The sequence below is a fragment of the Streptomyces sp. NPDC004539 genome (assembly GCF_040610055.1).
Classification (GTDB): domain Bacteria; phylum Actinomycetota; class Actinomycetes; order Streptomycetales; family Streptomycetaceae; genus Streptomyces.
This window is the reverse complement of sequence record NZ_JBEXLS010000037.1, coordinates 1-56,827: the sequence shown is the minus strand read 5'-3', so window position 1 is coordinate 56,827 and position 56,827 is coordinate 1. Positions and strand designations below refer to the sequence as shown.

Below are 56,827 nucleotides of genomic sequence, written 5' to 3'. Positions count from 1 at the left end.
TGAACAGGGGGAGGAAGAAGTTGTTCCAGATGCCGATGAAGTCGAGCATGAAGATGGTGATGCCGCCGGTCCGCATCAGCGGCAGCGCGACCGACCGGAACACGCGCAGGTCGCTCGCCCCGTCGAGGCGGGCCGCCTCCATCAGCTCGGTGGGTACGGAGCTGTCGGCGTACACCTTGCCGAGGTAGACCCCGAACGGATTGATGAAGTAGGGGATGAGGAGCGACCAGATGGTGTCGGTCAGACCGACCTTCGCGAACACCAGGTAGAGCGGGAACGCCAGCAGCGTGCTGGGCAGCAGCGAGGCGCCGACGATGGTGGCGAACAGGGCCCCGCGGCCCCGGAACCGGAACTTCGCGAGCCCGTACCCGGCGGCGAGCGAGATCAGGGTGGACCCGGCCGCTCCGAGGGTGGAGTAGAGGATCGAGTTGCCGATCCAGCGGGTGAACACCCCGTCGTGGTAGGTCCAGATGCCCTGGAGGTTGTCCCCGAGGTGGTTGGCGGAGAACCACAGGCCGAACGTGGAGTAGAGGTCGGTCTGGTTCTTCGTCGCCGAGACGATCAGGAACCAGGTCGGGGCGAGCGAGTAGAGCAGGAAGAGGACCAGAAGCCCGGTGGTGAGGACCATCGCGCGACGGCTGGGGCGGACACCGCCCCCGGAGGGGACACTGCTCATGACATCTTCCTGTTCGTCACACGGTGGAACACGAAGGCCAGCACGCCGGTGATGACGGCGAGGACGATCGACTCGGCGGCGGCGTACTGGTAGTCGCCTGCTTTGAACGCCCGGTCGAAGATCTCCATCATGGGCGTGAAGTCCGTGTTGATGGACTCCGGCGCGATCTGCCGCAGGAGCAGCGGTTCGGCGAACAGCTGAAGCCGGCCGATGAGCGAGAACATGCCGGTCAGCACCAGGATTCCGGTGATGTTCGGGATCTTGACCGACCAGGCGATCCGCCACTCCCGCGCGCCGTCCAGCCGGGCCGCCTCGTACAGCTCGCGCGGCAGGGCCTGCAACGAGGCGGAGATCAGGATCATGTTGAACCCGATGCCCTGCCAGGTGAGCAGGTTGCCGAGCGAGAGGTAGGTGTTGAGGCCGCCGAAGAACTCGACGCTCGTACCCGCCCGGTCGGCGAGGTCGAGGAGCGGGCTGCCCGTCGGGCTGTAGAGGAACAGCCACATCAGGGTGGAGACCACGGCCGGGACGACGTAGGGGATGAGCAGGGCCGCGCGGAAGAACTTCACCGCCCGGGCGGCCACGCCGTCCAGGAGGAGGGCCAGCAGCAGGGAGATCCCGAGCATCACCGTGATCTGCACCGAGCCGAACAGCAGGGTACGCAGCACGCTCCGCCAGAAGTCCCCGTCCGTGAGGACCGAGGCGAAGTTGCTGAAACCGGTGTAGACGACGCGCGTCGGGCCGAAGCCGAGACCGGTGCCCTTCTTCTCGTACAGGCTCTGGCCGAACGCGTAACCGATGGGCACGACGTAGGTGGCCAGGAAGCCGAGGAGGAAGGGCGAGGCGAACAGCAGCCCCTTGTAGCCTCCTCGTTCCCCGGTCCGGCGGGAGGAGGACCGCCGAGCCGGGGAATCGGTGGCGACCTCGGGCGGTCGCGTCAGGGTGGACACGGATTTCTCCAGGTGAGGTGTGCCGGCTGACACCGGTGGTGAGGAAAAAGGGGGTTCAGCCGGCCGCTTCGGCCTTGATGCCCTTGCGGTTGAGGTCGTCGACGGTCCACTTCTGGAGGCTCGCCAGCATGTCCTTGACCTTCAGTTCCTTCTTCATGACCTTGCCCCACTGCTTCTGCATCTCGGAGTACATGCCGGCGTAGTTGGGGCCGTACTGCCACTGGTCGCCGACGCGGGACGCGGCGGTGGTGATGACCTGCGCGCTGTCCGACTTCCCGTTGAACATCCCGGTCGGGATGATCTTGGCGACGTACGGCGAGACGTCCTTGACCGCCGGGAACAGACCCGACTTGGAGGCGGGGTCGGTCAGCGTGGTCAGCGACTCCTTGCTGCTGGACAGCCAGGCCGCGAACTCGGCGGCCCGGTCCGGGTACTTGCAGCCCTTGAGCACGGCCGTGGTGTCGAAGTTGCTGGAGGTCAGCGGCTTCGCGGTGTCGAAGACCGGCGAGTCGGCCAGCTGCCACTTCCCCTCGGACTTCGGGAAGTTCGTGGCGTAGATCGGCAGCTGCCAGGTCGAGGTGGTCATCGCGATGGTCTTGCCGAGGTCCCACGTCTTGAACACCCCGGGGTCGGCGTACGACGCCCCGGAGGCGAGGTCGTTGTCGACGAGCTGCTGGACGACGTCACCGGCGCGCAGGGCCTCGGGGGTGGTGAAGCCGATCTCCCAGTGGTCGCCGGCCACCTTGTACCACTGGGCGCCGGACTCCCAGGACAGGTCGACCAGCGTGCTCGGGTCCTCCCCGGCCATGTTGTAGATCTTGACGTTCTTGTCCTGCTGCCGGACCTTCTTGCCGGCGGCGATCAGGTCGTCCCAGGTCTTGGGGGCCTCGATGCCGTACTTCGCGAATAGGTCCGCGCGGTAGGCGGTGAACAGGGGCGAGGAGCCCATGGGGATGCCGAAGGTGGTGCCGCCGGGGCTCACCGCGTTCCACGCCGCGCTCGTGTACGGCGCCTTGTACTTGGCGGCGGTCTTGGTGATGTCGGTGAGCAGGCCGTCGGCGGCGAAACTCGCCAGGTTCGCCCCGTCCATCTTCGACAGGCAGGGGGCGGTGCCCGCGTTCACCGCGGCGCGCAGCTTCTGGTAAACGGTTTCACCAGCCGCGTTGACGTACTTGACCTGGGTCTCGGGGTGCTCCTTGTTCCACGCGTCGGCCTGGGCCTCGATGCCGTCGGTCCAGCTCCAGAACTCGAGCGTGACGTTCCCCTTCGTGTCGGCGGCGGCCTCGCCGTCGTCGGAACCCGAACAGGCGGAGAGCAGCAGGCAGAGCGAGACCGCGGCAGCCGTCGGGACGAAGACGCTGGTGCGGGACTTGGACATCGGTCCTCCACGAGAGAACAAGACGGCGCGTGCGGTGCGGGGGAACCTGCGCGGTCGACGGCGGGACGCAGCGAAGGGGGAGAGACGACTATCGCCCGAAAAGGGGTCAGTAACCGTTTGCTGTCTGACTGCGTGGACCGTACGACCGAAGGGGCCGCGACCACAAGGGCAAAGGGCCGGATTATTTCGTCAAACTTTCAGAGATGTTACCTGTCGAGGCGTTGACCTGGGCATTTATCGCCTCGGACGAAGTGGGCGATCAGGCCGTACGGAGTGAGTCGAGGTGCGGGGCATTGACCGGCGCGGCGCGGGACTCCTAGCGTGGAATACGTTTACTTCCCTGGTGAGGCCCTTCTGTGGCGCCCTCATGATCGCCCTCATGCCCGCCTCCGTGCCCGAGCAGGAGCACCATGCCCACTCCCTCGCTGCCCTTCGCCGTGTTCGCGATGAACCCGGCGCATCTGTCCGAGCTCTTCCCGCCGCGCCTCATGGAGCGGCTGCGCAGACAGGCGCGGATCGACCCCGGGCTCGTCGTCCAGGACTTCGCCGACCCGGCGGTCGCCCCGGCGCTGGCCCGCGCGGAGGTGCTCATCACCGGCTGGGGCTGCCCGCACCTCGGCGAACAGGCGCTCGCCGCCGCCCCGCGCCTGCGGACCGTCCTGCACGCCGCGGGCAGCGTCCGCCACCTGGTCGGCGAACCGTTCTGGGACCGGGGACTCACCATCTCCAGCGCCGTCCGCGCCAACGCGCTGCCCGTCGCCGAGTACACCCTCGCCGCGATCCTCCTCGCCGGGAAGGACGCCTTCGCGCTGCGGGAACGGTTCCGCGCCGAACACGTCTACCCCGAGCCCCACGAGTACACCGGCGTCGGCAACCTCGGCCGCCGCGTCGGCCTGATCGGCGCCTCCCGCGTCGGCCGCCGGCTGCTGGAGCTGCTGCGCCCCTTCGACCTCGCGGTGAGCCTGTACGACCCGTACGTCGACCCCGCCGAGGCGGCCCGGCTCGGCGCCGTACCGCTGTCCCTGGACGAGCTGCTGCGCACCAGCGACATCGTCAGCGTCCACGCCCCGGACACCCCCGAGACCCACCACATGCTCTCCCGGGAACGCCTCGCCCTCATGCCCGACGGAAGCGTGCTGATCAACACCTCGCGCGGCGCCCTCGTCGACCACCGGGCCCTCACCGGCGAACTCCTCAGCGGGCGGCTCGGCGCGGTCCTCGACGTCACCGACCCGGAGCCGCTGCCCGCCGACTCGCCGCTCTACCGCCTGCCCAACGTCTTCCTCACCCCGCACATCGCGGGCTCGCTCGGCAACGAACTCGCCCGGCTCGGCGGCACGGTCCTGGAGGAACTGGAGCGCGTCGTGACCGGGAACCCGCTCGCGTACCCGGTGCAGCGGGCGGAACTCGCCACCAGCGCCTGACGATTCCAGCCAGCCAGCCAGCCAGCCAGCCAGCCAGCCCGCCCGCCCGCTCGACCGACCGCCGCCTCGCCGTCAGCCGTGTGCCCCACCCGGCGTGGTCGATTCCACCCCTCAGGAGTTCCCCACCCGCAGGCCGGTGCCGGTGTCCCGGCCCGCATCCGAAAGGAAACCCGCCTTGCCTTCCGAATCCTCCGCACCCCTGCCCCTGCCCCTGCCCCGCAGATCCGCCCTCAAGCTCGCCGCGGGAACCGCCGCCGGCGGATGGCTGTGGCAGTCCGGCACCGCCCACGCCGCGAACGCGCCCAAGCCCTCCGGCACCGCCCTTGACACCCTGGTCCTCGGCGACGCCGCCTCCGAGAGCACCCACCGACTCGCCGCCACCCTGTCCGACGTGGTCACCGGCGGCCTCGGACAGCCCGCCCGGGTACTGAACCCCCGGCAGACCCCGGACTTCTGGGGCGGCACCCTCGCCGCGACCCTCGCCTGCCGGCCGCACGGCCCCACCTACGTCACGATCAAGCTCTGGGGTTCGGAGAGCGGCGAGGACCTGGGCCGGCTCCAGCTCTTCGCGGACGGCAAACAGGTCGGCCACTACCACCTCGGCGCCGTCGACCCCCTCGACATCCCCGCCGCCGACCCGCGCACCCCCGAACGCTTCTACTTCCACACCCTGCCGCTCCCCCCGGAACTGACCGCCGGGAAGAAGACGGTACGGCTGGAGGTCCGCTCCATGGGACGCATCGCCGGATACGCCCAGACGGCCGCCGAGTACTACAAGGCCATGACCCGCCCGAGCCGCACGATCTACCGCCTCTACACCCACGGCGAACCGCACCTCGCGCTCGCCGCCGACGACCGCACCGGCACCCGGCCCGCCGCACCCGCCCGCACAGCGCCCGGCCCCGAGGTCGTCGACACCGTGAACGCCCGCGTCGTCGCCCAGGCGAACGCCGAGGCGTCCCGCACCGTCCCCCAACTCGACCTGTGGTACCTCGAATTCCTGGCCCGCGCCTACGCCATGCCGTCCACCAACGCCTACCGCAACACCGCCGTCCCCCTCCAGATCGCCAGCAGCCTGGACGCCCTCTACTGGAACCACCTCGGCAACCCCAAACTGGTCACCGACTCCAGCCAGCAGTGGATGGGACTCGGCCGGATGGGCCTCCCGCTCCTCCAACTCGCCGACGAACTGCGCCCGTTGCTCGACGAACCGGTCTTCGGTTCCCCGGGGACGCTCCCCAACCCCGGCTTCGAGTTCGGCGCCACCCTGCCCACCGGATGGCGCACGGTCACCTACACCGGCCAGGGCACCGCCACCCGCGACACCACCGTCGCCCGCGCCGGCGGAGCCTCCGCGAAGATCACCGTGCCGACCGCGGGTGTCGTCGCCCTCGCGCCCACCGCGCGTACCGCCGTCGAGCAGGGAACGTACACCTACGGGGTGTGGATCAAGACCGAGGCGGTCGCCGCCGACGGCGCCTATCTCGACATCCTCTTCTTCGACGCCGACGGGCGGCTGGTCGGGGGCGACAACAAGTACTTCGCCACCGCGGGCACCCACGACTTCGAGCACGTCACCGCCACCCTCCCCACACCGGCCGGCGCCACGCAGATCGAGGCCCAGATCCGCCTCGCGGGCACCGGCACGGCCTGGTTCGACGACCTGACACTCACCCCGCCCGGCACCGCCACCGTCAAGCCGGTCCTGCGCCGCGCCGCCTGGACGAAGATGCTGCTGGACAGCCGCGAGTACTGGCGCCGGCACATCCCGCAGTACACCAACCAGGCCATCATCTGCGCCATCGGCCTCTACCTCGCCGACCGCGGACTCGCCCTCCTCGGCTCCGCCGACGCCTGGGGCGAGACCAAGGCCCGCGACTACGTGTACCAGTCCGTCGGCCTCACCCCCTGGCTCGGCCCGGAGACCGAGGACGGCACGCCCACCCGGCCGCTCGGCGGCGCCTACCACCAGGTCACGAAGAAGGGCATCTCCAAAGAACTCGGCTACGCCGGCAACTACGGCGAACTCCAGGACTGGCTCTCCCTGGTTTACGACGCCGTCATCGGCATCGGCGGCGTCCGGGACGACCGGCTGCGCGACCACCTGGTCAAGATGACCAAGGCCCGGGCCTTCTTCCACCACCCCTCCCTCGACGCCGACGGCCACCGCACCATGCGCATCGAGGCCGTCATCGGCTGGCGGGACGCCGAGTACCCCGGCAAGACGGCCTACGACGAAGGCAACAAGTGGGACGGCCACCCCCTGCGCCTGGCCGCCCAGCTCAAGGACCCGGACCTCATCGCCTACGCCCGCCAGTCCATCGCCGACGGCCAGTTCTTCCACGTCCTCAAGGAGGCGTACGACCTCGGCGGCTCCGCCCGGATGAACCTCAACCTCCTCAGCACGGCCGACGACTACGCGTACATCACCGGCGCCGACGGCAGCGGCAGGCGCCTCCCGATGACCCAGGGAACACCCGGCCTCGTCTTCACCGACGAGGAGAACGGCCTCGTCGCGGTCAAACACGGCGACGAGATCCTCTACGCCTCGCTGTACTGGCGAGCCCGCTGGGGCGTCAACCGGCTCGCCCGCATCCACCACATCACCGCCGCCGGCATCGAACGGTCGGCCACCGTCTGGCAGGACGTGAAGTACGTCCCCGACGGCCGCGCCCACACCGAACCCGACTGGGTCAACTGGGAGTTCACGGTGGGCGACCTCAACATCCCCGACGGCGGCTTCGACCCGCCCGGAGACGTCCTCCACCAAGCCTTCGCCGGCCAGGTCCTCCCGCTCGCCAAGGCCCCGGCCGACGCACCCGAACGCGCCGTCGGCGAGGAGTCCCCGTTCGCCGGACGGGCCTCCTTCTACCGGTGCGCGTACGGCCCGTACCTCATCGCCATGAACACCACCGGCGACCGCACCTACACCTGCGACCTCAAGGGCTTCGGCGCCGCCCGGAACCTCGTCACCGGTGCCGCGGTGCGCGGCGACGCGTGCCTGACCGTCGCGCCCGGCACCACGCTCGTCCTGCGCAAGAACTGAACCGCCTCCCGTCCCCGCCGCCCTGGAGACCCCATTGAACGCCCCACCCCTCGGCCCCGTCCGCCTCACCCCGGACGCCGTCACCACCCTGCACCCCGCCACCCTTGCCCGCATCGAGGGCGGCTTCTGGGCCGAACGCCGCCGGGTCAACGCCAAAGTGTCCGTCGCCGGCGGACCCGAACGGTTGGAGGCCGCCGGAAACCTGGCCAACTTCCGTGCCGCGGCGGCGCCTTCCACCCCCGGGGACGGCGCGCCGGGCTTCTCCGGCGACTTCCAGTTCCAGGACTCCGACGTCTACAAATGGCTGGAGGCCGCCTGCTGGCAGCTCGCCGACTCACCCGACCCGGGCCTCGCCGACGAGGTCGAGGCCGTCGTCACGCTGGTCGCCTCGGCCCAGCGCGAGGACGGCTACCTCCAGACGTACTTCCAGCTCGGCGACGCTGAACCCTGGACCGAACTGGGCTGGGGACACGAGCTGTACTGCGCCGGACACCTCATGCAGGCCGCGGTGGCCCACCACCGGGCCACCGGATCTCACCGCCTGCTCGACGTGGCCCGCCGGTTCGCCGACCACATCGACTCCGTGTTCGGCCCCGGCAAGGAGCGCGACGGAGTCTGCGGACACCCGGAGGTGGAGACCGCGCTGGTGGAGCTGTACCGCACGACGGGCGAGCCCCGCCACCTGAACCTCGCCGCCCACTTCGTCGACCGGCGCGGCCACGGCACCCTCGCCGCGGGCGCCGACCGGGGCCACGACCGCGACCCCGGCCCCGCCTACTGGCAGGACCATCTGCCGGTCCGCGAGGCCGACGAGGTGACCGGCCACGCCGTACGCCAGCTCTACCTCCTCGCCGGAGCCGCCGACCTGGCCGCCGAGACCGGCGACCCGGGGCTGCGCGCGGCGCTGGAAAGGCTGTGGCGGGACATGGTCACCACCAAGACCTACCTCACCGGCGGCGTGGGCTCCCGGCACGACTGGGAGTCCTTCGGCGACGCCCACGAACTGCCCGCCGACCGCGCCTACACGGAGACCTGCGCCGCCATCGCCTCCGTCCACTTCTCCTGGCGCATGGCCCTGCTCACCGGCGAGGCCCGCTACTCCGACCTGATCGAACGCACCCTGTTCAACGGCTTCCTCGCCGGGGTCGGCATCGACGGCCTCACCTGGCTCTACGTCAACCCGCTCCACCTGCGCGCCCGCCCGCACGAACGGCCCGGCGACCAGACCGCCCACCGCACCCCGTGGTTCCGGTGCGCCTGCTGCCCGCCCAACGCGATGCGCCTGCTGGCGAGCCTGCCCCACTACGTCACCAGCACCGACGCGAACGGGCTCCAACTCCACCAGTACGCCACCGGCACCTACGGCGGCGGCGACCTCACGGTGGCCGTGAGCACCGACTACCCGTGGCAGGGCGCCGTGACCGTCACCGTCCAGGAGGCGCCCGAGACCGGACGCACGCTCTCCCTGCGCCTGCCGTCCTGGTGCACGGAACACACCCTCACCGTCGACGGCACCCCGGCCACGACCCGGGCCGAGAACGGCTGGCTGCGCGTCACCCGCGTCTTCGCCCCCGGCGACACCGTCCGCCTCACCCTCGCGATGCCGCCCCGGCTGACCACCCCACCCCCTCGCGTCGACGCCGTCCGGGGCTGCGCCGCCGTCGAGCGCGGACCGCTGGTGTACTGCCTGGAACAGACCGACCAGCCCGACGGCCTCGACCCCGACGACGTCGCCCTCGACCCGTCGGCGCCGCTGGCCCACGAGGACCGTCCTGACCTGCTGGGCGGCATCGTCACGGTCACCGCCTACGGCGATCCGCTGCCGGCACCGGCCGACGGATGGCCGTACGCACCGCACGGCACGCGCCCGCCACGGCCGGACCGGCCGGTCGAGCTGACAGCGATCCCCTACTACGCCTGGGCCAACCGGGAGCCGGGCGCCATGAGGGTCTGGATACCGGTGGCGGACCGGGACTAGCGAGAAGGGCGGTCGGGCATCGTGCCCGACCGCCCTTTCCGTGTCAGCGGGTGGCGAACTCCAGCAGCACCGCGGACCGTTCGACGGGGAGAGTCACCTGGAGCTCCCGGCCGTTCCACTCGTACGCCGGGACCGGACCCGCCGAGAACAGCGTCCTCGGCCGCACGCCTTCAGCGATCCAGGGCAGGGGGACGTCCAATGTCGGCGGCGCGCCGTCGCGGCGCCAGAGCGCCAGCAGGGTGGTGTCGTCCTTCGACGTGAGGGCCAGGGCCACCCACGTGTCGCGCCAGTCGGGCAGGCCCAGGGGCCAGCGGGGCCTGGCACCGGGCAGGAGATGCCGGTAGGCCGTGTACGTGTCGACGGCCCGGCGTACCAGCGCCGCCTGTTCCGGGGCCAGCAGGTCGGGGCGTCCGCTGAGATGGACACGGCCGAGCAGCGCGGAGACCAGCACCGTGCCGAGTTCCGCCTCGGTGTGCTCGGGCAGCGGGTACGCCCAGATCGCGCCCTGCTCGGGGGTGACCGCGCTGGGCGCGGCGGCGGCGATCGCGGGCATCAGACGGAAGTCCTGCTGGTCGCTGACGGAGTGCACGGGCAGCCGGGAGAGGATCGCGTGGTCGGTACGGCTGCCGCCGGCCGCGCAGCTCTCCAGGACCAGGTCCGGGTGGCGGTCGAGGACGCCGTCCAGCCAGTCGAGATAGGCGCGGTTGTGCCCGAGGAGGCCGTGGCCGGGGCCGTCCTCGGGGCGGGGGCCGTCGGTGCCCGGACCGATGTCGATGTTGTAGTCGAGCTTGAGATAGCCGATGTCGTAGTCGCGCACCAACCGGTCCACGACCGCGTCCAGATGGGCACGGGCCGCCGGATGGCGCAGGTCGAGCTGGTGGCGGCCCCACTCCACGAGCCGCACGCCGTCCCGGCGGAAGAACGCCTCGTCGGGCAGGGCGGCGGCGAGCGGGCTGCGGACGCCGATCACCTCCGGCTCCAGCCACAGCCCCGGGACCATGCCCCGCGTACGGATGTGCCCGATCACCTCGCCGAGGCCGCCGGGGAACCGCTCGGCGGACTCGACCCACTCGCCGACCGCGTCCCACCAGCCGGGCACCCCACCGGGGCCCACCGCGCCGGGCGGCTCCGCGTCGTACCAGCCGGCGTCGATGCAGAACACCTCGGCCCCGGCCTCGGCCGCCGCGTCCACGAGCGGCAGCAGGGCCTTCGTGGTCGGTTCGCCCATCAGGCTGTTCATGAAGTCGTTGAAGACCACCGGCAGCCCCCGGTGGTCGGGATGGGGCCGCCGGGAGGCTCGGCGGTGCCGGGTCATGGCGTCCACCGCGGTCTCGAATCCGCCGGACGGCACGATCGCGACCGAGACGGGCACCGTACGGAACGACTCGCCCGGCGCCAGGAGATGGCGCCACTGGTGCTCGCGGTCGGTGGGCCCGGACAGCGCCAGGTACACGTCGTCGAAGCGGTCGCCGAGTTCGGCGTGCCAGGAGCCGTTGTGCTCGATCTGCCACATCAGGGCGGCGCCGGTCGAGGTCTCCTCGACACAGCCCAGCGGCAGATGCTCGGAGGACGACCACGAACCCGTGCTGGTGACGGCGACGCGGTTCTTGGAGCCGGTCTGTCCGAACGGCACCATGCCGACGTCGTAGAGACCGCGCTCGGCGAGCGTGGCCCGAGACCAACGGAACTCGCCGCTCCACGGGTTGGCCGCCAGCCAGAGGGCCAGCGAGTCCTCCCACCGGGCGCCGTCGGGCAGGTGCCGGGCGAGGTTGGACAGCGCGAAGGACGAGACGTACTCCAGGGTGACGGGTGCCTCGCCGGCGTTCTCCACGTGGACCTCGGTGGTGAGGACGGGGACGCCCTCGCGCAGCCGGTGGACGGCGGTGGCCGTCAGCCCCGTGGACTCGTCGGCCATCCGTACCCGCAGGACACGCAGACCCTCGCCCTCCCGGGTCTCCTCGTGGCCGGTGTAGCGCAGGGCGCGGGAGGCGGCGCCGTCCACATGACGCTTGCCGGACGTACCGAGGCGCCCGCCGCCGGCGGTCTGGATCTCGACCAGGGGGAGCGCACTGTGCGCGAGCCGCGCGCACAGCTCGGGGTGGAGAGCGGGGCTCGGCAGGGCGGCGGCCTCCCCGGCCGCCAGCAGCCGCACCGGCTGCTCCGGGGCGTGGGAGAGGAGCAGGGACAACTCGTCGGTGCCCCAGCGCAGATGGGTGACGGACACGATGACAGACTCCGTTAGTAAACGATTACTGTTGATGGGACAGTAGTTTCCGCATCTCATCGTCCGCAAGGGGCCTGCGATGCAGTAACGTCGGAGCGTGACGGCGAATGGAAACGGCTCCGGAGCGAGTCCCACCACCCCCAGGACAGCAAGGCGTCGGCGGGTCCGCGGCAAGGACGACGACCGGCCGAGCACGATCCGGGACGTCGCCGAGCGGGCCGGAGTGTCCGTAGCAACCGTTTCCCGCACGCTCGCCGGCAACTACCCCGTCGCGGCGGTCACCCGGGAGCGGGTCATGGCGGCGGTCGAGTCCCTGCACTATGTCGTGAACGTTCACGCCAAGGCGCTCTCCGGCCGCGTCGCCGGACCCGTCGCCCTCGTCCTGAAGGACATCACCGGCCCGTCGCTGGCCCATGTCGCGGCCGGAGTGGAGCAGGAGGCGGCGACCCGGGGGCAGTTGAGCCTGGTCTGCGCGACGCACGGCGACGAGGACCGTGAGGACGACCTCGTACAGATGATGCGTGAGCAGCACGCGGCGGCCGTCGTCCTCGTCGGCGGGGCCTCGCAGGACGAGGCGTACCTCCGGCGGATGACCGAGTACGCCCGGGCGCTGGACGCGGCCGGCTCGCGGCTGGTCCTGGTGGGCCGCCCTCCGCTGCCCGGCGACCTGCCGGTCACGGTCGTCGAGTACGACAACCGCGGCGGAGCCTTCCAGGCCGCCGACCACCTTCTCGCCGCCGGGCACCGGCGTCTCCTCTTCCTGGGCGGCATCCCCGGAAACAGCACCAGCGACCAGCGCCGCGACGGCTACACGCAGGCCCTGCGCGCCCACGGAGTGTCGTACGACGAGGAACTCGACCTCCCCGGCGCCTACACCCGCGTCTCGGGCTACCAGCGCACCCGGCAGGCCCTCGACGCCGGCCTCGACTTCACGGCGATCGCCGCGGGCACCGACATGGTCGCCCTGGGCGCACTGGCCGCCCTCCGCGACGCCGGCCTCGACGTCCCCGGCGACGTCTCCCTCGTCGGCTTCGACGACGTCCCCTTCGCCGCGGACCTCACCCCCGCGCTCACCACGGTCCGGGTGCCGTACGAGGACCTCGGGCGTACGGCGGTTCGGCTGGCGGTGGAGCGGGAGGAGCGGATGACCGGGGACGACTACGTGATCCTCAGTACGCAGTTGGTGATCCGTCAGTCGGTGCGTCGGCTTTCTTGACGGAGAGCGGGACCGGGGTGCTCCGGGTTGTTCGACGGGCGCGTTTGTGGAAGGTCCGGTAAGGGTGTTGAGGGTTGCCGGCGTAGGAGTTCACGGGGGATGTCGCACTGGCTGGAGAAGTTTCAGATGACGGACCTCAGCTGCGTGGTGGACGATCCGGCGGTCTGGGTGCCGATCCATCGGATCGCCGGAACGCTCGACAAGGCGCTTCCTGAGCTGTTCGCGCCTGACTATGAACAGCGGCTTGCGGCCGCTCGTCAGCGGCTTCGGCCGGAGGGTTGATCGGGCAGTCCGGACTCCGTACCGCGCCACGGCCGGTTGAGGCTCGTTCGCGCTGCTTCTCCCCTCCGGGAGGGCTGTGCGCCGCGGGGCGAGGGGTCCGAGCTGGGGCAGCGGACGGTGCGTCTGCCGGGCAGGTGCTCGTGGTCTTTCAGGTGCGTGGGAGTCCGGTGGCGCGGGAGATGAAGCTGTCGAAGCCGCGGTCGGAGAGGACGCTGCGGAGGGTGATCATGGGGCGGGCGCCGAAGCCGGCGGCGTAGCGGGTCTTGGGTTTGCGGGCGGTGACGGCTTTGCCGATGGCGTCGGCGATGACCTGGGGGGAGGACATGCGCTTGGCGTTGGCCTCGGAGGTCATGGAGGTGGCGACGGCGTCGGCCTGCTCGGCGTAGGCGCCGTCGGCGGATGCCTTGCGCAGGCCGTCGGCGGCGATGGAGCCCCATTCGGTGGCGATGCCGCCGGGTTCGATGACGACGACGTCGATGCCGAAGGGCTTGGTTTCGAGGCGGAGGCAGTCGCTGAGGGCTTCGAGGGCGAACTTGGTGCCGTGGTACCAACCGCCGAGCGGGGTGTGGATCTTTCCGCCCATCGAGGTGACGTTGATGATGCTGCCGGACTTCTGTGCCCTCATGTGGGGCAGTACGAGCTGGGCCAGGCGCATGGCGCCGAAGACGTTGACCTCGAACTGGTAGCGGCCTTCGGACAGGGGGACGTCCTCGACGGCGCCGTAGGAGCCGTACCCGGCGTTGTTGACCAGGACGTCGACGCGTCCGGTGTCGGTGATGACGCGTTCGACGCCGGCCTGCATGGATTCGTCGCTGGTGACGTCCATGGCGAGGGGGCGGATGCCCTTGGAGGCCAGGTTCTGGAGGCGGTCGGTGCGACGGGCCGCGCCGTAGACGGTGTAGCCGAGGGACTGGAGCTTGAGGGCGGTGGCTTCACCGATGCCGGAGGAGGCGCCGGTGACGAGTGCGGTCTTGGACATGGAGGTTCCCGGAGGTAAAGTGAACGTTGGTTCATGAACTACTATGAACCGCGGTTCACGTTAATGCAAGTCCAGAGTCCAGAGCCGCCCACCGGGGCAGCGAACCCGCCACCGGCCCTTCGGAGAGCGAGAGCCCCGCATGACCCCAGCCCGAGCCCCACGCGCCGATGCGGTCCGCAACCGTAAGAAGATCCTCGACGCGGCACGCGAGCAGATCACCCTCAACGGACCCGACGCGGGCATGGACGAGATCGCCGCCGCCGCAGGCGTTGCCGTCGGCACCCTCTACCGGCACTTCCCGACCAAGACCGATCTCGTGGCCGCCGTGCTGGCCGAGTACAGCGGTCGTATCGCCGACGACGTCGAAGCCGCCCGCCGGCGCGCCGCCGAGGGTGCGCGCGCCCTGGAAGAGATCACCGGTTTCCTCGCCCGCGTCGTCGAAGCCACCGCCACCAACCACGCCGTCAAGGCCGCCGCCGGCACCCTCGGTGCCCACCTGGACCCCGATGTCGAACTGCGCGCCCGCACGGCACTTGAGGAGCTGATAGCCGTCGCCATCGCGGACGGCGACGTCCACGCCGACGTCGGCGTGGACGACATCTATCTGCTCATCTCCACGGCCCCCACCAGCCAGCCCTCCGCGCACCGCAGCCGCTGGCTCACCCTCGTCCTCACCGGCCTCACTACTCACACCCGCACCGGCAGGGCCTGACATCTTCGGCCGCGCCACACTTCCGCACCGGCTCAGTTCCGGTCGGCGGCCGTGCCCCGGATGATCGTGACGTTCGCGAGCACGCTCACCGCGCAGAAGACCGCGCCCACCAATATCGGTGCGGCAGGTCCACGGCTGTCGATGGCCACGCCGCCGACAAGTGCCCCCATGGCGATGGAGGCGTTGAACACGAGGACGTAGATCGAGGCAGCCGCCTGCCCGTTCTCCCCGCCGCTGCGCAGGACCAGTGTCTGGAGCACGACCGGTATCCCCGAGTACGCCATGCCCCAGACGACCAGCAGGACGATCACGCCCACGCGCACGTCGAGGACCAGCAGGAGCGCCAGCGCCGTCGTGACGATGAGGCCGAGCCCGCCCAGCACCGTGGACACGGAGCGGCTCCTGCTCAGCACATGACCGGCGAGGAAGTTCCCGAAGACACCGGAGATCCCGTACACCAGAAGGAAAGGACCGATCATCGACAGGGAGACCCCGCGACTGTCGGAGAGGAACGGCGAGATGTAGGTGTACGCGGCGTAGTTGCCGACCACCACCACGAAGGTGACGAGCAGCGCTCCCAGCAGAGCCCTGGACCGTACGAGAGGCCCGAAATCGCGAACCCGGAGGACGGACTGGGAGGGCAGCTCCGGGACCAGCATGCGAATCACCAGCAGGGTCACCCCACTGAGAACCGCGAGCGACGCGAAAGCCGATCGCCACCCACTGAGATTCCCGAGCAGACTCCCGAACGGCACACCGAGCACCAACGCGATCGAGATCCCGGAAAAGGCGATGGACGTGGCTTTCACGCCGTCCTTGGCGGCGACGAGCCGAATCGCGATGGTGGCGACGATCGACCACATGAGCCCGTGGAGCATCCCCGTCGCTATGCGGGACACGATGAAGAGCCAGTAGGTCTGCGAGACGGCGGCCACGGAGTTTCCGACGGTGAACACCGCGAGAATCATCAGAAGCAGGGTGCGCCGGTCCATGCGACTGCCGAGTACCGTAGCCACCGGTGCCGACAGACCCGCGATCAGCCCGAACGCGGTCACCGCGATCCCGGCGGTTCCGACGCTCACATCGAGATCGCCGGAAATCTTCGGCAGCAGCCCGACCGGCATCATCTCGGTCGTGGTCACCACGAAGACGGAGAACCCGACCGCCCACACGGAAAGCCACTCACGCCTCCCGGTGGACTCGTCCGCAGCCGGCGCGGACTCGTGCCGAATCGAACCTGTCTCCACTGATCCTCACATCGTCAGCCACGGTCACCGCTCGCTCTGTGAAGGTAGCCCACGGTGTCGAGTTTTGGTATACCAACGTGGTGCGACGGTTCGGCCTGAGTGAATCCGCCGCACTCCGGCGGAGCGCAGGCACGCGCCCACGATGACCGAGACAGCCGCGACGCCGTAGGCCGCGGCCTGGACGGGGAAGCCGGGCAGCAAAGGGCCCGCGAGATAGAGGACGGTGCCGGCGAGGGAGACGGTCAGCCACTCCCAGCGGCCGTCCAGGGCGACGAGCGCGATCACCAGCAGGGAGTACCAGGGGTAGTTGGGGGAGAAGAGGAGCAGTGCGGTGCCGGTGAGCAGGAGGGCGCCGCGCCAGGGGCGGTCGGGGTCGCCACGCCACCACACGTACAGGCCGGTCAGGACGAGCACACCGGCCGCCGTCAGTTCCGCGGCGGTGTCCGGCAACAGGAGCCGGAGCAGGGCGAACCGGCGTACGTCGCCGGGGTCGTACCCCTCTTCGTGGAGGTAGCCCGGCAGATAGCCCAGCACGTCGGGGCCGGACGCGACGACGTAGGGGAGGTAGGCGAGCGCGACGGTGGCGAGTGCCGCTCCGACGACGCGCAGGACGCGGGCCGGGCCCCGCTGCCCGGACAGGGCTCCCGGCAGGGCGAGGACGGGAAGGATCTTCACGGCGATCGCGGCCCCGAGCAGCGCGCCGCGTCGGGTTCCCGCGGTGGCCGTGCCGAGCGCGAGCACGAGGAACAGCACGCCGAGGGTGTCGATGTGGGCGTTGTCGACCGCCTCCAGGGCGACCGCCGGACACCATGCCCACAGCGCGGCGCGGGCCGGAGCCCGCCGGGGATCGCCTCGGCGGCGCAGGACGCGCAGCAGGGCGACGGTCGTACCGAAGGCGAGGACCGCTCCCGCGACCTGGAGCGGCTTGTGGCGGCTCCCGGCGGGGGAGAGGGTGTGCACGGCGAGGTACCAGCCCTCGGCGACCGGGGGATAGATGGTGGGGACGGTGGGGCGGTTGATGCGGACGCACAGGCCGGTGCCGGTGCGGGTGAGACCCCAGCTCCCGCAGTTCCCCTCGGTGGGGAACAGCCACTCGTCGCGCAGGCGGGCGAGTTCGGGCGCGGCGGGCGGATAGGCGTACGGGGAGATCCCGGCGGCCTGGACACGGCCGTCCCACGCGTAGCGGTACATGTCGTCGCTCGTGCGGGGCGGCGCGGTGAGCCCGGCCAGGGCGACCGCCGCCGACCCGGCGAGCACGAGGAAGGTCGCGGTCCGGACCGGCAGCTTGCGCACGGTCCGCACGGCGGCGGCGAACAGGACCCAGGCCACGGCGTATCCGGCCAGCAGCCGGCCCGCGGCGTGCTTGTTGTCCCCGGCCTGGAGCGTCACGGCGATCACGGCGGCCAGAGCCGTGACGAGAAGCGCGGTCGCGGCGGTTCTCAGGCGCGCACCGGAACGCGTGGGCAAGAGTGCCGGATTCCGCCGGAGCAGTGTGGTGGCCCCGGTCATGGACGGGCCCGCCCTTCACGCGACGCGGGAGCGGGGACGGCGTGGAATTCCCTGTAGGGGCTGCGGAGTTCGAGGAAGGCGCGGTCGTCGGTGGTCCACCGGCCGGTGGGGACCCACCCGGCGGCCTCGGCGGCGCGCAGGAGCGCGGTGGTGCCGACGTGTGCCCAGGGGAAGGGGCGTCCGTGCAGGCCGTGACCGTCCTCGACGCGGACGACGAGGCGCTCGTCCACGTCGAGGACGGCGGTCTCGGCCAGCAGACGTCCGCCGGGGCGCAGCAGCTCGCGCAGCCGGGCCAGCAGCGCGGCCGGGTCGCCGCCGATGCCGATGTTGCCGTCCATCACCAGAGCCGTCGACCAGCGGCCCTCTCGGGGGAGCCGGTCGAACACGGACCGCCGCAGGGCGGCTGCGCCGTGGCGGCGGGTACGGGCGACGGCGGCCGGGCTGACGTCCACCCCGAGCGCCGGTACGCCCGCGGCGGCCAGAGCGGTCACCAGTCGCCCCGGGCCGCAGCCGACGTCCAGGACGGGCCCTTCGCAGCGGCGCAGCACACCTTCGTCGGCGGTGTCGGGCGGGGCGCAGAAGCGTTCCACGTCCAGGGGCAGCAGCTCGGCCGCCTCGGCAGGGTGCGGTGACACGCGGCGCAGGAACAGCGGGCCCCGACCGGTGCGCAGGGCGCGGCCGTAGAGGTCCTCGGTCCAGGTCGCCGGGGTGAGGCGCTCGGAGAGGGGACGTGATCCGGTCTTCCCCGGTGTCGTGGTGCTCATCCGGCGACCCGCGCGAGCGAGCCGAGGGCGGCGGCGAAGCGGGAGCCGGGCCGGCAGCGGGCGGCCACCGAGGCGGCGTCGGCGGCGGTGTCCACATCGCGCAGCACAGGCAGGTCGGCGACCGTCAGCCCCGCCGTCACCAGCCTGCTCCGCTGGACGGCTCCGGTGCGGTCGGTGGACATCGGGACGCCGCGTACGAGCGCCCCGCAGCGGGCGGGGTCGGCGAAGCCGAGGGCCCAGAAGCCGCCGTCGTCCGCCGGGCCGAACCAGGCGTCGTTCCCGTCCTCGCCGACGCCGGCCAGGAGACCGGGGGTGAGCTGCGGGGTGTCCATGCCGACCAGGAGCGCGGGACCGCTCCCGCAGCCCTCGAACGCGGCGGCGAGGCGTTCGTCGAGACCTCCGGACACCTGGGTGACGACCTCGAATCCGGGCGGCAGCCAAGGACCGGGGGAGCCGTCGAGGACGACGACGCGGCGCCTCGCGGGGATCTGGAGGATCGTGTGGAGCGTGTCGGTCAGCGCGGCCTCGGCGAGGGCGGCGGCCTCCTCGGGGGTGTAAGGCGGGGTGAGGCGCGTCTTCACCCGCCCCGGGACCGGCTCCTTCGCGATGACCAGCAGGGTGAGCGGACTCGGCGCCGCTGAGCGGGAGTTCACCGGGCGGCTCCCGAGGTGCGGACGGCCGGCGGCTCGGCGAGGACGTCACGCATGTCGCGTACGGCCTGCCAGGTGCCGCGCCACGTGCCGGTGACCTTCGAGCGGCCCGTGCGCGGGAGGTAGGGGACGTCGGTCTCGGTGACCCGCCAGCCGGCGTCGGCGGCGCGGACCACCATCTGGAGGGGGTAGCCGGAGCGCCGGTCGGTGAGGTCCAGGGCGAGCAGGGCCTCCCGGCGCGCGGCACGCATCGGACCGAGGTCGTGCAGGCGCAGCCCGGTACGGCGGCGGACCAGGCGGGCCAGCTCCAGGTTGGCGAGGCGCGCGTGCGCAGGCCAGGCACCGCGCGCGGTGGGCCGGCGCCGGCCGAGGACCAGATCGGCGGTACCGTCGAGGACGGGACCGGCGACGGCGGGCAGCAGGGCGGGGTCCAGGGAGGCGTCGCAGTCGCAGAAGCAGACCGTGTCGGCGGTGGCCTCGGTGAGGCCCGCGTGGCAGGCGGCGCCGAAGCCGCGGCGCGGCTCGTGGACGACGTGTGCGCCCAGGCGGCGGGCGATGCCGGGGGAGCCGTCGGTGGAACCGTTGTCGACGACGATCGCACGCCAGCCCGGCGGAATCCGCTCCAGCACCCAGGGCAGGGCCTCGGCCTCGTCGAGGCAGGGCAGCACGACGTCCACGGAAGAAGGGGGTGTCTCGATCACGCCACTCACCCTACGAACCCGAAAGGTGCATAACGGACTTGGCGTCCTTACGGAACGCTGACGTCGCATCCCGGCCGCCGCACACCGCGTCCTCCCGGTGTGAGACTCGTGGCGTGAAACATGTACTCGTCGTGGACGACGACCCCACGGTCTCCGAGGTCGTCGCCGGATACCTGGGCCGGGCGGGGTTCGCCGTGGACGTGGCCGACGACGGCCCGACCGCCGTGACCCGGGCCGCCGCGCGGCCCCCCGACCTCGTGGTGCTGGACCTCATGCTGCCCGGCATGGACGGACTGGAGGTCTGCCGCCACATCCGCACGGCCGGCCCCGTGCCGGTCATCATGCTCACCGCGCGCGGCGACGAGGAGGACCGCATCCTCGGCCTCGAGGTCGGCGCGGACGACTACGTCACCAAACCCTTCAGCCCCCGCGAGCTGGTGCTGCGGGTGGAGTCCGTGCTGCGCAGGGCGGGCGCGGCGGCCCCGGCCGGGGCGGCGGGAGCGTGGCTGAGGTCCGGCCCGCTCGCCCTGGACCCCGCCGCCCGGCGCGCCACCCGCGACGGCCGCGAACTGGCCCTGACCATCCGGGAGTTCGACCTGCTGGAGTTCTTCCTCCGGCATCCCGGGCAGGCCACGAGCCGGGAGCAGTTGATGCAGCGGGTGTGGGGCTGGGAGTTCGGCGACCTGTCGACCGTCACCGTCCATGTGCGGCGCCTGCGCGAGAAGGTCGAGGACGACCCGGCGAGCCCCCGGCTGATCAGCACCGTGTGGGGCGTCGGCTACCGCTTCGACCCTCCCCTCGCGCACGGGACGGAGGCCGGACATGCTGGGTGACACCCTCCTCATCGCCCTCTACGCGGCGATCGGCGCGGCGGGTGCCGGACTGGTGGGCGTCGTGCTGCTGTGGGCGCTGCGGAAGCGGTCCGTTGCCGTATCCCTGGCCGTCGTCGCCGGCGTCACCGTGGCGGCGATGCTTGCCGGGACCATGATCGTGGCCCGCGCGATGTTCCTCTCTGACCACGACCTGTGGGTCGTGACGACGGTGTGCGCCATGGCCGCCGTCGTCTCGCTCGCCGTCGCCCTCCTCCTGGGCCGCAGCGTGGTGAAGGGCAGCCGGGAACTCGCCGAAGCCACCCGCGCCCTCGGCGACGACGGCGACTTCACCCCGCCGCCCGCCGCCCCCACCAGCGAACTCGCCGAGCTGGGCCGCCAGTTGGCTGCCACGAGCGCCAGACTCGCCGCCTCCCGGGAACGGGAGCGGACCCTGGAAGCCTCCCGGCGCGAACTGGTCGCCTGGATCTCCCACGACCTCCGTACGCCGCTGGCCGGCCTCCAGGCGATGACCGAGGCCCTGGAGGACGGCATCGCCGACGATCCGCACGTCTACCTCACCCGCATCGGCACGGAGGTCGGACGCATGAGCGCCATGGTCGGCGACCTGTTCGAACTCTCCCGTATCCAGGCCGGAGTACTGGCCCTGTCCCCGGCGAGGATGTCCGTCTACGACCTGGTGGGCGACGCCATGGCCGGCGTCGACGCGCTCGCGAGGGAGCACGGCGTACGGCTCGTGGGCCACGGTGTCGAACCCGTCCCCGTCGAGGTCGACGGCCGGGAGATGTCCCGGGTCCTCGCCAACCTGCTGGTCAACGCGATCCGCCGCACACCCGCCGACGGCACGGTGGCCGTCTCTGCCTGCCGTGAGGCCGACCGGGTCGTGCTCTCGGTGACCGACGGATGCGGCGGGATCGCCCCGGAGGACCTGCCCCGCGTCTTCGACACCGGGTGGCGGGGCACGGACGCCCGTACGCCGCCGGCCGGCGCGGGACTCGGACTGGCCATCGTGCGCGGCATCGTGGAGGCCCACCAAGGACGCGCGGCGGTGCGCAACGTGCCGGGCGGCTGCCGGTTCGAGGTGCACCTGCCCGCGGTGGTCTGAGGGATCACCCCGCCCGCAGCGGTGCCGTCGCGAACTCCGTCATGCCCTCCTGGAAGCCGACCTCCGGCTTCCAGCCGAGTTCGTCCCGCAGCCGCTGGGAGGAGGCGGTGACGTGGCGGACGTCGCCGAGCCGGAACTCCCCCGTGACGACAGGCATCGGACCGTCATAGGCCCTGGCCAGGGCCGTGGCCATCTCCGCCACCGTGTGCGGGTCCCCGCTGCCGACGTTGTACGCCCGTAGCCCGCCCGCCGCGAACTCGTCCAGGCCGTTCAGAGCGGCGAGGTTGGCGCTGGCGACGTCCCGGACGTGGACGAAGTCCCGCCGCTGCCCGCCGTCCTCGAAGACACGCGGGGCCTCCCCACGCGACAGCGCGGACCGGAACAGGGAGGCGACGCCCGCGTAGGGAGTGTCCCGGGGCATGCGCGGGCCGTACACGTTGTGGTAGCGCAGGGCGGCGACCCGGCCGCCGGTCGCCCGTGCCCAGGACGCCGCCAGATGTTCCTGAGCCAGCTTGGTCGCCGCGTACACGTTACGTGGATCGGCCGGGGCGTCCTCCTCCACCAGGCCGGACGCCAACTCCTCCCCGCAGTACGGACAGGGAGGCTCGAAACGGCCCGCCTCCAGGTCCCTCACCCGGCGCGCCCCCGGCCGTACGACGCCGTGCCGCGAGCACGCGTACCGCCCCTCCCCGTAGACCACCATCGAACTCGCCAGCACCAGACGCCGTACGCCGGCCCCGGCCATCCCGGACAGGAGTACGGCGGTGCCGAGGTCGTTGCAGGAGACGTAGTCCGGGGCGTCGGCGAAGTCCTTGCCGAGACCGACCATCGCGGCCTGGTGGCACACCGCGTCTACGCCCCGCAGGGCGTCGGCCACCGCCGCCCCGTCGCGGACGTCGGCGTGGCGCCAGTCCACCCCGCCGGGAATCGGCGGCTTCGAACGGTGCGCGGCGGGCAGCAGGGCGTCGAGCACACGCACCTCGTGCCCGGCGCCGGTGAGAGCGGTGACGATGTGCGAGCCGATGAAGCCCGCGCCTCCGGTGACCAGGATCAACATGCCTACGACCGTAGGGCCGCGAGGCCGGACACGGGCCGCCCGCGCCGGGGACGTCAGGGGTTCGTAAGCGTCTCTAATCAGCTAAGCGATCCCATGTCAGACGTAGCGTCTGGCAACGGGATTGTCCACCGTGGAGGGGTGGCGTGGGCGTGCAGGTGGAAGCCTGCGCCCAGTGCCGCTCCTCGTGGCTGGTGCTTGTTGGTGGGTGCGCTGATCGTTGTCACGCCCTGGTGCCGGTGGGCTGCGCGGGGCAGCCGGTTCCGGTCCGTGTGAGCGTGTCCCTCCGGACGCTGGCCCGCCGGACCCGAAGGTCTGGCAGGGGAGGGTGTCCGGCGTCGCCCGGGCGTCGGACGTGTGGTTCGAGGCCGGGTGGGGCCGGTCTTGGACCGGTCGTTCCGGCTGGTGTTGTCGGTACTCGGCGTGACGACCGCGCCCGCTTCGAGCGTGTCCACCACTGTGCGGATCGCCATCGCGCCGCTGGTGCGGTCCGTGACGGTCTTGGTCTGGTGGGCGAGGCCACGTGCGGCGATGCGCCGCCACGCCCCGTCGTCGCGGTCGCCCTGCCACCGGCAGGAGGGGCAGAGGGCCCATTTCCATCCGGGTGTGGTGGGCCGGTCGGGGGCTTTGCGGTGCCGCAGCGGGGTGAGGCAATGGGGACAGTGCTTGGAAGTGTTGCGCGCCGGGACGGTGACGAGGGCGATCCCCACTTCTGCGGCGAGGTGGCGCATGCGGTCCACGATCTGTCCGCGCACTTGCTGGGAGAGGCGGGTGTTCATGGTGCGGCCCATGCCCTTGGCTTCCATCGACCGCAGGTCTTCGACGTAGATCACCGTGGCCGAGGCGGTGATGGCCTGGTCCACTGTCCAGCGCGCGGCAGCCGACGCGAGGGCGTCGTTGAGGTGGGAACGCCGGTCACAGACGTGCCGGATCTCATCGGACAGGACCGTGTGCCTGGCGGTCAGCGAATGCTGCTCGTCCCCGCCGGTGAGCCGCTGGTAGTGGTCGGACTTGGCGTGCAGGTGCTCGGACAGGCGCCGGAGCCGGTGCTGTTTGGCGAGAACCCCGGCGGCGCGGAACTGTCCACCGGAGCCGAGGGCAGTGATCTGGCCGTCGTCGTGCAGGCGTGCGGCTCCGGCGGACAGCAGGGTGTTCAGGCCCCAGTCCACGCCCAGCGCGATGGTGTGACCGGTGCGGGAAGCCCTGGGAACGGCGTGGGTGTAGGCGAGATCGGCCCGGACCCGGCCCTGGTGGATATGCAGGGTGGGCAGGTGCAGCACCGCACCGGCCGGGATCGTCGCAGGCAGCACGATGGGGCAGGCGACCCAGGCCCAGTCTTTGTACGAGGCCGGGTCGGGGCGGGTGGGCAGTTGGAGCCGCAGCAGAGCGCGGCCGCCTTCGTCGGCGCGTTCGATGGTGGCCTGCTGCGCGTCACACGCCGAGAGCAGCAGCATGTGTGCGATCCGGGGCGTGGGCTCCAACTCGAACACATCGACCGGCATCCGGCCGTTCCTCCGGACGAACGCCGCAGCCTGCCGGGTACGGGACTTGATCACACTGGACGGCAGGAACTGGCCGCCGGGTACCGCCTCGCGCACCGCGTCCCACTCGCCTGTGGTGCGCTTCGTCGGATCGGCGGGCCACGTCTTGAGCACACCGGCCGTCAGGGCGGCGCGCCACTTCGCCGACCGCAGGGCACGCCCGGCCTGCTCCTGGGCCATCCGCACGATGCGATCGTTGGCCTTGACACCCTCGGGCGGCCGGGCGGCCCAGCCCAGGCGGCGCAGCGCCATCCACGCGTTCGACGGCAGTTTCCTGCCCCCCGCGTCCTCGCCGGATGCCAGGGTGTCGACGTCGGCGGTGTTCCAGTGCGCGACGGTCAGCGCACCGACCATGCCCGACACCAGGCCCGCGCACCAGCCCACACGCTCCGCCACCGCAGCGGCGGACAGGAGTTCGCCGGTCCTCTCATCCGCGCCCGTGCGCAACAAGCCACGGGCGCATGCGGTGCGGGAGGTCTCGCCCTCGGCGAGCGGCAGCTTCCGGCTCACCGGCCGCCACCGTCATCAGCGCACTGGCCGGTCTCAGCGAGCAGCCGTCTGCGGGCCTCTGCTGACCGCATCCCGTACAAACGGCCCGCGAACGTGGTGACCAACGAGACAAAGTCGTCGAGGAGTTCATCCCGGCCGCCGGACTTCTTCGGGTGCAGCACTTCGAGTGTGACGCCGTACACGGCGAACAGACGCTTCAGCCAGCCCACACCGAACCGGGCGAGACGGTCCTCATGCGTCACCCGCACCACACTCACCGAGCCGTCGGACACCATCGCCAGCACCCGATTCAGGCCGGGCCGGTTCTCCCGCAGGCCAGAGCCACGGTCCTTGACAATTTTCACGACCTCGCCCCTGGAGGTGGCCCGCAACTCCTCCTCCTGCGCGGCCAGCGAGGACTCCTGCCCGGACGATCCCGAGACACGCACATACAGAACCTCCCGCCTCGGACGGGAGGTTGCGGAGCCGCTTCCGCGCTTCATGTTCTCCACATCGACCGAGGAGAACCGGCGCTCACGGCCGACCCAGGAGAACGGAATCTTGCCGTCGACAGCCCACTGGCGAAGCGTCATCGGGTGAATCCCCAGACGCTTCGCGGCCTTGGACATGCGCAGCAACTCCATGTGCACGACGATACATACATAACACTAGGGATGACTAATGAAATTGGTGAGCCTTTCCGGCTGTCCCCGCGTCAGCCCCCGGACGGCCGGCGACCGCGCCGGACCCTGCGCGCCACCAGGACGAGCGCGGTCGCCACCGTCACCGCGGCCAGCGCGAGCAGCCAGTTGCGCGGGTAGTCCAACGGCAGCACCGACGAGTTGGGCTTCGGGCCCGGCCGGAGCAGCACCGGCAGCGCCACCACCGTCAACGCTCCCGCGACCAGCAGGCCACCCCGAACGGGCCCCCGGGCACCGCCGCGCACCAGGAGCGGCCCGGCCAGCAGCACCGTGGGGGCGAGGACCGCGTCGTGCAGGACGACCGCCCCGCCCAGCCACAGCAGCACGCCTGGCAGATCGCGGACGTCCACGAGCAACGACACCCCGACGCCCATCAGGACGACGCCGACCGCCCCTGCCACCACACGCGCCGCCTTCACGCCAGCACCTCCAGTCGGCCGACCCACTTGGTCTGGAGCACCCCCGGCCGGTCGGGGGCGATGAGCCGCACCGGATAGCCGTGGTCGGGATCGAGTTCCTCGCCGTTGAGGCGCAGGGCGAGCAGGGTCAGCGGGTCGCGGGCGTGCCGGTGCCCCATCTCGGACACCCGGTAGCCGCCCCGCAGCTGCAACGACACGACCCGGACCCGGGCCCGCGCAGGCGCCTGCGCGCGCTCCAGCAGATCCACGACCCGTACGCCGGTCCAGTGCGCCGACTTGCTCCAGCCCTCGACGCACGCGATCGGCAACTCGACCTCGTACTGCGGCAGATCGCGCAGTTCCGCCAGGGTCAGGGTGTACGGCCGGGGGCCGGCCACCGTCAGGCGGTACTCCTCGGCGGCGATCCGGCCCACCCCGGCCGCGGCGGCGGTCCGGTTCACCGGCAGCGCCTGCGGGCCCTTGTCCGGGTGCCGGGGAGCGAACAGGACGAAGTCCTTCAGCGGCGTGAACGACTGGCCCACCGTGGTGAGCGTGACGGCCCCGACGGCCGCCCCCACCGCGGCCAGCAGCGAACGGCGGTCAGGTACGTCCTGTGCGGGCAGGGCCAGTGTTCCGGGGGACCGGCGTGTCCAATGCGCCTCGATCTGCGGCGCCTTGACGGTGATGTGCAGCACCAGCGTCCCGACGACCAGCCACGCCACCGCGTAGTGCACGGGCACGAAGGAGAACGGCCACGGATACCACTGGGCCGTGTTCAGTAGCCCGGTGGCCAACTCGAACACCGAGCCCGCCACCAGCACCGCGACCGAGAGCCGCTCCAGCGCGTGCCGGACCGACCGCAACGGCGGCCACTCGAACAACCGCGGATACACCGCCCACAACTTCGCCAGCAGCAGTGGGATCGCCGCGATTCCCGACGCGACGTGCAGCCCCTGCGTGAGCCGATACCCCCACGACGGCCGGCTCGGGATGGCGTCCGCCAACCATCCCGGCGGATGCTGCATGACATGGCTGACCAGCCCGGTCACGAAGCACACGGCGAACGCCGGGGCCAGCCAGCGGCCGATCGAGGTCGCCGTACGGGCGTCGTGCAGTCCGCCCCTGAACACCGGCGGGGAGAGCCTGAGTTTCATGCTCCCATCCCACTGGGCGGGCGGGCGCATCGGAACAAGCGAACCCTTACGGAACGCGGACGTTCCCGGGAGCCGGGGGGCTCAGAGTCCGGCGACCGCGTCGGCCACTTGGTCGAGCAACTCCTTGAGCCGCACGGACCCGTCCGCGCCCAGGGCGGCCGTGACGCGCCGTTCGATCTCGGTGATCTCGGCGTCGGCCGCCCGCAGCGCCGCGCGCCCGGTGTCCGTGAGGTGGAGTTCCTGGACATGGCGGTGGCGAGGATGGGCGCGCCGCTCGACCTGCCCGCGGCTCTCCAGCCGGGCGACGAGGGACGCCACCGCCTGCGGGGTGACGTTCAGCCGGCGGGCCGCCTCCGCTCCGGTCAGACCGGGTTCGGAGTGGACGAGGATCAGCAACTGGTAGTGGGCCACGGCCATCCCCAGCGGACGCAGCCGCTGCTCCTTGAGCCCCTGCACCGCAACCTCGGTCCGACGCAGGGCCCAGACCACGCGCTCCAGGGCGTCGGCCGCCATCGGCCCGTCCTCTTCTCTGCCTGCCACACGCGAACAGTACACCGGTTCATAACCATCAAACGTTTGACACTAGACAAGTGGATGAGGAAGGCTCATCGCATGTCACGACCTCTCGCACTTGTCACGGGCGCGTCCTCCGGGATCGGCGCCGCCTTCGCCCGACTCCTCGCACCCGACCACGACCTCGTCCTGGTGGCCCGCCGCGCGGACCGCCTGAACCGGCTCGCCGGCGAACTCCGCACGGCCGGTGCCGAGACGGAGGTCCTGGCCGCCGACCTCTCCACGTACGACGGAATCGCCACGGTCACCACCCGCCTCGCCGCCGGGGACGTACGGCTGCTGATCAGTAACGCCGGAGCCGGCGGCTACGCCCCGCTCGTGGACGTCGCGCCGGACGAGGTGGACCGGCTGCTCACCCTCAACGCGCTCGCCCCGGTTCAGCTGGCCCGCGCGGCCCTGCCCGGCATGCTCGCCGCCGGCGAAGGCTCCGTCGTCACCGTCGCCTCGCTCCTGGCGTTCAGCGCGGGCCGGGACAACCCGCACATGCCGCGCCGCACCCTGTACGCCGCCGCCAAGGCGACCACCGTCGCCTTCACCCGCACGCTGGCCGGGGAACTCACCGGCACCGGGGTGCGCGCCCTGGTGGTGTGCCCCGGGATCGTGGCGACGGAGTGGAACGGCGGCTCCGGCCGCACCGTCCCCTCGGCCATGTCCCCGGAGGACGTCGCCGCGGCGGGACTGGCGGGCCTGCGCCTGGGAGAGACCGTCTGCGTCCCCGGCCTGGAGGACCAGGACGTCGCATTGAAAGCCCTGCTGAACGGCGAGGCCGCGTTGATGGACGGCGGTGGCCGCAAGGACCTCGCCGCGCGCTACCGGTAGGACCGAGATGCCCGTCCGCGAGGCGCGGCGGACGCGAGGCCGGCACGGTGCCCGCTGCCTCACGCGGTCGAGCGTGTGCCGGCGCGCTTCGAGCCCCCGGCTCCCGGCAGGAGAACGTGGCGCGGGACGGGCGGTCCGGTAGTCGGCCGGATGGGTAGCCCTTCTCGGAGACAGCCCGTGGGGTACAGGTGCCCGGGTCGCGGAAACCCGGGCACTCGCAACGTGACCGTGCGCCCCGACGGCTACGCCGGCTCGTCGCCGTGGAGGGAGGCGTCGAGGAGTTCGATCGGGTGGACGACGGGGATGGTGGTGTCGTCTGCGTGGCGGCGGATCTGGAGGAGGCAGCCCGCGTTGCCGGTGGCGATGACGTCGGGGCGGCCGGCGAGGAGGTTTTCCGCCTTGCGTCGGCCGAGCCGTTCGGCGGGTTCGGGCTGGACCAGGTTGTAGATGCCCGCGGAGCCGCAGCAGATGTCCGGCTCCGCCACGTCCAGCAGGGTGAGGCCGGGGATGGTGGTGAGGAGTTGCCGGGGCTGGGCGGTGATGCGCTGGGCGTTGGCCAGGTGGCAGGCGTCGTGGTAGGCGACCCGGAGGGGCAGCGGTCGGCGCGGGGCGACTGGGGGGAGTTCGGCGAGGAGTTCGCTCACGTCGCGGACCTTCGCCGCGAACGCCTCGGCGCGTTGGGCGTAGTCGGGGTCGTCGTGCAGCAGTTCGCCGTATTCCTTGAGCGTGGACCCGCAGCCGGCGACGTTGACCACGATCGCGTCCACGTCCAGGTCGCCGAGGGCGTCGATGGTCCGGCGCGCCCGCGTGGCGGCGTCGGTGTCCAGGCCGGCGTGCATGCTCAGCGCGCCGCAGCAGGGCTGGCGGGGCGGGACGACGACGTCGCATCCTTCCGCCGACAGGACGCGGACGGTCGCGGCGTTGACGTGGCTGAAGTGGACGCGTTGGGCGCAGCCGGACAGCAGGGCCACCCGCAGTCGCCGTTCGGACCGGGCCGGTACGAAGGCGGGAGTGCGGGAGAACAGGGCGCGCAGGCGTACCGGCGGCAGGAGACCGTCGAGGGCGCGCAGCCGTGGCGGGAGGAACCGGCGCAGGAGGCGCTGCGCGCCGGTCCGCTGGTAGAGCAGCCCGAGCACGGTGGCCGCGCGCAGCCGGCCGGGGTGGGGGAACAGGGTGAAGACCAGCCGGCGGAACAGGGCGTCCGCCGGTGCGCGTGGCACGTTGCGCTCGATCTGTGGCCGGGTCGTCTCCAGCAAGCGGTCGTACTTGACTCCGGAGGGGCAGGCCGTGACGCAGGCCATGCAGCCGAGGCAGTTGTCGAAGTGCTGGGCGAACGTGGCGTCCAGCGGCACCTCGCCCCGCTCGGCCAGGTCCATCAGCTGGATACGGCCGCGAGGCGAGTCCGTCTCTTTCCCGTCGAGCACGTAGGTGGGGCAGGTGGGCAGGCAGAAGCCGCAGTGGACGCAGTCGTCCAGCAGTTCCCGGCGGGGCGGATTCGTCTCGTCGAACGAGTTCAGAACCATGGGGAGAACCTTCCGGCGCCGAATCGGTCCGACGGATCGAACCGTTGTTTGACGGCCCGCATCACGGCTACGGATGCCGGCGGCGGGCCCCACGCCGGCACCTCGGTCCCACGGCGCAGGACGGCCATGGTGCCGCCTCGGTGTGCGAGGTCCTCGCGGAGCGACCAGAACGCCGGGGCCGTGATGTCCGGCAGGCGGAGCGTGTGCACGCCCGCGCGGCCACCCACGGCCACAGGGAGGGCAGGGTGCCGATCCGGACGCCGGTGACCCGGGCCCGTCGCGTCACGCCGGTGGCGGTGCCCTCGAAGCGGGCCAGCAGCCGACCGTCTTACCACTCCAGCGCCACCGGTTCCAGAGCTTCGCGGACCAGTCGGTCGGCCTGCTGGAGGGCGTCCTCCGGGGCGCGGTCGACGGTGACGGTGGACCGAGCGCAGAGCTCGTTTTCCTCGCCCGCCGAGCGGTGGCGGACCGCAGATGGAGTGAAGCGCCCTTGAGCGCCTGCCGCTGTGTACGACCGTGGGGCCGACGCACCGCCCCCGGCGGCGACAGCCCAGAGGTGTCCGCTTTCCGGGAAGTCAGCGGCTCGGACGCATCGCCGCAGCGGTCCGCTTCGTCAGAACTGCCGCTCGCCGGGGCGGACCAGACCGGTCTCGTAGGCGATGACGACGAGCTGGGCACGGTCTCGGGCGCCGAGTTTGGCCATGGCCCGGTTGGCGTGGGTCTTGACGGTGACGGGGGTGACGAAGAGGCGTTCGGCGATCTCGCCGTTGGCGAGGCCGGAGCCCACCAGGGCGAGCACCTCGCGTTCGCGGGGGGTCAGTGTGGCCAGGCGTGCGTGGTCGACGAGGCCGTCCGGCGAGGGTTGGGCCAGGACGCGGGCGATGAGGCCCTTGGTGGCGGAGGGGGAGAGCAGTGCCTCGCCCGCTGTGACGAGACGGACGGCGTCCAGGAGCTGTGCCGGTTCGACGCCTTTGCCGAGGAACCCGCTCGCACCGGCCCGGAGCGCCTCGATGACGTACTCGTCCTGTTCGAAGGTGGTGAGGACGAGGACTTTGACGCCGGCGAGGTCCTCGTCGCGGCCGATGAGGCGGGTCGCCTCGATGCCGTCCACTTCCGGCATACGGATGTCCATCACCACGATGTCGGCGCGCTCGGACCGGGCCAGACGTACGGCTTCGTGTCCGTTGGACGCCTCCCCGACCACCTCCATGTCCGGCTGGGCGTCGATGAGCAGTTTGAAGGTGGCGCGGAGCAGAGCCTGGTCGTCGGCGAGCAGGACGCGAATGGTCATGGGGCGATTGTCCTCAGGCGGCGTTCGGGGCGGGGGCGGTGGAGAACGAGACCGGCAGGTCGGCGACGACCTGGAAGCCGCCCTCCGGCCGGGGGCCGGCCGTGACGGTCCCGCCGACGACCACGGCCCGCTCGCGCATCCCGATCAGCCCGTGGCCGGTGCCGGGTCCCTGGGGCGCGCCGGGGAGTCCGTCGTCCGTCACGGTGACCCGCAGTGTGTGCGGGCCGTAGTCGAGCACGACGGCGACCCGGGTCGCGTACGCGTGCTTGTGGCTGTTGGTGAGGGCTTCCTGGACGATGCGGTAGGCGGTCAGCTCGGTGGCGGGCGCCAGCGGCACGGGACAGCCGGTGCGCGCCACCCACACAGGCAGTCCGCCCGCGCGCATCCCGTCGACGAGGGAGTCGAGATCGGCCAGCCGGGGGACCGGGGCCCGTGATTCGGGCGCGTCGTCGGGCTGGCGCAGCAGACCCACGGTGGCCCGCAGTTCATCGAGGGCGGCGCGGCTGGTGTCCTTGATCTGGGCGAGCGCCTCGTACGCCTGGTCAGGATGGTCGTGCAGGAGATGATGGGCGACACCCGCCTGGGCGTTGACCAGAGTGATGTGGTGGGCGACGACGTCGTGCAGGTCACGGGCGATCCGTACGCGTTCCTCGGTGACCCGGCGCAGGGCCTCCTCCTCCTGCCTGCGTTCGGCGAGTTCCACGCGTGCCCTGGCCTGCGCGAGGTGGTCGCGGCGGCTGCGGACGGCACGGCCGATCGCGGTGGCGGCGATCGCGGCGTCCAACCGCAGCAGACTCGCCCCTCCCACCAGGGACTCGGAGTGGGTGGCGGCGAAGACACCGGTGATCGCCACGGCGGCGGCCACCCCGACGGCCCACGCGGTACGCCGCTCGCCCAGGACAGCGAGTGTGTACAGGGCCACCAGCCCCGCCGCGGGCGCTGCGACGGTCCCCGGCGCGAACGCCATCAGCGTGAGACCGTTCGCCAGCGTGACCAGGGCGACGCCCAGCGGCCACTTGCTGCGCACGACGAGCGGCGCACAGGACAGCGCCGTCCACAGCGCCTCCGCCCAGTGCGGCTCGTGCCAGCTGGACTTGCCCACGGCGGTCGCGGCCACGGCGATGACCGCCAGCGGCACCGCGGGGAGCGCGTCCCTGACCCGGTCATGACGGGCCAGCCACTGGCGCCACACCATTCTCACGTCCACTCCCTCACTGTAAGGAGCGCGGACCCGGCGGCATGCCGGGTCCGCGCAGGTGCGTCGACGTCAGTCGGCCAGCCCGGCCGGCTGAGGTTCGCGCACGGGGTGCCGCGGCACGGCCGGCTCGTCAGCCGGCCCCTCCACGGACACGTTCGGCAGCGCCTTGTCCAGGCTTCGCGGCAGCCACCAGTTCGCGTTCCCGCACAGGTGCATGAGCGCCGGCACCAGGCACATGCGGATCAGCAGCGCGTCCACGGCGACGGCCACCGCGAGGCTGACCCCGAACTCGGCGATCACGCGCATCCCGCCGAAGACGAAGGACCCGAAGACGCAGAACATGATGGTGGCGGCGACGGCGATGACCTTGCCGGTCTCGGCCTGACCGACCCGCACGGCACGGCGGTTGTCCCCGGTGCGGGCCCACTCCTCCCGCATCCGGCTCACCAGGAAGACCTGGTAGTCCATGGAGAGACCGAACATGATGCCGACGACCAGGATCGGCACGAACGACTCGATCGGCCCGCCGGACCCGAGCCCGAGCAGCGGCGAACCGAACCCGTACTGGAACACGACGACGATCGCGCCGAAGGCCACCCCGATGCTGAGGATGTTCAGGACGGCGCCCACGGCGGGGATGAGCAGGCTGCGGAAGGCGATGGTCAGGAGGAGGAACCCGAGCGCGGCGATGACCAGCACGAACACCGGCAGCTTGGTCATCAGGGTCGACGCGAAGTCGTCGTTGCTCGCGGTGACGCCCCCGATGTAGACCTTCATCGACGTACCCCGTTCGGCCGGCGGGATCACCCGGTCACGCAGGTGGTGGATCAGGTCGGAGGTGGCCGCCGACTGAGGGGAGGTGGTCGGTACGACCGAGACGACGCCGACGGTCTGCCCCTCCTTCCACGGGGCGGCGGAGGCACTGGCGACGCCCTCGACCTGCTTCAGATCGGTGACGAGCTTCGCCTCGGCCGCCTTGTCGGCGGCGGTGGGGGCCTGGACGGCCAGGACGAGGGGGCCGTTGAAGCCGGGCCCGAAGCCGTCGGCGATCATGTCGTACGCCTGTCGGTTCGTCGAGGTCGTGGGCAGGTTGCCGTCGTCGGACGCGCCCAGGCGCAGCGACAGCGTCGGGAACGCGAGCGCAGTCAGCACGGCGAGGGCGACCAGACCGAGCGCCTTGGGACGGGACTGGACGCGCTCGGCCCACCGGGCCCACGGGCCGGGCCGGGACGGAGACGTCCGCCGCGTCCCGCCGGACAGCTCCCGGCGCTCCTTCTTGCTGAGGACCCGGGGGCCGATCATGCCGAGCAGCGCGGGCAGCAGGGTGATGGCGGCCAGCACGGTCAGGACGACGGTGACGGCCGCGCCGATCGCCATCCCGTTGATGATGCCGACGTTCAGGGTCAGCATGCCGAGCAACGCGACGACGACGGTCAGCCCGGCGAACACCACGGCCCGGCCGGAGGTGTTGAGGGACTTCGCGACCGACTCGGCCGTCCCCATGCCCGCCATGAGGTTGGCGCGGTGCCGGTTGACGATGAACAGGGCGTAGTCGATGCCCACGCCGAGGCCGATCAGGGAACCGAGGGTCAGGGTCGTGCTGGACAGGGTGATGGCGTGGCTGAGCAGCATGACCGCGACCGCGGAGGTACCGACGCCGATGATCGCCGTGATGATGGGCAGCGCGGCCACCCACACGGCACGGAACACGAACAGCAGCACCAGGAACGCGAGGATGATGCCCATGGCGTCGGCGACCGCGTTCGGCTCGGGGTTGACCGTGAACGCCTGGCCGTTCAGCGCGACGCGCAGGCTGCCCGTCTCCGGGGCCGTGGCGAGTTCCTTCACATGGTCGACCTGTGCGTCCGCCACCTCCCGGGCGAACGAGACGGTGGCGTACGCCGTCCGGCCGTCCTTGCTGACCTGCGTCTTTCCCTCAGGCGTGTAGGGGCTGCTGACCGCGGCCACCCCGGGGGCGTCGGCGATGCGGTGCAGCGCGTCCGTCATCGCCCGCTCGGCGGCGGGTTCGGTGACCGTGCCGCCCTTCACCTGCCAGACGACCCGGCCGCTCTTGCCCGCCGCGCTGTTGGACGCCCGCTGCAACAGGGCCGTCGCGCGGGCCGAGTCGGTGTCCTGCGAGGTCGGGCTGTTGCCGAAGGCACTGCCGGCCGCGCCGACCCCGCCGCCCAGGGCGACCAGCAGGCCCACCCAGACCAGGACGACGGCGAGCCGGTGCCTGTGGCACCAGCGGGCGAGAGAAGACATGGACGAGCCTTTCACGAAGTGCGCCGTGCGGTGGGCCGGTGATCCCGGCCCGCTTTCACGCTCGCAGTTCCGTGTTCTCTCGTCGTTGGCCGATCGCAGACACTTGCGTCTACTGCGCCCGCAGCAGACGAGCTTCCCCGCCCGTTCATTCCGACGAGGGCCGGGGGCGCCAGGTGCCGTCGAGCGGAATGCCCGCAGCCGCCGCGATCCGCTCGCGCGACGCGAGCAGCCGGGTCCGCAGCGCCGCCAGGTCCACGTCCACGAGCACGCCGTCGCGTTTGACGACGCGGCCGGAGACGAGGACGGTGTCGACGAGGCCGGGGTGACCGGCGCTGACGATGCTGGCGACCGGGTCGGTGACCGGGAAGACGGTCAGGTCGTCGGCGCGCAGCAGGACGATGTCGGCGTCCTTGCCGGGGGTGATGCTTCCGGTCCGGGCGTCCAGTCCGCAGGAGGCGGCGGCGTCGAGGGTGACGAACGAGAGCAGGTCGCGGGAGCGCAGGCCGCCGTCCAGGCCGCGCTGCACGGCGAAGGCCGTACGCATCGTGGAGAACATGTCGCCGGCGGCGGAGGGCACGTCGTCGACGGAGAGCGTCGGGCGCAGTCCGGCGGCCAGGGCCCGGCCGGTCATCGGCCGGCCGAATCCCATCTTGAGCTCGACGTCCGGGCTGATCGACAGGGAGCTGCCCGCGTCGGCGAGCATCCGCAGTTCCTCGTCGCCGAGGCCGTTGCCGTGCACGAAGGTCGTGGTGTCCCGGAGCAGACCGTGCGCGTGGAGTTCGGCGACGGCCCCGGTCGTGAGGTCGACGTGCAGACTGGTGCGCAGGCCGAGTTCGGCCGCCAGCTTGAGCTCCCGGGCGACCGTGTCCAGGTCGGTGGCCTCGGGGCCGCGCAGGCCGAGCGCCATGGTGACCGGGCCGTCGCCGGGCAGGACGTCCCGGACGCGGCGGACGTCGCTGTCGACGGGGTCGGGGGTGCCCCAGCCGGCACCGAGACAGAAGATCGAGTGTCCCGGGGCGTCCCGCAGCGCGGCGACGGCGGCGTCCTCGTGCTCGTGGGTCCCCGCGACGTGGTACCAGTCCAGCATCGTGGTCACGCCGGAGTGCAGGGCCTCCAGACGGCCGAGGAGGGTGCCCGCGTACACGTCCTCGGGCCGGTAGTGGGGTTTGACGGTGCCGTGCATGGCCACCGCCCACTCGGCGAACGTCCAGTCCGCGCCGGCCCCCCGGAACGCGGTCTGCCAGGTGTGGCGGTGGTTGTCGACGAAGCCGGGCACGACGATCCGGTCGGTCGCGTCGATCACCTCGGCGTCAGGCGCGTCGATCCGCGCGGCGACCTCGACGATCACACCGTCCTCGACGAGCACGTCACCGGGGGCGAGATCGCCGACGGCCGGGTCCATGCTGACCACGGTGCCGCCGGTGAGCAGGGTTTTCATCGGTTGAACTCCTTCACGGACGCCTTCGCGTCGTTCACGGTCATGGTGCGGGGGCCGCCGGCGTCCCGCTCGCGGGAAGCCGTGCGGAACCGCCGCGAGGTGGGAGCGGCACTCGCGCGGTCAGTGCGTCGGCCCGGGTGCCGAGGGGTCCAGGACGGCGTCGGCGGCGGCGAGCACGTCGGCGACCAGGTCCGCCGTGTCCTCGGTGCCCGCGGCCAGCCGGACCAGGCCCGGAGGGACCGACTCGGCGAGCTGGTCCTCGCTGAGCATCCCGCGCCACATGGACGCCGGATGCACGGCCAGGGACTCCACGCCGCCGAGGCCGGCCGAGCGGCGCGGGTAGCTGAGCTCGCCGAGGAACGCGTCGGCCGTCCCGAAACCGCCCGCGAACTCGACGCCGAGCACCCCGCCGAATCCGCTCATCTGATCGACGGCCAGTTTGTGCTGGGGGTGGGACGCCAGGCCGGGGTAGTGCACCCGGCTCACGGCCGGGTGGCTGTGGAGCGCCTCGGCGAGGGCCTGGCCGTTGGCGTTGTGCCGGGGTACGCGCAGCGGCAGGGTGCGTATGCCGCGCAGCAGCAGCCACGCGTCGATCGGACCGAGCGTGGCGCCGGTGAGCAGGCTGACGTCCCAGATCGGGTCCAGCAGCGCGGCGGGCCCGGCGATCACGCCGGCGGAGACGTCCGAGTGGCCGTTGAGGTACTTGGTCGCGCTGTGCCAGACCAGGTCGACGCCGAACTCGGCCGGACGCTGGTTCAGCGGGGTGGCGAAGGTGTTGTCCGCCATGGTCACCATGCCGTGCGCGTGGGCCAGTTCCACGACGGCCCGGAGATCCGTGATCTGGAGCAGCGGGTTGCTCGGGGTCTCCACCAGGATCAGCCGGGTCCGCGGGGTGAGCGCCTTCTCGAACGCCTCCGGGTCCGTCTGATCGACCAGGGTGGCCGACACGCCCAGGCGCGGCAGCAGGTTCAGCAGGACCGAGGCCGTCCCGCCGTAGGTGGACCTCTGACCGATCACGTGGTCCCCGGCTGACACCAGGGCCAGGACAGCGGTGGTGAGCGCGGCCATCCCGGAAGCGGTGACCATGGCCGCCTCGGTGCCCTCCAGCTCCGCGACGACGGCCGCTACCTGGGCATGGTTGGGGTTCCCGAAGCGGGTGTAGAAGTCCTTGCCGCGCGCCTCGGTGGCGGCGAGGGCGAACGCCTCGCCGTCCTCGGCCGAGAACGCGGCCGTCTGGTAGATGGGCGGCGCCACGGAACGGCTGGGGTGGATGTCGCGATCGGCGTGGACGGTGACGGTGCTCTTGCCCGGCATGGCTGACCTTCCCTGGACCCTCGGTGACTCCACTGAAGGGTGGCCGACCGGCATACGGAATCAACGGGTTCTCGGCAACGTCGGCAGTAAATTGCGCGCGGGGAGGGTGCGCGATTGTGGTAGGGAGCGCCTCGGCGCAATAATCTGCTGCCATGGATGAGGTGGACCGGTCGATTCTGGCCGTGCTCGAACGGCACGGCCGCATCAGCAACAACGAACTCGCCGCCCGGGTCGGGCTGTCCCCGTCGCCCTGCCTGCGGCGCGTGCGGCACCTGGAGGAGACCGGTGTCATCCGCGGCTACCGGGCGCTGATCGATCCCGCCGCGATCGGCCGTGGCCTGCGCGTGTTCGCGGGGGTGCGACTGATGCGGCACAACCGCGCGGACGTGGTCGCGTTCGAGAACGGCGTCACCCAGCTGTCCGAAGTGGTCGCCTGTCACCACATCACCGGCAACTTCGACTACCTGCTCCAGGTCGAGACGGCCGACCTGCCCGCCTACGAGAACTTCCACGCCAACCGCCTGGCCGCTCTGCCCGGCGTGGCGAACGTGACCAGCTACGTGACCATGAAGACGCTCTCCGCCGACACCGCGTGATACCCAGGACGGCGCTGGGGGGTGAAGAGCCGCACACTCCGCGTCTCGGCGAGCGTCTCAGCGCTGAGACGCGGGGAAGAGCACGCGGAGACTCTGGACGCGCCGGTTCCGTCGGACCATGAGCCAGACCAGGGACGGGGGACAGGGGTCGGGGACACCTACGGGGTTGATGACATCCATTTCCCAGATGGTGACGGTTCGACTCGCCGTCACGTGGCGCAGCCGCTGCGTCACCCCCTTCTCCCGGTTCCTCCGCATGGCCGGGAAGGGATGGGAGCGTTCCCCCGGGGTGCTGAGGACACCGAGCAGTTCGGTCTCGGCAGGCCAGAGCTCCAGGATCTCCCTGGACTGACGGCCGCACCGGGCGCCCTCCAGCGTCACCTCGGCCTCCCGCCGGCTGTCCTCGGCGAGCCGGGAGAAGTCGTCGTGAGCCTGTGTCGCGGTCGCCAGCAGTACCTGGGCCAGTGTGGACCGGGCCTGGCTGAGCCGGCTGCGGACGGTACCCACCGGGATGTCGCAGGCGCGGGCGATCTCCTGGTACGAGGTGACGCCGCTGAAGTGACGGAGCATCAGCACCAGCCGCATCGGCTCGGGCAGTTGTTCCACCGCGTCCCAGATCCAGTCGCGCATCGCATGCCGGTCGACGACTTGCTCGGGGTGTGATGCCACGGACGGGCAGGGAGGGTGCGCCGGCCCGACACCACCCGGACGCAGGCGGTCGAGACTGTCCAGACCCGGTGCCTCCCGTTCCGCGCGCAGATGCATCCGGGACCTGTTGCGCACGATCGCCCGCAGCCACGCCCCGACGGCTGCGGGGTCCCGTACGTCGCCGATGCGGCGCAGCGCGATGAGCGCCGCGTCCTGCACGGCGTCCTCCGCGTCGGGGCCGTGGCCGAGCAGGCTCAGCGCCACCGCCCGCATCGGCGCTCGATGGCGGTCCAGCAGCAGCCCGAGCGCCGCGGTCTCACCTGCCTGGGCCCTGCGGGTCAGTTCCTCGTCCGCGGGGATCAGGGCTGTCATGGTGCGAACTCCTCCGTGCCGACGCGGTACGCGCCAGATGGGCCTCGGCGGGGAATTCTGGCAGCCGGCAGAGGGAGAAGGCGACCAGGAGAAGGTAAGCGTTCGTGGCCGGGGGCGCCCCGCTCTTCCCCGGCCACGAACCCGGCTCAGTGTTCGTGCGTCGTCCCCGCGTCCTGGGGGGTCTGCCGGGGCGTGTCCTGGCCTGCTTCCAGGCGTGCCTGGGCGCGGGCGGGATGGACCTTGGTGAAGAGAGCGGGGCCGGCGAGCCCGACGACGTGGGCGGCGATGCCCACCCAGGCGGGAGCGCCGACGGCGCCCGCCACGGCGAGACCGACGCCGATGAAGGTGAAGCCCGCGCCCCACGCGCTGGTGATGTGGTTGTTGACACGGACGAACTCCGGCATGTCCCAGAACTCGCGCGGTGTCCGGCGCTTGGCGATGCCCAGGGTGAACGGGCGGCGGATCGCCAGAGTCCCCCAGGCGGTGGCGGCCAGCCAGGCGAAGGAGAGGACGTCGGTGTGGTGCGACAAGGACGCGTGCGGCCGGACCACGGCCACGGCGCCGACGACGGCGAAGTACACGATGGTGCTCGCCTCCAGGATCAGCGCGTCGAGGTCGACCCCGCGGCGCCGGTCCTGGAGCAGGAGCAGCAGCCCCGAGACGAAACCGCTGACCGCACCCCAGCGCCAGTCCACGAAACCCGACACGAAGCCGGCGACGATCCAGGGGATGAATCCGCGCATGTAACCCATTGAGCTTTTCCTTGAGTGTCCGGAACGAACATGGTCGACGCGGACTGGATGCGCGGCGGGCACGAAAGTTCGAACCTCGGCACGTGACCTCGGTCACAGCTCGGCGACGGCGGCGGCGACGGCGAACTCACCCAGGGCGAAAGAACCGGTCTGGTGCGCCCGGGGAGCCTCCGAACCGAGTTCTCCCGGGCCGGATCACTTCTTACGAGAGCATGACGTGGCGCCCGATTCCTCGAATTCCCTCCGTCGCACGGGCCACTCTGGCTCCGCCGGCCACCCCATCGGTGGTCGGCCAGGACTGGAGGATCACCCCATGAGCAGGCACACCAGGCGTCGTTCACCCCTCAAGACCCGGCTGGGGATCGCCGGCGCGGCCGTTCTCGCGACGGGCGCGGCGGCGGCGACGATGAACTTCGCCTCGGCGGGGGAGCCCGCCCACAGCGAAGAGGCGACTGTGTTGCGAGCCGGCGCCGACCACGCCGTGTTCGTCCAGGGAAACGAACTGGCGGGCAACACCATCCGAGTCTTCCGGCGGGGCGACGACGGCACCCTGACCGGCGCGGGCACCTACGCGACCGGGGGCAAGGGCGGCGACCAGGTGGACGCGCCCACCGACTCCCTCGCCTCCCAGGGCTCCCTGGTCTACGACCCCGGGTCCGGGCGGCTCCTGGCGGTCAACGCGGGCAGCGGCACGGTGACCTCGTTCCGGGTCACGGGCCAGAAGCTCACCGATCGTCAAGTGGTGCGCTCGGGCGGCGACTTCCCGTCGTCGATCACCGTGTCCGGCGGCCTCGCGTACGTGATGAACGCGGGCGGCGCGGGGAGTGTCCAGGGCTTCCGGATCACGGCCCGGGGACTTACCCCGCTGAGCGGCTCGCACCGTTCGCTGGGACTGCGCAACAAGAAGGTCCCGCTGTTCACCAGTTCCCCCGGCCAGGTCGCCTTCACCCCGGGCGGACACGAACTGGTGGTGACGACCAAGTCGGCCGACACGATCGAAGTGTTCCCGGTGCGCAAGGACGGCCGCCCCGCACACCGGGCGGTGGTCAACCCCTCGGCCGGCGGCGTCCCGTTCGCCATCACCTTCGACAAGGCCGGGCACATGCTGGTCGCGGAGGCCGCGAAGTCGACCGTCAGCACCTACCAGGTGCGGCACGACGGCACCCTCAAGGTCGTCCAGAAGCCGCTTCCCAACGGCCAGAACACCCTGTGCTGGCTGGAGCGCGCGGGTGACTTCTTCTTCGGCGGGAACACCGGCAACTCCACGGTCACCGGCTACCGCACCGACCGCACCGGGAAACTCGCCCTCACCGACCGCTCCGGCGTCGCCACACCTCCGTCGCCCCGTTCGCAGGGCGTCATCGACCTGGCGGTGACCGTGGACGCGCGGTTCCTGTACGTGCAGAACGCCACCTCCGGAACGGTCGACGGTTTCCGGATCGGCCGCAACGGCTCGCTCACGAAGGTCACCACCGTGACAGGGCTGCCCGCTTTCGCCGCCTCCGGCATGGAGGGCATCACGGCGGTCTAGGGGAGCCGGTCACCGCTCCCGGGGCGGGCCCCACCGAGTCACGGAGCCGGATCTCGGCACCGATGGTCCGGTAGCCGTGGGTCGGCTGCCCTGCTCGGCGAACGCGTCGCGGGCTTCCAGGTCTGCGACTGGACCGTCCCGCTGCCCGCCGGCGTCCTCACCGGCCGCGGCCTGATCGGCGACGGCTGTATCGACCTGCGCCGGCTGCGCCAGGCCGTCGACGACACCGGACACCAGGGCCTCACCGAGGTCGAGATCTTCAACGCCGGGCTGTGGCGGAAGCCCGGCGCGGAGATCTTCGACCTCGCCTGCGAGAGGTACCCCGTGTGCGTCGCGCAGGACGCCTGCGGAGACCGGGTGTTCAGGAGTAGGAGACGGGCTGGGCGTACACGCGGCCGTCGAGGACGGTCGTCATGGTGCCCACGGGCCGGTAGGAACCCCGGAGGGAGGACAGCGGCGAGACGGTGTAGCCGCCCGGCTCGCTGGTCGTCCGGGTGCCGGTGTGTTCCCCCGAGACGCGAAGCCGTGTATGGAAGGTCACCGGGCTGGACGCGGTGCCGGCGTTCTCGGCGCTCTCGGTGCCGTTGAGGAAGGTCCTCCCGTCGTCGCTGTAGTTCCTGTACGTCACGGAGATCCGGGCGAGTGCGATGCCGTTGGCGTTCTCGACGAGGTCGACGACGGCCCGCCCGGCGGCGGTGCCGTCGAGGGTGTACCGCCCGGCCGGCAGATGGGGCCGCTTGGGGTCCGGGTCTCCGGGGCGGTAGGGCGTCCCCCAGGGGACCGAGTCGGACACCGGCCGGACGGGCGGGAGACGGAGCGGCTCGCGGCTGGTGAGTTCGGCCAGCATCAGACGGGAGGTCCGGCCGCCGGGCTCGCCGGACGGCGGGCAGGCGACCAGGTCGAAGGGCGGTCCGCAGTCGCCGGGGGAGGAGTAGGTCTGGCCGTAGACGATCCGTGTGCTGTCGGGAGACCAGTAGGAGTCGGCGCGGGCGGCCCAGAAGGGGGAGTCGGCCGCGCTGCCAGGCCCGGTGGCCGACGTCGAGCAGGGGCCGGTGGTGCAGGCGTTGATCTGCTGGTCGCGAAGGCCGTTCCGGTCGACGAGGTAGGGCTGGAAGAGCCGCCGGGTACGGATGTTGTAGCCGGCGGACGCGGCGGCACCTGTGGGCAGCATGTCGACGAGCGGCGGCACGCCCGGCAGGCCGGCCATGAAGAGGAAGCGGTCCCGGTAGCGGACGTCCATCACGACCGTCCACTTGCCGTCGGGGGAGCTGGTCGCGGGATCGCTGTATCCGGGGTCGGAGTTGAGCCTCCGGGACTTGCCGGTCGTGAGGCTGGTGGCGAAGTGGTCCAGGCTCACGGACCGGGCGTTGCCGATCCCGATCAGGGACCCGCCGTCGCCGGTGAAGTTCTTGAACTCGCCCACCGCTGCCTGTTGTTCGTACCGAAGCCGCGTGGGATCGCGCGGGTCCACCCGGAAGAAGTGGCCGTTCAGAGCGGGGTCCGCGCTGTAGAGCCCGGTCACCTTGACGATGTCGTAGCGGGGCGTGAGAGGGGTACCGGTGGTGGGGTGCGGGTTGAAGCGGAGACGGCCGAAGTAGGCGATCTCGTCGAAGGAGTCACCGGGTCCCGTCGGCCGGATGATCTTGTTCCAGCCGACGTGGACGTTGTCGGGGTGGAGTTTGAGTCCCACAGGGGTTCCGCCCGCTCCCGATCCGTCGGGCGTGACGTTCCAGCGGACGGGACGGACGTGGGTGGTCGCCGGGGTGCAGCGGGGGTCGGTGAGCGGGTAGGGGGAGCAGTCGACGACGCCGGCCTCCGACAGCACCCGTCTGCCGTCCCGGAACGGCTGGGCGTACCGGAAGGCCCCGGAGACCCCTTCCCGGTTCGCGGCCGGGACGCCGCAGGTCACGCACTTCCAGGGGGTGCCGTCCGGGAAGACACGGCCGTCGGTGCGTACGAGGACGAGCTGGCTGCCGTCGTAGGGACTCCCGGAGGGCCCTTCGGCGTAGGTGAACGTGGCGGTGACGGTCCGGCTGTCGGGCAGGAAGCCGCCTGCGGACACGGCGCTGACGCAGCCCGTGGCGCTCATGCAGGAACCGGTGGTCGGCGACGGCGCGGTGGGGGGTACGGGGAGTTCACTGACGGTGACGGGTTCGGATCTCGATGCGGCCGGTGGTCGGGCCGCTGCTCCTGTTGTCGAGCCGAACAGCGCCATCGCGACCATCAGGAGAGCGGTCAAGAGGCGACCAGGTGAGAGGAGCGAAGGCTTGGCAGGCACGGTGACTCCTGTGGTGGGGAGGCGGAGAGAGACGGCGGCCCTGCCAGGGCCGTGCGAATCGGCCGGTCGTGCTCAGGTTCCGTTCGCGGGCTGGGTGTAGGTCCGGGTGCCGACGGTGGTGGTGAGGGTGCCGGTCGCCTCGAAGACCGTCTGCCACAGGTCGATCGTGAGGTGGAAGCCGTCCGGACCGGTCTTCTTGGTGGCCAGGGCTTTGCCGTTCCGCCCGGTCCTGATCAGGTCCGAGGACCAGTCGAGGGCGGTGAGGGTGGTGGTGAGGCTCGTGCGGGTCACGCTCTCGGTGCCGTCGAGGAAGCCCTGCCCGTCGTCCGAGTAGTGCGTGTAGCGCGCGGACACCGTGCGTACGGCGGTCTTGGCGTCGTCCCAGAGGATGTTGACGCTTGCGCTGCCGGACGCCTTGCCGCGCAGGGTGTAGGTGCCCTGCGGGGGGTAGGGGCGCTGCGGGATCGCGCTGCCCGGGACGTAGGGCGTGCCCCACGGGACGGTGTCGGGGGCGGTCCGGGCCGGCCGGGGGTGCACGGGGTTGCGGTCGGTGAGGCGGGCGATCATCAGGCGGGTGCGGCGGCCGCCGGGTTCGGTGGACGCGGGGCAGGGGAGCGGGTTGAGGCCGCCGCAGGCGGGGGCGGAGACCAGGCGTTCGTGGTAGGCGACGGACGTGCCGTCGGGGGACCAGCGGGGGTCGGCGCCGGCGTTCCAGTCGGGGGAGGTGTCCGCGTGGTTGAGGCGCTGGCCCCGGTAGGTGCCGCGGTCGCCGTAGCGGTCGATGAGGTAGGGCTGGAAGAAGCGCCGCTGGCCGTTGTTGCGGATGGAGGAGACCGCGGAGGTGGAGAGCAGGTCGGTGAGGGCGGGGATGCCGGTCATGCCGGAGGTGAACATCATCCGGTCGTAGCCACGGGTGTCGAGGGCCACGATCCACCGGTCGTCGGGGGAGGCGTCGACGGGATCGGTGTAGCCGGGGTCGGCCGTCATCCGGCGGACCTTCCCGGTGCGCAGGTCGACGGCCATCAGGTCGATGTTGGAGGACTCGACCGGGTAGCCGACGTAGAAGACCTCCCGGCCGTCCTTGGAGAAGCCGCGCAGCTCACCGACGCCGGGGAGGGTGGGGTCGAAGTCGAGCTCGGACGGGTCGCGGGGGTCGGTGTGCACCGGCTGCGAGGCGGGGGAGGCGTCGAAGAGGCGGGTGACCCTCTCCACCTCGTAGCGGGGGACGAGGGGGGTTCCGGTCGTGGGCGTGGGGTCGAAGCGCAGGCGGCCGAGGTAGCCGTACTGGTCGAGACGTCCGCCGGTGACGGTGACGCTGTTGAAGCCGAGGTGTACCTGGTCGGGGTGCAGGCGCAGTTCCCTGATGGCGCCGCCGGGTCCGGAGCCGTCGGCGGCGGTGTTCCAGCGGATCGGGTAGACGTGGAGCCGGTCCGGGGTGCAGGCGGGTGAGGCGAGGGGGTGGGGGCCGCAGTCGACGATGTTCGTGCCGTACAGGACCCGCCTGCCGTCCGTGAAGGGCTGCGGGTAGCTGGTGTCGGCGGTCATGCCCTGCTTGTTGGCGGGCGGCGTACCGCAGGTGAGGCACTTCCACGCGTCACCGTTCGGGAAGGTCCGGCCGTCCGTGCGTACGAGGATCAGCTGGTCCCCGCTGTACACGCTCGCCGGGTCGGGGGCGGCCGGAGCGCCGGCGAGCCGGACGGCCGCGGTGACGGTGCGGCCGTCCGGGAGGAAGCCGCCGGTCCGCAGGCCGGAGTCCCAGCCGGCGGCCATGCAGCCAGTGCCACGCGGGTTGGCCTCGCTGTCGCAGGCGCCTTCCGCGTTCGAGGGGGCGGTCGGCGGTAACGGCAGCCGCTCCACCCGAATCCGCTCGGGAGCGGGCGGGTGCGGGGAGGACGAGGCGGCCTGGGCGGGCGGGAGGAAGAAGGTGAGGCCCATCAGGACTGCCAGGGCGGCGAGGCACTTGGTTCGTGCACGTCTGTTTCGCATGCTCCCTCTTCATGTGGGGGAGGGGGACGGATGGGAGAACGACGAATCTTGGATCGGTAAGTCATACTCTTTGTATCCAAGAATGTGATTCTCGTACAGACGGTTGTGTGTAGGTGTGTCGTGGGCGAGCGGTGTTCTGGTCCGGCCTCGCTCGCGGGCGGGCCGGTGTTGCGTCACCGGAGCCCGCTGTCAGGCCCCCGTCCCCCCGGGCGTCCCGTCCGCTCCGGGGATGGGCAGTCCGGCCAGGACCGCGCGCCGGCTGGCCCTCACGTGCTCGCGCATCACCTGCTCGGCGCTGTCGCCGTCCTTCTCCAGGATCAGCTCCAGCACGCGGTGGTGTTCACGGTCGGACTGCGGGGTGCGGCCCGGCCGGCTCAGTGACGTGTCCACGAGCCGGGAGTAGGCCAGCTGATTCATCAGCATCCGGTAGTGGCTCTCCAGCTTGCTGTTGTCGGCGCCGGCGATGAGGAGGTCGTGGAACTCCTGGACCAGGGCGGCGTACCGCTTCCGGTCGTCGCGGGCCACCACTTCGCCGGCCTCGCGCAGGTTCCGCTCCAGCAGGTCGATCTCCGCGACGCGCCCGCGCCGGGCGAGCAGGCGGACGGCCGCGCCTTCGAGGAGCTCCTTCATCTCGAAGAGTTCGGTGATCTCGCGCCGGGAGGGGGTGGTCACGAACGTTCCGACACGGGGCCGGATCTCGACCAGCCCCTCGGTCTGCAACTGCTTGAGGGCTTCGCGCACCGGCGTACGGCTGACGCCGAACTCCTCCGCGAGGGCGATCTCCGAGAGCGGAGCCCCCGGGCCGATGTCGCCCCTGATGATCCGCTCGCGCATCTCGGTGATCACCCTGGCCTGCATCGAACCGTTCGCCGGTCCGCTCTTCGCGCGATGCACCGAACCCCTCTCCCGTCCTCCCGGCCGTCCGCCGGTCAGCTCAGCGGAGCGAGCGCGCCGCCGTCGAAGAATCTACCCGCGCTGTAGACCATCGGACTGCGGTCGTCGACCGAGGCGTGCACCACGCGGCAGATGAACACCGTGTGGGTGCTCGCCTGGAGCCGCTCGCGGATCTCGGCCTCCATGCGGGCGCCGCTCCGGGCGATCAGCGGACTGCCGAACGGGCCGCTCTCCCACTCCACGTTCGCGAACTTGTCGGCGGCCTTGCCCGCGAACGTGGCGACGACGTCGAGCTGGTCCGTGGACAGGATGTTGATCGCGAGGTGGTTCGCCCGGAACAGACAGTCGTGGGTGGAGGAAGTGCGCTGGACGCACACCATCACGGTGGCGGGGTCGAGCGAGACACTGGAGAACGCGTTGACGGCCAGCCCCCTGGGGGTCTCCCCGTCCATCGTCGTCACGACCGTGACACCGGTGACGAACTGTCGGTTGACCTGCTTCATCACGTCGAGGCCGGGATTCGCCGCAGGCGTCGCCATGGAAGTGCTCCTGCTCATCTCGATCAGTCCTGTCCCACCTGGATGATCCCCAGCGCCGCGAGCAGTGCCCGGGGGTCCCATGTCACGTGCTCCTCGACGATCCGTTCGCCCTCGAAGCGGGCGAAGGTGGCGCCGCTCACCTCGACCTGCCGCCCGGTGGGCGGGACCCCGAGGAGCGCCTCCTCGTGGGTTCCGCTGCTGTGCCAGCGGATCGCCGCCCGGTCGCCCTCGACGACGATGTCGTCGATGGTCGTGACCAGGTCCGGGAAGGCCGTCCGGGTCGAGACGATCGCGGCCTTGAAGCCGTCCACGTCCTGCGGGGGCGAACCCTGGCCGTGGCGCCGGTACGACGGGCTCAGCAGGGTGTCGAGGGCATCGACGTCGCCCTGGCCCCAGGCCGCGGCCCAGGTCTTCTCGATGAGTGCCCGTCGGGTGTCAGTGCGGGACATCGGTCTTCTCCTTCCGGTCCGCGCGCAGTTCCTTCCAGAAGGACACCGTCAGACCGGCGATGATGACGAGGAACGGCAGGGACGTCACGATGACGGTGTTCTGGAGGGCGTTGAGTCCGCCGGCGAGCATGAGGACGACCGCGGTGACACCGGTGAGGACACCCCACAGGACGAGCACCGGGCGACGCGGGGTCAGCGATCCGCCCGAGGTCATCATGGACAGCACGTAGGTGTTGGCGTCGGCGCCGGAGACGAAGAACATCACGACCAGGAGGATCGCGACCGCCGAGGTGAGGTCGGCGAGCGGGAAGTGGTCGAGGGTCGCGAAGAACGCGCTGTTGATGTCGGCGGCGGTCTGCTGGGCGATGTGGCCGCCCTCGAACATGTCGATGTGGATCGCGGTGCCGCCGAAGACGGTGAACCAGGTGAAGAACACCACGCTGGGGACGACGAGGACGCCCATGACGAACCCGCGGATGGTGCGGCCACGCGAGATGCGGGCCAGGAAGACACCGACGAAGGCGCCCCAGGAGACCCACCAGGCCATCATGAAGTAGGTCCACCACTGCATCCATTCGAGCCCGCCGAACGCGGTGCCCTGCAAGCTCATCCGGAAGAAGTCGGTGGCCCACTGGCCCACGGCCTCGGTGTACAGGTTGGCGAGGAACACGGTCGGGCCGACGACCAGGACGAAGACGAACAGCGCGACCGCCAGCAGCGTGCTGCCCTGGCTCAGCAGTTTGATGCCCTTGCTGACACCGGTGACCGCGGAGAGAGTGAAGACCGAGGTGACGACGGCGATGATGAGCACCTGGCTCACCGAGTTCACCGGCATCCCGAACAGCCTGCCGAGACCGTTGTTGACCTGGAGAGCTCCCAGGCCCAGGGAGGTGGTGGTGCCGAAGAGCGTCGCGAACACGGCCAGTACGTCGATGGCCTTGCCGACCGGCCCGTTCACACGGTCGCCGAGCAGCGGCGTGAACATCTGGCTCACCAGGGTGCGCCGGCCCTTGCGGTGGGTCGAGTACGCGATGGCGAGACCGAAGACGGCGAAGATCGCCCAGGCTTGCAGGCCCCAGTCGAAGTAGGAGTACTGAAGGGCGCGTACCGCCGCCGCGGGGGTGTTGGGCTCGGCGAGACCGTGGGGCGGTGCCGCCAGGTGGGAGATCGGTTCGGCGACGCCGTACGAGACCAGTCCGATGCCCATGACCGCGCTGAGGATCATGGCGAACCAGGCTGGGGTGGAGAACTCGGGGCGGTCGTCGTCCTTGCCGAGCCGTATGTCGCCGGCCGGGCTGAAGGCCAGGAACACCAGGAAGATCAGGATGGCGAGGGTGATCACCAGGTAGGACCAGCCGAACGTGGACGTCACCCAGTTCAGCGAGTCGTTCGTGACCTTGTTCAGGTTGTCCGTGAACAGCGCCGCCCACGCCACGAAGATCGCCGAGATGCCGAGCGAGGTCCAGAAAACGGAACCGAGCCGGCTCTCCGGGTCGACGTCGTCCGTGGGTCTTTCCCCGCCGCTCTCCGGGAGGATCGCGGGCGACGCCTCCGCGTCCGCTCCAAGGTGACTGGACATGGAACTCCTTGGGTCCGGGGCCCTACAACCGCCCGCTCTGGCATACAAGAAGCAGTAAGGCATGCTGCAAATGGGCCGTCAAGAGGTCGGGTGAGCGGAATCTTCCCGGTCGCAGGGAAGCGCGAATAACGGCAGATGGGGAGCGCTTTTCCCGCTCTGGTCGGGCGATATCGCGAGGTGGGTGGGCTCTCTTCTTCTCAATCTCTTGACCGGCTGAAGGGCGGCGCCTATCGTCCTGTGCCATGCAAGAGCCCATGCATCACCTTGACGAGGGCATCGGCCTCCGCAAGCTGGTGGTCTACCGCGACGCCGTCCTGACCGAAGGCGGCGAGACGCCCGCGCGACCCGCGCGACGAGCCAGTGTCGCCGCGGTGATACGGAACCCGTGGGCGGGCACCGGCCCCTCGGCCGATCTGTCCGCGGAGCAGGCCCGTGTCGGCCCGGTGCTCGCCAGACTCCTGACCGACCGCCTCATCGCCTCCCTGGGCGGCGCGGACGCCATCGAGGCGTTCGGCAAGGCCGCGATCGTCGGATCGGCGGGCGAGGTCGAACACGCCGGTGCCCTCATCCACACCCCGTACTTCGGGAATCTGGTGCGGGAGTTCCTCGACGGCGAGTCGATCATCTGCTTCGCCGACACCCGCGCCGAGGCCGGCGAGACGCTGGTCGTCCCGCTGTGGCACAAGACCCTGGCCTCGACACGCAGCCACTACCAGACCGTCAGCGCCCGGGTCTCCGACGCCCCGCGCACGGACGAGATCGTCGTCATCGCCGCCGCGTCGACAGGACCGCGCCCGCACCCCCGCATCGGGGACCGGCGGACGGACCCCGCCGTCACCACCCGCACCCTGGAGGAGATCCCCTCATGAGCGTCCGCAAGATCGTGACCGTCGTCGAGGAGATCCGCACCGAAGGCGGCCGGGCGCTCGCGCGCCCCGCCCGGATCGCCGTCGTGGCCGCCGTGATCGAGAACCCCTGGGCCGGTCAGGGCTTCGTGGAGGACCTGGCCCCCGGCATCGACGCGAACGCCTCCGCGCTCGGCGCGCTGCTGGCCCCGGCGGTCCTCGACGCCCTCGACGCCCCCGCCGAGGCGTACGGCAAAGCGGCCGTCGTCGGCCTGGACGGCGAGATCGAGCACGGCTCGGCGCTCATCCACACGCTCAAGTTCGGTGACCACTTCCGCAAGGCCGCGAACGCCACCACCCTGCTTCCCGCCGTCGAGAAACGCGGCCCCGCCGGCGTTGTCTTCGACATTCCCCTCAAGCACATCACCGACGCCACGATCCGGTCCCACCATCAGAGCTTCGAGGTCCGGATCAGCGACGCGCCCCACCCGGGCGAGATCGTCATCGCGCTGGCCGCCGCTGCCCAGGGACGGCCCCAGCAGCGCCTGGCCCCGCTCTCGACCGAGCAGTGAGCTGACATGAGCCAGCCCACCGTGGTGCTGCTCCACGGCGTCGGACTCGACCACACCATGTGGGAGCCCACCGCCGAGCTCCTGTCCGACCGGTTCACCGTGCTCACCCCCGACCTGCCGGGCCACGGCACCCGTCCGCCGGTGCGGGACGGGGTGACACTCGCGGACCTGGCGGACGGGGTGGCCGACGAGATCCCGCCGAACTCGCATCTGGTCGGGTTCTCGCTGGGCGCTCTGGTCGCGCAGCACCTGGCGCTGCACCGCCCCGGACTGGCGGCCACGCTCACCCTCGTCAGCTCGGTGTGCACGCGTACCGCCGAGGAGCGGGCGTCCGTACTCGACCGGCTGCGCGCCGCGGAAGCCGACTTCCCGGCGAGCGTGGCCGCCTCCCTGAAACGCTGGTACGACGGCACCGACGTCGGCCCCGGCCAGGTGGCGCGTACCGAGGCCACCCTCCTCGCGAACGACATCGGGTCCTTCCTCGCCTGCTACCGCGTGTTCGCCACGGCGGACGCCTGCCTCGCGCCGCACCTCGCGGCCATCGGCACCCGGGCGCTGGCGGTGACGGGCGAGAATGATCCCGGGTCCACACCCGACATGACACGCCGGCTCGCCGCGGCGCTTCCCGACTGCCGTGCGGTGGTCGTCCCCCAGGCGCGCCACATGCTGCCCGTCGAGCGCCCCGCGGCGTTCGTCGACTGCCTCACCACCTTCATCGGAGAGTGCGCGGATGTCTGAGCTCACCACGTTGCGGCACTTCATCGACGGCGCCTGGGCCGAGCCCGCGTCGGGCGAGTACTTCGAGAGCACCAACCCGGCCACCCGCGCGATCCTCTACCGGGCCGCGCGCGGCGACGCCGCCGACGTCGGCCGGGCCGTCGCCGCCGCGCGCAGGGCGTTCGAGGACCCGCGCTGGCGCGACCTCAGCCAGACACGGCGCGGACACCTCCTGCGCCGCCTCGGCGACCTGATCGCCGAGAACGCCGAGGACCTGGCCCGCATGGAGACACGGGACAACGGCAAACTCCTGCGCGAGATGCGCGGCCAGCTCGCCACGCTGCCGGAGTACTACCACTACTACGCCGGGCTCGCCGACAAGATCCACGGCGACTTCATCCCCACCTCCGACCGGCAGGTCCTCAACTACACGGCCCGCGAGCCCCTCGGCGTGGTCGGGGCGATCACGCCCTGGAACTCCCCGCTGACCCTGACCAGCAGCAAGCTGGCGCCCGCGCTCTGCGCCGGGAACACGGTCGTGATCAAGCCCTCCGAGCACACGTCGGCGACGGTGCTCAGACTGGCCGAACTCGTCCTGGAGGCGGGCTTCCCGCCGGGCGCGGTGAACGTCGTCACCGGATTCGGCGCCGAGGCGGGACAGGCCCTGGTCGACCACCCCGACCTCGCGAAGATCTCCTTCACCGGCAGCACCGCCACCGGGGCGCGCATCGCCGCCGCGACGGCGAGCCGTTTCATCGGCTCCACGCTCGAACTCGGCGGCAAATCCCCCAACATCGTGTTCGAGGACGCGAACATCCCGAACGCGGCGATGGGGGTGGTCGCCGGGATCTTCGCCGCCGCCGGACAGACCTGCATCGCCGGCAGCCGGGTCTTCGCGCACCGGTCCGTCTACGACGAACTGGTCGAACGGGTCTCGGAGCGCGCCCGGAGCATCGTCATCGGCGACCCCCTCGACGAGAAGACCGAACTCGGCCCGCTGGCCTTCGAGGAACAGCGCGCCAAGGTCGCCGCGTACGTCGACCTCGGGCGCGCGGAGGGGGCCAGGGTGCTGACCGGCGGCCGGGCCACGGACGGCGGCCTCGGCGGCTGCTTCTACGAGCCGACCGTCCTCGTGGACGTCGACAACGGCATGCGGGTCGTACGCGAGGAGATCTTCGGGCCCGTCGTGGCGATCATGCCGTTCGACACCGAGGAGGAGGTCGTACGACTGGCCAACGACACGGAGTACGGACTCGCGGCCGGCGTGTGGACGACGAACCTCGCACGGGCGCACCGGATGGCGGCCCGCCTGGACGCCGGGACCGTGTGGGTCAACACGTACCGGGCCATGTCCCCGATGTCACCGCGCCAGGGCTTCAAGGCGAGCGGCGTCGGCGTCGAACACGGCACCGAGACGATCAAGGAGTACACGCGCCTCAAGAGCGTCTGGATCAACACGAGCGAGGAGCCCGTGGCCGACCCGTTCACGATGCGGAGCTGACATGCCACAAGTCGTCGTCACCCTCGCCGAGGGCCGCACCCCACAACAGATCCGGGCGTTGATCCACGAGGTGCACACGGCGGTCCTGCGCACCGTGGACACCCGCCCCGAGTACATCCGCGTCGTCGTCCAGGAGGTCCCCCGGACCCACTGGGCCACCGGCGACGTCACCCTCGACGACATGGACGCCGCGCGAGCGGCCGAGGAGCTGCGATGAGGTTTTCACTGTTCGCGCACATGGAGCGCTGGGACGAGGAGGTCAGCCACCGGCAACTCTTCGAGAACCTCTCCGAACTGGCCCTGATGGCCGAGGCGGGCGGGTTCGCCACCGTGTGGATCGGCGAGCACCACGCGATGGAGTACACGATCTCCCCGAGCCCGATGCCGTTGCTCGCCCACCTGGCCGCGAAGACCTCGACGATCCGGCTGGGCGCGGGGACGATCATCGCCCCGTTCTGGAACCCGATCCGGGTCGCCGGTGAGTGCGCGCTGCTCGACGTCATCAGCGACGGCCGCATGGAGGTCGGACTCGCCCGCGGCGCCTACCAGTTCGAGTTCGACCGGCTGGCGGACGGCCTCCCGGCGGCGGACGGCGGCCAGCATCTGCGCGAACTCGTCCCGGCCGTACGGGCGTTGTGGCAGGGCGACTACGCCCACGACGGCGAGATCTGGCAGTTCCCGACCTCGACGAGCGTCCCCAAGCCGATCCAGCGGCCGACCCCGCCCATGTGGATCGCCGCCCGCGACCCCGCCTCCCACGACTTCGCGGTGGCCCAGGGCTGCAACGTCATGGTCACGCCGTTGATGAAGGGCGACGAGGAGGTCGTGGCCCTCAAGGGGAAGTTCGACGCGGCCGTGGCCGCCCACCCGGAGGTCCCGCGCCCCGACCTGATGGTCCTGCGCCACACGCACGTCCACTCCGCCGACGACCCCGAGGGCTGGCGCCCGGCGGCGGAGGCCGTCAACCGCTTCTACCGGACCTTCGACGCCTGGTTCGGCAACAGGACGACCCCGGTGAACGGCTTCCTGCCGCCGAGCCCTGAGTCGAAGTTCGAGGAACGCCCCGAGTTCCGGCCGGAGTCCCTGCACAGGACCGCGATGATCGGCACCCCGGCCGAGGTCGTCGAGCGGCTGCGCGCCTACGAGGAACTCGGCGTCGACGAGTACAGCTTCTGGATCGACAACAGCCTGCCGCACGAGGAGAAGCGCAGGTCCCTCGAACTGTTCATCAAGGAGGTCATGCCGGCCTTCCGGTGAGAAGCCGGGCCTGGTGAACAGGCCCCGGAGGCACCGGTCCCGGTGGTGTGGCCGGCCGGGGAGCGTCCGGCTCAGTATGCGACGGTGATGCGGCGGCGGATCGCCGTGCTCTTCTCGGCCTCGTCGACCAGCGCGACCGCGTAGTCCTCGGCGCTGATGAAGCTGGTGCCGTCCTCGGCGGTCAGCAGGTCGTCGCCGCCGATGCGGAACGTGCCGGTGCGCTCGCCGGGGGCGATCTCGTCGGCGGGGGAGACGTAGGTCCAGTCGAGGTCGGTGACCTGGTCACGGAACAGGCGCAGCACCTCGCGCTGGGCGAGCGACTCGGCCTTGTACATCTCGGGGAAGTCCGGCGTGTCCACGCGGTCCCGGCCCGAGGCAGTCCTCAGGCTGCCCGCGCCTCCGACGACGACCAGCCGCCGTACGCCCGCGTCGCGCAGCCCGGTGACCAGGGACGTGTACGTCGCCAGCAGGGGAGCGGCCGGGTCGGAGCCGTCGCGGGGCGGGGAGACGGCGGAGATCACGACGTCGTGTCCGGCCGCCGCCTGGGCGACCTTGCCCGACACCGAGGCGTCGAGGGCGAGGACGGTGAGCGCCGGACGGGCGGACAGCGCGTCGGCGAGGCCCGAGCGGGTGGCGGCGGTGACCTCGTGGCCCCGGCTCAGCGCTTCCGCGGCGACACGGGAGCCGATCATGCCGGTGGCGCCGATCAGGAGGATCTTCACAGGTGACTCCGTAAGGGTTCGTACGGTGATCGCCGACGTCGTCAGCGCTGGATCTTGAAGGTGACCTTCGCCTGTTCCATGGTCTCCTGGCGGACGCGCACCTCGCCGGAGGCGTTCTTGTAGGCGCCGGTGCCGCCGGTGACGGCGAAGGACTCGTCGAAGACGGGGCCGGTGGCGGACAGCCGCGCCGTGCCGGTCGTGGTGATCTTCCCGCCGGGCAGTTCGTAGACGAAGGTGAGCAGTTCGGCGGTGCGCGGCTTCGCGTCGGTGGAGACGCCGATGAAGCTGCTGGTGCCCAGCTTGCGGCCGTCGCGGCCGATGAGGTCGCCGGTCCCGATGAGCTGGTCGCCGAGGGCGGAGTCCGCGGGGGCGACGTCGACCAGGTTGATGGCGGTGCCCTTCTCCACGGCCTCGATGGTGGTCGTGTGCCGCGTGCCCGGCGTGGAGGAGGCGTCCGCCGAGGCGGACCCCAGGAACAGGCCGGCGGTGAGGACACCGGCCACGCCGAGTGCGGGAAGGATGCGGCTGCGCATGAGCGGGCTCCATCTGGATGCGGCTGGGACGAGCGGTTGTCTGCCGATGCAGACAATATATCTGCTGATGCAGATATTGCAACGGCAGAGTCTTCCGGGCGTGGATTTCTGTCACCCTGTAGAGGTGGACGAGCGACTTCTGAACGACGACGACGTGACGCTCTACGGCCTGTTCGTGGAAGCCTTCACCCGCCTCAAGCCCTTGGTGCACCACGACCTGGGAGTCCCGGACACCTGGTTCGAGGTGCTCCTGAGGCTCGGCCGCACCCCGGAACACCGGCTCCGCATGACCGACCTCGCGGAGGCCGTCTCCTTCAGCTCGGGCGGCTTCACCCGGCTCGCCGACCGGATGGAGAAGGCGGGACTGATCCGCCGCGACCCCGACCCCGCCGACCGGCGCGCCGCGCTCGCCGTACTGACCGAGGAGGGCGGCGAGGCGCTGGACCGGGCGATGGCCGTACACGTCGCCCACCTCCGCACCAGGGTCACCGGACCGCTCTCGGCGGACGACCGCCGCGATCTGGAACGCATCCTCCGCGTCCTGCGGGACGCGGCCGGGTGACCTGCCGGGACGGAAGCACCGGACCCGCTCGCGCCAGGGTGCGGGGGCCGGGCGCGTCCTTCCCCGGGTGACGGCTGCCTTGGTGGTCGACTCCAGAGGCCCTTCGGGGGTTGACTCCGGAGCCGGCCGCGGGGCGGGGTCGGTCGATCATGGTTGGATGCTGCGTCGCGGCGCTCCGGGGGCTGGTGCCGTGTCGTGTCCGCCTTCTCCCTGTGAGGTGACACGGGCCACATCGGCCTCATGTCACGAATGGAGGGGCAGCTTGCGTCTGGTGGTCGTCCGCACGGCGGGAACGACCGACAGGAAAGAGGCGGCGGAGCGATGAACACGACAACGCGGCAGCACGAGGTCCTGGTCCTGGGCGCCGGCTACGCCGGGCTCTCGGCCACGATGCAGCTCGCGGCCCGTACCAGGAAGCGTGGGAACCTGCGGGTGACGCTGGTCAACCCCTGCGACACCTTCACGGAGCGGCTGCGGCTGCACATGACGGCCACCGGCCAGGAGACGGCCGGACTGGACATCCCGGAGCTGCTGGAGGGCACCGGCGCCGGCTTCGTCCGCGGCTGGGTCACCGCCGTGGACGCCGATGCGAAGACTGTACGGATCGGCGACGACCGGGTCCTGCGCTACGACACCCTCGTCTACGGCCTGGGCAGCGTCGCGGACACCGTCGCCGTCCCCGGCGTGGACGACCACGCCTACACCCTCGACAGCCCGCGGGACGCCGCTCTCCTCGCCGGCCGGCTGACCCGGCTCGACGGCGGAACCGTCGTGGTCGGCGGCAGTGGCCTCACCGGCGTCGAGGCCGCCGCGGAGATCGCCGAGCGGCACCCGCAGCTCCAGATCGTGCTGCTCGGCCGGGCGGAGCCGGGCGCGGGCATGCACCCGAGGGCCAGGGCCCACGTGGACGCGGCGCTCGCCCGGCTCGGCGTGCAGGTGCGCAGCGGCGTCGAGGTGGCCAAGGTGCTGGCGGACGGTGTCGAGCTCGCGGACGGCTCCGGCATCGGGGCGGCCGTGGTGCTGTGGACCGGCGGCACCCGTGTCCCGCCGCTGGCCGCGGCCGCG

51 protein-coding genes (1 of these 51 cut by a window edge) are annotated in these 56,827 nt (G+C 71.4%); 19 read left to right on the top strand and 32 right to left on the bottom strand.

The window, feature by feature from the left end; genetic code table 11:
- The 3 genes in view from ABZX85_RS45265 to ABZX85_RS45255 are tightly spaced (at most 55 nt apart) and all read right to left on the bottom strand, a layout consistent with a single transcriptional unit that may run on beyond the window.
- Positions 1-676: the 5' portion of a carbohydrate ABC transporter permease gene (locus tag ABZX85_RS45265; protein ID WP_355883461.1), read on the bottom strand. The gene continues 191 nt to the left of window position 1, outside the view; 676 of the gene's 867 nt are visible here — the first part of the coding sequence; the start codon lies at positions 674-676; its stop codon lies off the left edge, out of view.
- On the bottom strand, positions 673-1,626 hold the full coding sequence (locus ABZX85_RS45260) for a sugar ABC transporter permease (protein ID WP_355883458.1): 954 nt from the start codon (positions 1,624-1,626) through the stop codon (positions 673-675). The genes ABZX85_RS45265 and ABZX85_RS45260 overlap by 4 nt, the downstream gene beginning before the upstream one ends.
- Before the next feature lie 55 nt (positions 1,627-1,681).
- Positions 1,682-3,004 (bottom strand): extracellular solute-binding protein, encoded by a 1,323-nt coding sequence (locus tag ABZX85_RS45255; RefSeq protein ID WP_355883456.1) that lies wholly within the window; start codon positions 3,002-3,004, stop codon positions 1,682-1,684.
- Between the two features lie 410 nt (positions 3,005-3,414).
- Here ABZX85_RS45255 and ABZX85_RS45250 point away from each other — a divergent pair, with 410 nt between their 5' ends.
- From ABZX85_RS45250 to ABZX85_RS45240, 3 genes are all read left to right on the top strand, one after another.
- Positions 3,415-4,428, top strand: coding sequence for a hydroxyacid dehydrogenase (locus tag ABZX85_RS45250; protein ID WP_355883453.1), 1,014 nt, complete (start codon positions 3,415-3,417; stop codon positions 4,426-4,428).
- A gap of 175 nt (positions 4,429-4,603) precedes the next feature.
- A complete protein-coding gene (locus tag ABZX85_RS45245; RefSeq protein WP_355883450.1) occupies positions 4,604-7,474 on the top strand; it encodes a Tat pathway signal protein in 2,871 nt (956 codons plus the stop codon).
- A gap of 34 nt (positions 7,475-7,508) precedes the next feature.
- On the top strand, positions 7,509-9,452 hold the full coding sequence (locus ABZX85_RS45240) for a beta-L-arabinofuranosidase domain-containing protein (protein ID WP_355883447.1): 1,944 nt from the start codon (positions 7,509-7,511) through the stop codon (positions 9,450-9,452).
- Positions 9,453-9,495: 43 nt separating this feature from the next.
- Here ABZX85_RS45240 and ABZX85_RS45235 read toward each other — a convergent pair whose 3' ends face one another.
- Complete coding sequence (locus ABZX85_RS45235) at positions 9,496-11,676, bottom strand: alpha-galactosidase (protein ID WP_355883444.1); 2,181 nt, start codon at positions 11,674-11,676, stop codon at positions 9,496-9,498.
- Positions 11,677-11,872: 196 nt separating this feature from the next.
- Between ABZX85_RS45235 and ABZX85_RS45230 the strand changes: the two genes are divergently transcribed.
- Together ABZX85_RS45230 and ABZX85_RS45225 are read left to right on the top strand one after the other, a co-directional pair.
- Positions 11,873-12,892: a LacI family DNA-binding transcriptional regulator gene (locus ABZX85_RS45230; protein WP_355883517.1), complete on the top strand. Its 1,020-nt coding sequence runs from the start codon at positions 11,873-11,875 to the stop codon at positions 12,890-12,892.
- A 99-nt stretch (positions 12,893-12,991) separates the two neighbouring features.
- Entirely contained in the window at positions 12,992-13,174 is a 183-nt protein-coding gene (locus ABZX85_RS45225; RefSeq protein WP_355883442.1) for a hypothetical protein, read from the top strand.
- Between the two features lie 148 nt (positions 13,175-13,322).
- On the opposite strand, the gene ABZX85_RS45220 is transcribed toward ABZX85_RS45225, so the two are convergent.
- Positions 13,323-14,153 (bottom strand): oxidoreductase, encoded by an 831-nt coding sequence (locus ABZX85_RS45220; protein WP_355883439.1) that lies wholly within the window; start codon positions 14,151-14,153, stop codon positions 13,323-13,325.
- Positions 14,154-14,292: 139 nt separating this feature from the next.
- Between ABZX85_RS45220 and ABZX85_RS45215 the strand changes: the two genes are divergently transcribed.
- Positions 14,293-14,865, top strand: coding sequence for a helix-turn-helix domain-containing protein (locus ABZX85_RS45215; protein ID WP_355883436.1), 573 nt, complete (start codon positions 14,293-14,295; stop codon positions 14,863-14,865).
- Positions 14,866-14,897: 32 nt separating this feature from the next.
- Here the strand turns inward: ABZX85_RS45215 and ABZX85_RS45210 are convergent, their stop codons facing one another.
- The 5 genes from ABZX85_RS45210 to ABZX85_RS45190 form a co-directional block, all read right to left on the bottom strand.
- Positions 14,898-16,037, bottom strand: coding sequence for an MFS transporter (locus ABZX85_RS45210; protein ID WP_355883514.1), 1,140 nt, complete (start codon positions 16,035-16,037; stop codon positions 14,898-14,900).
- A gap of 99 nt (positions 16,038-16,136) precedes the next feature.
- Positions 16,137-17,621 carry a glycosyltransferase family 87 protein gene (locus tag ABZX85_RS45205; protein WP_355883433.1) on the bottom strand — a complete coding sequence of 495 codons (1,485 nt, stop codon included), beginning with the start codon at positions 17,619-17,621 and terminating at the stop codon, positions 16,137-16,139.
- The gene (locus ABZX85_RS45200; RefSeq protein ID WP_355883431.1) at positions 17,618-18,385 is read right to left on the bottom strand and encodes a class I SAM-dependent methyltransferase; all 768 of its coding nucleotides are present in this window, start codon (positions 18,383-18,385) and stop codon (positions 17,618-17,620) included. Before ABZX85_RS45200 ends, ABZX85_RS45205 begins: the two co-directional genes overlap by 4 nt.
- Entirely contained in the window at positions 18,382-19,038 is a 657-nt protein-coding gene (locus ABZX85_RS45195; protein WP_355883428.1) for a DUF2064 domain-containing protein, read from the bottom strand. Before ABZX85_RS45195 ends, ABZX85_RS45200 begins: the two co-directional genes overlap by 4 nt.
- The gene (locus ABZX85_RS45190; RefSeq protein WP_355883511.1) at positions 19,035-19,712 is read right to left on the bottom strand and encodes a glycosyltransferase family 2 protein; all 678 of its coding nucleotides are present in this window, start codon (positions 19,710-19,712) and stop codon (positions 19,035-19,037) included. The genes ABZX85_RS45195 and ABZX85_RS45190 overlap by 4 nt, the downstream gene beginning before the upstream one ends.
- 137 nt (positions 19,713-19,849) lie before the next feature.
- Between ABZX85_RS45190 and ABZX85_RS45185 the strand changes: the two genes are divergently transcribed.
- The gene (locus ABZX85_RS45185) at positions 19,850-20,569 is read left to right on the top strand and encodes a response regulator transcription factor (protein ID WP_355883425.1); all 720 of its coding nucleotides are present in this window, start codon (positions 19,850-19,852) and stop codon (positions 20,567-20,569) included.
- Complete coding sequence (locus ABZX85_RS45180; RefSeq protein ID WP_355883422.1) at positions 20,559-21,671, top strand: HAMP domain-containing sensor histidine kinase; 1,113 nt, start codon at positions 20,559-20,561, stop codon at positions 21,669-21,671. Before ABZX85_RS45185 ends, ABZX85_RS45180 begins: the two co-directional genes overlap by 11 nt.
- 4 nt (positions 21,672-21,675) lie before the next feature.
- On the opposite strand, the gene ABZX85_RS45175 is transcribed toward ABZX85_RS45180, so the two are convergent.
- The 6 genes from ABZX85_RS45175 to ABZX85_RS45150 form a co-directional block, all read right to left on the bottom strand.
- Positions 21,676-22,728 carry an NAD-dependent epimerase/dehydratase family protein gene (locus ABZX85_RS45175; protein ID WP_355883419.1) on the bottom strand — a complete coding sequence of 351 codons (1,053 nt, stop codon included), beginning with the start codon at positions 22,726-22,728 and terminating at the stop codon, positions 21,676-21,678.
- Between the two features lie 77 nt (positions 22,729-22,805).
- Positions 22,806-24,776, bottom strand: coding sequence for a zinc ribbon domain-containing protein (locus tag ABZX85_RS45170; protein WP_355883416.1), 1,971 nt, complete (start codon positions 24,774-24,776; stop codon positions 22,806-22,808).
- Positions 24,773-25,399 (bottom strand): IS607 family transposase, encoded by a 627-nt coding sequence (locus ABZX85_RS45165; RefSeq protein WP_355883413.1) that lies wholly within the window; start codon positions 25,397-25,399, stop codon positions 24,773-24,775. The genes ABZX85_RS45170 and ABZX85_RS45165 overlap by 4 nt, the downstream gene beginning before the upstream one ends.
- A 71-nt stretch (positions 25,400-25,470) precedes the next feature.
- Positions 25,471-25,875 (bottom strand): hypothetical protein, encoded by a 405-nt coding sequence (locus ABZX85_RS45160; RefSeq protein WP_355883410.1) that lies wholly within the window; start codon positions 25,873-25,875, stop codon positions 25,471-25,473.
- Positions 25,872-27,008 (bottom strand): molybdopterin-dependent oxidoreductase, encoded by a 1,137-nt coding sequence (locus ABZX85_RS45155; RefSeq protein ID WP_355883407.1) that lies wholly within the window; start codon positions 27,006-27,008, stop codon positions 25,872-25,874. Before ABZX85_RS45155 ends, ABZX85_RS45160 begins: the two co-directional genes overlap by 4 nt.
- A gap of 81 nt (positions 27,009-27,089) precedes the next feature.
- Entirely contained in the window at positions 27,090-27,548 is a 459-nt protein-coding gene (locus ABZX85_RS45150) for a MarR family transcriptional regulator (protein WP_355883404.1), read from the bottom strand.
- A gap of 72 nt (positions 27,549-27,620) precedes the next feature.
- Between ABZX85_RS45150 and ABZX85_RS45145 the strand changes: the two genes are divergently transcribed.
- Positions 27,621-28,400 carry an SDR family NAD(P)-dependent oxidoreductase gene (locus ABZX85_RS45145; RefSeq protein ID WP_355883401.1) on the top strand — a complete coding sequence of 260 codons (780 nt, stop codon included), beginning with the start codon at positions 27,621-27,623 and terminating at the stop codon, positions 28,398-28,400.
- 242 nt (positions 28,401-28,642) lie between these two features.
- On the opposite strand, the gene ABZX85_RS45140 is transcribed toward ABZX85_RS45145, so the two are convergent.
- From ABZX85_RS45140 to ABZX85_RS45115, 6 genes are all read right to left on the bottom strand, one after another.
- Positions 28,643-29,923 (bottom strand): heterodisulfide reductase-related iron-sulfur binding cluster, encoded by a 1,281-nt coding sequence (locus tag ABZX85_RS45140; RefSeq protein ID WP_355883398.1) that lies wholly within the window; start codon positions 29,921-29,923, stop codon positions 28,643-28,645.
- Between the two features lie 613 nt (positions 29,924-30,536).
- Entirely contained in the window at positions 30,537-31,214 is a 678-nt protein-coding gene (locus ABZX85_RS45135; RefSeq protein WP_355883395.1) for a response regulator transcription factor, read from the bottom strand.
- Between the two features lie 13 nt (positions 31,215-31,227).
- The gene (locus ABZX85_RS45130) at positions 31,228-32,421 is read right to left on the bottom strand and encodes a sensor histidine kinase (protein ID WP_355883392.1); all 1,194 of its coding nucleotides are present in this window, start codon (positions 32,419-32,421) and stop codon (positions 31,228-31,230) included.
- 60 nt (positions 32,422-32,481) lie between these two features.
- A complete protein-coding gene (locus ABZX85_RS45125) occupies positions 32,482-34,677 on the bottom strand; it encodes an MMPL family transporter (RefSeq protein ID WP_355883389.1) in 2,196 nt (731 codons plus the stop codon).
- Between the two features lie 145 nt (positions 34,678-34,822).
- Positions 34,823-36,115: an amidohydrolase family protein gene (locus tag ABZX85_RS45120; RefSeq protein WP_355883386.1), complete on the bottom strand. Its 1,293-nt coding sequence runs from the start codon at positions 36,113-36,115 to the stop codon at positions 34,823-34,825.
- Positions 36,116-36,235: 120 nt separating this feature from the next.
- Positions 36,236-37,429 carry an aminotransferase class I/II-fold pyridoxal phosphate-dependent enzyme gene (locus ABZX85_RS45115; protein WP_355883383.1) on the bottom strand — a complete coding sequence of 398 codons (1,194 nt, stop codon included), beginning with the start codon at positions 37,427-37,429 and terminating at the stop codon, positions 36,236-36,238.
- Positions 37,430-37,581: 152 nt separating this feature from the next.
- Between ABZX85_RS45115 and ABZX85_RS45110 the strand changes: the two genes are divergently transcribed.
- Positions 37,582-38,025, top strand: a complete 444-nt coding sequence (locus ABZX85_RS45110; RefSeq protein WP_355883380.1) for an Lrp/AsnC family transcriptional regulator — start codon at positions 37,582-37,584, stop codon at positions 38,023-38,025.
- Positions 38,026-38,082: 57 nt separating this feature from the next.
- On the opposite strand, the gene ABZX85_RS45105 is transcribed toward ABZX85_RS45110, so the two are convergent.
- Positions 38,083-39,045 carry a sigma-70 family RNA polymerase sigma factor gene (locus ABZX85_RS45105; protein ID WP_355883377.1) on the bottom strand — a complete coding sequence of 321 codons (963 nt, stop codon included), beginning with the start codon at positions 39,043-39,045 and terminating at the stop codon, positions 38,083-38,085.
- 146 nt (positions 39,046-39,191) lie between these two features.
- Positions 39,192-39,788, bottom strand: a complete 597-nt coding sequence (locus ABZX85_RS45100) for a hypothetical protein (protein ID WP_355883374.1) — start codon at positions 39,786-39,788, stop codon at positions 39,192-39,194.
- Between the two features lie 322 nt (positions 39,789-40,110).
- Between ABZX85_RS45100 and ABZX85_RS45095 the strand changes: the two genes are divergently transcribed.
- Complete coding sequence (locus ABZX85_RS45095) at positions 40,111-41,328, top strand: beta-propeller fold lactonase family protein (RefSeq protein WP_355883371.1); 1,218 nt, start codon at positions 40,111-40,113, stop codon at positions 41,326-41,328.
- Positions 41,329-41,689: 361 nt separating this feature from the next.
- Here ABZX85_RS45095 and ABZX85_RS45090 read toward each other — a convergent pair whose 3' ends face one another.
- The 6 genes from ABZX85_RS45090 to ABZX85_RS45065 all read right to left on the bottom strand — a co-directional run bounded on the left by ABZX85_RS45090 (position 41,690) and on the right by ABZX85_RS45065 (position 49,053).
- On the bottom strand, positions 41,690-43,567 hold the full coding sequence (locus ABZX85_RS45090; RefSeq protein WP_355883368.1) for a hypothetical protein: 1,878 nt from the start codon (positions 43,565-43,567) through the stop codon (positions 41,690-41,692).
- Between the two features lie 111 nt (positions 43,568-43,678).
- Positions 43,679-45,592 carry a hypothetical protein gene (locus ABZX85_RS45085; RefSeq protein WP_355883366.1) on the bottom strand — a complete coding sequence of 638 codons (1,914 nt, stop codon included), beginning with the start codon at positions 45,590-45,592 and terminating at the stop codon, positions 43,679-43,681.
- Between the two features lie 189 nt (positions 45,593-45,781).
- Positions 45,782-46,450, bottom strand: a complete 669-nt coding sequence (locus ABZX85_RS45080; RefSeq protein WP_355883508.1) for a GntR family transcriptional regulator — start codon at positions 46,448-46,450, stop codon at positions 45,782-45,784.
- Positions 46,451-46,521: 71 nt separating this feature from the next.
- On the bottom strand, positions 46,522-47,025 hold the full coding sequence (locus ABZX85_RS45075) for a flavin reductase family protein (protein ID WP_355883363.1): 504 nt from the start codon (positions 47,023-47,025) through the stop codon (positions 46,522-46,524).
- A 23-nt stretch (positions 47,026-47,048) separates the two neighbouring features.
- Positions 47,049-47,474, bottom strand: a complete 426-nt coding sequence (locus tag ABZX85_RS45070) for an ester cyclase (RefSeq protein WP_355883360.1) — start codon at positions 47,472-47,474, stop codon at positions 47,049-47,051.
- Positions 47,461-49,053, bottom strand: coding sequence for a BCCT family transporter (locus ABZX85_RS45065; RefSeq protein WP_355883357.1), 1,593 nt, complete (start codon positions 49,051-49,053; stop codon positions 47,461-47,463). The genes ABZX85_RS45070 and ABZX85_RS45065 overlap by 14 nt, the downstream gene beginning before the upstream one ends.
- A 254-nt stretch (positions 49,054-49,307) precedes the next feature.
- Between ABZX85_RS45065 and ABZX85_RS45060 the strand changes: the two genes are divergently transcribed.
- From ABZX85_RS45060 to ABZX85_RS45035, 6 genes are read left to right on the top strand one after another with little or no spacing between them, the layout of a single operon-like run.
- Positions 49,308-49,922: an amino acid synthesis family protein gene (locus tag ABZX85_RS45060; protein ID WP_355883354.1), complete on the top strand. Its 615-nt coding sequence runs from the start codon at positions 49,308-49,310 to the stop codon at positions 49,920-49,922.
- On the top strand, positions 49,919-50,470 hold the full coding sequence (locus ABZX85_RS45055) for an amino acid synthesis family protein (RefSeq protein ID WP_355883351.1): 552 nt from the start codon (positions 49,919-49,921) through the stop codon (positions 50,468-50,470). The genes ABZX85_RS45060 and ABZX85_RS45055 overlap by 4 nt, the downstream gene beginning before the upstream one ends.
- A gap of 6 nt (positions 50,471-50,476) precedes the next feature.
- A complete protein-coding gene (locus ABZX85_RS45050) occupies positions 50,477-51,208 on the top strand; it encodes an alpha/beta hydrolase (protein ID WP_355883348.1) in 732 nt (243 codons plus the stop codon).
- A complete protein-coding gene (locus ABZX85_RS45045; RefSeq protein WP_355883345.1) occupies positions 51,201-52,688 on the top strand; it encodes an aldehyde dehydrogenase in 1,488 nt (495 codons plus the stop codon). The genes ABZX85_RS45050 and ABZX85_RS45045 overlap by 8 nt, the downstream gene beginning before the upstream one ends.
- A 1-nt stretch (position 52,689) precedes the next feature.
- Complete coding sequence (locus ABZX85_RS45040; protein WP_355883342.1) at positions 52,690-52,905, top strand: tautomerase family protein; 216 nt, start codon at positions 52,690-52,692, stop codon at positions 52,903-52,905.
- Positions 52,902-53,945: an LLM class flavin-dependent oxidoreductase gene (locus tag ABZX85_RS45035; protein ID WP_355883339.1), complete on the top strand. Its 1,044-nt coding sequence runs from the start codon at positions 52,902-52,904 to the stop codon at positions 53,943-53,945. Before ABZX85_RS45040 ends, ABZX85_RS45035 begins: the two co-directional genes overlap by 4 nt.
- 71 nt (positions 53,946-54,016) lie before the next feature.
- Here ABZX85_RS45035 and ABZX85_RS45030 read toward each other — a convergent pair whose 3' ends face one another.
- Positions 54,017-54,667: an NAD(P)-dependent oxidoreductase gene (locus tag ABZX85_RS45030; protein ID WP_355883336.1), complete on the bottom strand. Its 651-nt coding sequence runs from the start codon at positions 54,665-54,667 to the stop codon at positions 54,017-54,019.
- Positions 54,668-54,708: 41 nt separating this feature from the next.
- Positions 54,709-55,200 (bottom strand): hypothetical protein, encoded by a 492-nt coding sequence (locus ABZX85_RS45025; RefSeq protein ID WP_355883333.1) that lies wholly within the window; start codon positions 55,198-55,200, stop codon positions 54,709-54,711.
- A 124-nt stretch (positions 55,201-55,324) separates the two neighbouring features.
- On the opposite strand from ABZX85_RS45025, the gene ABZX85_RS45020 reads away from it, so the two are divergent.
- Both ABZX85_RS45020 and ABZX85_RS45015 read left to right on the top strand, forming a co-directional pair.
- Positions 55,325-55,762 (top strand): MarR family transcriptional regulator, encoded by a 438-nt coding sequence (locus ABZX85_RS45020; protein ID WP_355883330.1) that lies wholly within the window; start codon positions 55,325-55,327, stop codon positions 55,760-55,762.
- A gap of 321 nt (positions 55,763-56,083) precedes the next feature.
- On the top strand, positions 56,084-56,827 hold a 744-nt coding region (locus ABZX85_RS45015), incomplete at its 3' end, for an FAD-dependent oxidoreductase (RefSeq protein ID WP_355883328.1).

What these genes read in the sequence shown, in the direction of transcription:
- ABZX85_RS45255 (WP_355883456.1), bottom strand. Translation starts at nt 3,004, where the DNA reads ATGTCCAAGTCCCGCACCAGCGTCTTCGTCCCGACGGCTGCCGCGGTC.
- ABZX85_RS45250 (WP_355883453.1), top strand. Translation starts at nt 3,415, where the DNA reads ATGCCCACTCCCTCGCTGCCCTTCGCCGTGTTCGCGATGAACCCGGCG.
- ABZX85_RS45225 (WP_355883442.1), top strand. Translation starts at nt 12,992, where the DNA reads ATGTCGCACTGGCTGGAGAAGTTTCAGATGACGGACCTCAGCTGCGTG.
- ABZX85_RS45220 (WP_355883439.1), bottom strand. Translation starts at nt 14,153, where the DNA reads ATGTCCAAGACCGCACTCGTCACCGGCGCCTCCTCCGGCATCGGTGAA.
- ABZX85_RS45215 (WP_355883436.1), top strand. Translation starts at nt 14,293, where the DNA reads ATGACCCCAGCCCGAGCCCCACGCGCCGATGCGGTCCGCAACCGTAAG.
- ABZX85_RS45205 (WP_355883433.1), bottom strand. Translation starts at nt 17,621, where the DNA reads ATGACCGGGGCCACCACACTGCTCCGGCGGAATCCGGCACTCTTGCCC.
- ABZX85_RS45200 (WP_355883431.1), bottom strand. Translation starts at nt 18,385, where the DNA reads ATGAGCACCACGACACCGGGGAAGACCGGATCACGTCCCCTCTCCGAG.
- ABZX85_RS45180 (WP_355883422.1), top strand. Translation starts at nt 20,559, where the DNA reads ATGCTGGGTGACACCCTCCTCATCGCCCTCTACGCGGCGATCGGCGCG.
- ABZX85_RS45175 (WP_355883419.1), bottom strand. Translation starts at nt 22,728, where the DNA reads ATGTTGATCCTGGTCACCGGAGGCGCGGGCTTCATCGGCTCGCACATC.
- ABZX85_RS45165 (WP_355883413.1), bottom strand. Translation starts at nt 25,399, where the DNA reads ATGGAGTTGCTGCGCATGTCCAAGGCCGCGAAGCGTCTGGGGATTCAC.
- ABZX85_RS45155 (WP_355883407.1), bottom strand. Translation starts at nt 27,008, where the DNA reads ATGAAACTCAGGCTCTCCCCGCCGGTGTTCAGGGGCGGACTGCACGAC.
- ABZX85_RS45145 (WP_355883401.1), top strand. Translation starts at nt 27,621, where the DNA reads ATGTCACGACCTCTCGCACTTGTCACGGGCGCGTCCTCCGGGATCGGC.
- ABZX85_RS45140 (WP_355883398.1), bottom strand. Translation starts at nt 29,923, where the DNA reads ATGGTTCTGAACTCGTTCGACGAGACGAATCCGCCCCGCCGGGAACTG.
- ABZX85_RS45135 (WP_355883395.1), bottom strand. Translation starts at nt 31,214, where the DNA reads ATGACCATTCGCGTCCTGCTCGCCGACGACCAGGCTCTGCTCCGCGCC.
- ABZX85_RS45125 (WP_355883389.1), bottom strand. Translation starts at nt 34,677, where the DNA reads ATGTCTTCTCTCGCCCGCTGGTGCCACAGGCACCGGCTCGCCGTCGTC.
- ABZX85_RS45120 (WP_355883386.1), bottom strand. Translation starts at nt 36,115, where the DNA reads ATGAAAACCCTGCTCACCGGCGGCACCGTGGTCAGCATGGACCCGGCC.
- ABZX85_RS45115 (WP_355883383.1), bottom strand. Translation starts at nt 37,429, where the DNA reads ATGCCGGGCAAGAGCACCGTCACCGTCCACGCCGATCGCGACATCCAC.
- ABZX85_RS45110 (WP_355883380.1), top strand. Translation starts at nt 37,582, where the DNA reads ATGGATGAGGTGGACCGGTCGATTCTGGCCGTGCTCGAACGGCACGGC.
- ABZX85_RS45105 (WP_355883377.1), bottom strand. Translation starts at nt 39,045, where the DNA reads ATGACAGCCCTGATCCCCGCGGACGAGGAACTGACCCGCAGGGCCCAG.
- ABZX85_RS45100 (WP_355883374.1), bottom strand. Translation starts at nt 39,788, where the DNA reads ATGCGCGGATTCATCCCCTGGATCGTCGCCGGCTTCGTGTCGGGTTTC.
- ABZX85_RS45095 (WP_355883371.1), top strand. Translation starts at nt 40,111, where the DNA reads ATGAGCAGGCACACCAGGCGTCGTTCACCCCTCAAGACCCGGCTGGGG.
- ABZX85_RS45085 (WP_355883366.1), bottom strand. Translation starts at nt 45,592, where the DNA reads ATGCGAAACAGACGTGCACGAACCAAGTGCCTCGCCGCCCTGGCAGTC.
- ABZX85_RS45080 (WP_355883508.1), bottom strand. Translation starts at nt 46,450, where the DNA reads ATGCAGGCCAGGGTGATCACCGAGATGCGCGAGCGGATCATCAGGGGC.
- ABZX85_RS45075 (WP_355883363.1), bottom strand. Translation starts at nt 47,025, where the DNA reads ATGGCGACGCCTGCGGCGAATCCCGGCCTCGACGTGATGAAGCAGGTC.
- ABZX85_RS45070 (WP_355883360.1), bottom strand. Translation starts at nt 47,474, where the DNA reads ATGTCCCGCACTGACACCCGACGGGCACTCATCGAGAAGACCTGGGCC.
- ABZX85_RS45065 (WP_355883357.1), bottom strand. Translation starts at nt 49,053, where the DNA reads ATGTCCAGTCACCTTGGAGCGGACGCGGAGGCGTCGCCCGCGATCCTC.
- ABZX85_RS45060 (WP_355883354.1), top strand. Translation starts at nt 49,308, where the DNA reads ATGCATCACCTTGACGAGGGCATCGGCCTCCGCAAGCTGGTGGTCTAC.
- ABZX85_RS45055 (WP_355883351.1), top strand. Translation starts at nt 49,919, where the DNA reads ATGAGCGTCCGCAAGATCGTGACCGTCGTCGAGGAGATCCGCACCGAA.
- ABZX85_RS45050 (WP_355883348.1), top strand. Translation starts at nt 50,477, where the DNA reads ATGAGCCAGCCCACCGTGGTGCTGCTCCACGGCGTCGGACTCGACCAC.
- ABZX85_RS45045 (WP_355883345.1), top strand. Translation starts at nt 51,201, where the DNA reads ATGTCTGAGCTCACCACGTTGCGGCACTTCATCGACGGCGCCTGGGCC.
- ABZX85_RS45040 (WP_355883342.1), top strand. Translation starts at nt 52,690, where the DNA reads ATGCCACAAGTCGTCGTCACCCTCGCCGAGGGCCGCACCCCACAACAG.
- ABZX85_RS45035 (WP_355883339.1), top strand. Translation starts at nt 52,902, where the DNA reads ATGAGGTTTTCACTGTTCGCGCACATGGAGCGCTGGGACGAGGAGGTC.
- ABZX85_RS45025 (WP_355883333.1), bottom strand. Translation starts at nt 55,200, where the DNA reads ATGCGCAGCCGCATCCTTCCCGCACTCGGCGTGGCCGGTGTCCTCACC.